Below are 57,393 nucleotides of genomic sequence, written 5' to 3'. Positions count from 1 at the left end.
GTCGGAAGAACCGCAGGGTTCGGAGCCAGCGGCTCGTTCGGAGCCAGCTCGGCGGATGTGACTCTCCTGGTCGGAAGCTGCGCGGTGTTCGGAGCCTGCGCCTCGTTCGGAGCCTGCTCGGCGGATGCGACTCGCCTGGTCGGAAGCTCCGCACGGTTCGGAGCCAGCGGCTCGGCCGAAGCGCGCCCTGCGGTTGAGACCTGCCTGGTCGGAAGCTGCGCGGTGTTCGGAGCCTGCGCCTCGGCCGAAGCCTGCCCAGCGGATGTGACTCGCCTGGTCGGAAGTTGCCCAGCGTTCGACACCTGCTCAGCCGCAGGCCGAGCCGGAGTGTGATCGGCAGTCCGAACCGAAGCATCGGTCGGTATCACCGGAACAGGACTGCCCGCCGGCACGCCGGTCGGCGCAGTGGCCGGTGGCTCGCCTGAAGCGGCCGACGCGGGGACCCGAGTGGGGAGAGCGGGCAGATCTGCCGCCGAGACGCGGGGTTCGTGTCCGTCCACCGAAACCTCGTCCACCGTACTGGCATTCGGTGCAGTCCAAAGGTCGGAGAATTCGCGACGGCCACTGCCGGGAACCTGGGCGTCGGCACCGGAAAGTCCGTCAGACGCGGCACGAACCTGTTGTTCGACGGGACCGCGGGTACCGGTACCTGCGCCCGCTGTCGCACCGGTCGCATTCGGAGCGAACCCATGCCCGGGGGCCATACTGGTATGTCCGCCCGCCGTCGCGTCGTTCGGGCTCTCGGCGGAATTCTCGGCACCGCGAACAGGTCCCGTCCATGCCGCACCGAAATCGGACGTGGCGAACCCCTGAGCGGGAACAGCGCTGGTGGGTTCGGCCTGCGGCCCACTGATCCGACTCGTGGCGGGACCCGGGCCACCGGCACTGGCGGCAGCGGCGGATCCGGTGGCAGTACCGGTCTGATCGGCGAAAGGACCCGAATCGCCGGAATACCCGGTGCCGCGTTCGGTCGAGGCCACATCGCCCGGAACCGGCGCGGGAAGAGGTGCACCTGGACGCGCGCCGGTGGGTCCGGCCGGTGTCGTATCGCCGTGATCTGCGGCTGGAATCCGCCTACCTGGCAGCGTGCCGGTAGGACCAGCCGTTGCATCGGCTCGGTCCGCAGCGGACAACGGCGGCGCGGACGGATTCTGGACGGCCGGAGGCACAAAGCCCGACGGAGCCGGTCGGGAGCCGGTCGACGTGGCGGGCCGCCCCGAATCCGGCCCCACGGCCCGCAATGCGGCCGACAGCAACGGATCCGCCAGCATCGCCGCCGAGATCGCGGGCGTCGGCGGCATGGTGACCGGCGCGAACGGCGTATGGGGAACAGCCTCCTGGATCGCGGCGTCTTCGGTCCACAGCGAGGGTGGCGCGAAGGGCGCGAGATCCGGGGCGGGCGCCGTGGCCAGTTCCACGACGAGCTCGTTGAAATCCGGTGTGCCGGGCCCGGTACTGCACCACAGCGTGGACGTGCTGCCCGGCAGCAGATCGATGACCATGCCGTAGTTGCCGGTCCAGGACTGCTGCGCCTGCGACCCCGCCACCCACACCGGGGTGAGCGTGAACAGCGCTTCCGGGGCGTCCGCGGTGACGACGATGTCCACTCCGTCGGCGAGCGCGTCGTACCAGATGTCGACGCCCTGCAGCGATTTCCCGTTCAAGTGGACGTACCCGCCCTGCACGGTCAACCCGAGGCCCAGACCGGTGACTTCGGCGGGCGCCATCACCGACAGCGCGTGCAACCGCACCGTGGTCGTGCCGAGCGACAGTGCTTCGGCGTACATCGGGTAGACGGCGGCGCCGCACCAGTCGATCGGATCGGCGCTGGTGTACCGCTGGGCGAGGGGGACAGGGTCGCCAGGGCGTTGCGCGCCGGGATCATTCATCGGTGCAGCCCACCCTTTCCGCGGTTCGACCCCTCGCGGCGTCTGGCGCTGGCCGCGGTTGCGCGCTACACCGTACTCGCGTCTACGAGATAGCGCGACCCTTTCGGCGCAACACCCCGGCGAACCCGCCGACCAGCGCCCGGCCCCCGGATCCGGGTGGTCGGCAACGGGATTCGCCGGGGTGTGGCCGAGCTCACCCGCGGCCCGCGATCAGACGGCGACCGCCTCGCCGATCTCCTCCTCGACGGCGGCGGCCGCGACCGGCTTCGGCTGATTACGTGCCTCGTATCGCCCCGCCACGACGACGAGCAGCACACCCACCGCCAGCCAGCCGAGCAGCCCGAGCAACCGCGTCCCGAACCCGGCCGCGGACTCGAAGTACAGCAGCGACCGCAGCCCTTCGACGAAGTCGGCGCCGTTCCAGAACGCGTGCAGCGCACCGAAGAACCCGTTCTGCAACTGCGGCCCGTACACCCCGCCCGAGGTGGTGAAGTTCAGCATCACGAACAATGTGATCAGCGCCAGCGTCGTCCACCGCTTCAGGAACGTGTGCAGCCCGATGCCGATCAGGATGATGCCCGCGCTGTAGAGCCAGGCGATCCCGAACACCGCCGCGTAGTCGTGGTCGATCACGCCGAACGCCGGCCCCGCCACCAGCACTCCGATCAGGCTGACCACCAACGCCGTCACCATCCCGACCGCGGCCCGCACGCGCATCCGCAGCATGGCCCCGGCCGCACCGATCACCGCGACACTGCCGTACGCCCCCACGCTCAGCGCCACCAACAGGAAGAACAGTCCCTGCCCGGTCGGATCACCGTCGGCCTTGGCCGTGATGTCGGTGACCACCAGCGGCACGCCCTGATGATCCGACACCTGCCGGAACGCCACCTCCGCGGCCATCGCGCTGGTGTCGGAGCCCGCCGTGGCGACCAAGAGCTCGGGGTGCTGCGTGTCGGGTACGTACGCCCCGATCAGTTCACGCTCGTTCAGCGCGTCGATCGCCGCCGCGCGGTCCGGCACGGTGACGATGTCGACCTTGCTGCCCGCCTTGTCCTTCATCGTCTGCGCCAGCACCATCGCCTGCGGTGAATCTCCGACCACCGCGAGTTCGAGATGGTTCGGCGTCGGCTGATGGAACGCGCCGAGATAGGCGAAGGCCATGCCGAGGCACATCAGCAGCGGGGTGAGCAGATGTCCGGCGACATGCCGGAGCTGGGAGGTGGTCATCGACACGGTGCTCCAAACGGTTGGTAAATACAACTATTATGGTTGTAGCATACAACCATGAACCCGTCCGCGCCAAGAGCGACCGCCATCGACACCATCCAGCGCGAGCTCACCGCCTTCGCCCGCCGCGCCCGGGGCCGCGCCGCCGAGCTGCACCCCGAACTCAGCCTCGTCGCGTACAGCATCCTCGACCTGGTCCAGGAGCGGGACGGCTGTCAGGCGACCGACCTGGCCGAACAGTTCCTGCTCGACAAGTCGACTGTGAGCAGGCAGGTCGGCGCGCTCGAGCGGCTCGGCTACCTCACCCGCGAGGTCGACCCCGCCAATCGCCGCAACCACATCTTGCGCGCCACGGACGCGGGCAAAGCGGTCGCGCGCGAGGCCGAACGCCGCCGCCGAGAGGCCTTCACCGACCGTTTCGCCGACTGGACCGACGCCGACGTCGCCGCCATGGCCTCCTACCTCGTCCGCTACAACCACGGCGGCTGACCTGCCGGATCGGGCATCCGGCTGGCTATTGCGCGCGTCACCACGGCCGACGGGCGATGGCGCGGCCGGGCGGGGGAGTCGGTATAGTCGCCGCGGATGAGTAGTGACACCACCCACCCTGCGCAGCAGCGATCCCCACGCCCGATCAATCGAGCATGGTGGCTGGTGCCGGTGTTGCTCACCGTCGTGTCGATCGTGTGCGTGCGGACGCCACTGTGGCCGTTCGAACCCTATTCCGGCGGATTCATCGACCTGCAGGTCTACCGCCTCGGCATCGAGGCCATGCGCGACGGCGCCGACATGTACGGCCAACTCCCCAAGACCTCCGCGGGGATCGGCCTGCCGTTCATCTACCCGCCCTTCGCCGCCATCGCCCTGGCGCCCTTCGCGCTGCTGCCCTGGGGCGCCGCGAAGATCCTCTATGTCGTGGTCTCGGTCGCGGCCCTGGCGTGGACCCTGTTCCTGGTCGCCCGCCGCTACCACCCGAACAGCCGCCACGCCGCACTCCTGGTGACCGCGTGCGCCCTGCCCGCCGCGATGCTGCTGGAACCGGTGCGTTCGACCATCGACTTCGGCCAGGTCAACCTGCTGCTGATGGTGCTCGTCGCCACCGACTGCCTGCTCCCCAAGACCCGCTACCCGCGCGGCATGCTCATCGGCTTGGCCGCCGCCATCAAACTGACCCCCGCCGCCTTCGTCCTGTTCTTCCTCGTCCGCAAGGACTACAAGGCCGCCGCCACCGCCGCGGCCACCGGCGCGATCGCCACCGTCGTGTCCTTCGCGCTGCTGCCGGGCGAGTCCACCCGCTACTGGTTCGGCGGCCTCGGCAACGTCTCGGGCCTGAGCGGCTCGGCGTTCCACACCAACCAGTCCATCCAGGCCGTCCTGGCCCGCCTGCACGTCACCGGCCTCCCGTTCGACGCCCTGTGGCTGTTCTTCGGCGCCCTCCTGCTGGCCCTGGTCGTGGCCGCCATGCGCAAGGCCGCCGACGCCCCCGCGATCGCCCTGTCCCTCAACGCCGTCTTCACCCTGCTGCTGTCCCCGATCTCCTGGTCGCACCACTGGATCTGGATCGCCCCCGCCCTCCTGGCCATCGTCTGCCAGGCCCGCACCCTGCCCGCCCGCAGTGCCGCCGGCTGGTACGCGACCGCCCTCGGCGTCGCCGCCGTCTTCGTCATCGCGCCCCACAGCTTCCTGCCCGACGGCGAACACCGCGAGACCTCCTGGACCTGGTGGCAACACGTGGTCGGCGACACCTACGTCTGGCTCGCCGTGGCCCTGGTCGTCCTGTTTCTCGTCACCGGCCGCAAGCCCACCGCACAACCCCCGGTCGACACCCCGCCGGTCGCGGAACCGGCCCGAGCCGTCTGACCCTTCGGGCGGCCGCCCTGCGCGGCCGTGTTTCTACTCGGCCGAGGCGGCGAACCTGCGGCTACCTCTGACCGCGCCGTCACGTCAGGACACTTGATATCGACCGGGGCACCCGCCGGCCTCGTTCGAGGCCATCGGTATATGAGCCGCGCGCCTCACGAACGTAAAGCAGTGAGGGGCAGCCCTAGCCGGTCCCCAGCACCGCCAAATCCTCCGAGCATTACCCGGGTGCCCCGTGCCTATTCGGCGCACTCGATCACCCACAGCCACGCCCAAAACGCCGCCGACTCATCTCCGCGACCTCCAACGGCCACGCAGCCCGCCAGCCGTGCCACCGAGGGGGCACACAGCGGCCTCTGTATCTTCCGCTGTGCCGACGCCGGCGATAGGACAGCGGCCACCGCCAGCTTGCCTCGAGCTCGCCTAGAGAAACGAAAAACGGGTGGTCCCGCCGAAGCGGTACCACCCGTGTGGGTACTATCTGTGTCCGGAGGGGGACTTGAACCCCCACGCCCTAATACGGGCACTAGCACCTCAAGCTAGCGCGTCTGCCATTCCGCCACCCGGACTTGCTGGTGTGCCAAAAGATTATCCGACGTGGTGTCGGAATCCAAATCGCCTAGTTGACCTGGTGTTTTGTCGGAGTTGACGATGATCGTCGGAGCGGTCTCCGGCGATGCCGCCGAGTGCTTCCATCGGCTCGGCGAAGGCTCCAGGGGCGAAGCGTGTTTATCGGCCTACGTAGGCAGACAAACACGCGACGGTTGCGCCGGGCTCGGCTCGATCCTGGTCTAGCTGGCATCTCTGGCGCCGGTGTCGACGGCTTCGCGGCAGCGGTCGAGCTCTCGGTGGACGGCGCTGGTGAGCTGTTGGCGGACTCTCCAGCTCGGCTGACCGGTCCACCTGTACTGCTTCGCGCGCTGTGAGTGTGCCTGAGATGCGGTCGGATGTAGATTGCCGCATGCGGCATGCGGCATGCGGGGGTCGATGGGTATGTCTTCGCGGAGATGGACCGGCGGTCTGCCAGAATATGCTCGGTTCCAACGACTTTCGCTGTATCGGTATGACATCGAGTTCGGATCCACAGTGTGTGAGGCAGACCCGGCCGAGAGATGTCTCAGGCGCCAGGGCGGAGGATACGAGGGTGGTCGCGAGGCAGATAGCGGTCTGCGGACCGCGCGATTGCAGAGACATCGACGCCGAGCGAGCCGAGGAAGTCGGTCGGCTCCTCGCGGAGGCGGGTGTCACCGTCGTGTGCGGTGGTGGCCGCGGCGTGATGGCGGCGGTGGCTCGCGGAGCCTCTGCCGCAGGTGGTCTCGTGGTCGGGATCCGGCCGGACACCGACCGCGACGCGATATGCGATGGACTTTCGGTGGTGATCTGGACGGGGATGGGCGAGGCAAGGAATTCGATCATCGTCGAGTCGGTCGACGGCGTCATCGTCATCGGGGGCTCGCCGGGGACGCTGTCCGAGCTCGCCCTCGCGAATCGGCGCGGTGGAATTCCGGTCGTCCAGCTGGGCGGCTGGGAAGTCTTCCGAGACGGCGAGCCCGTCGACCTCGGCGCAGTCGCCGCCACGCCGACCGAAGCCGTTGCCCTCGCGCTGGGAAGAGGCGTCGACGCAATGGAATAGTGGCCCAGGGCCGAATTGCCCCAGCACATTGGGTTTTGACGAAACTGCGCAGGGCGCCGGAGGATGACAGCGCACCATGCAGTCGAGTGCTCTCGTCGTACTGGCCCGTCGGTCGACCTCGTCCGCCACCTGGATGCTGCGTGACTGTGCGCTGATCCGGAGAGCGCCCCGGACCCTGGCTCTGCTCGCAGACGAGACTGCTCGCCCGCCTCGGGTTACACGAGCGCGGGCCCCGCGCTTGACGATGCCGCAACCGCACCGCCGTCGACGCCGGAGAACGACGCGGGATCCCGTCGCAGTCGAGGCCGGCACGACCACGGCCGTGCGTTCGCAAGGAGCTGTCGCTTTGCGGCTACTTCGCCCAAACCTGGAATGCTCTGGTGGATCGTCTTCGCTACTTCGTAGGCGCTGACAGGACTGATCTCTGATCGGCGACGTCATGTCGCGTTCTCGTGACCGTGCGCCGGCTGAGTGCCCAGGTGAGTAGTGCGCAGAGCGAGAAGCCGGCGCCCAGAACGGCAGATCCCGTCCACCCTGTAGCGGAGTACACCGCGGTGGTGGTGGTCGCGCCGAGGGCGGAGCCGAGCGAGTAGAAGATCATGTAGCCGCCGATGGCGCTGCTGGTCCGGTCCGAGTAGGCGTCGGTGAGAAGACTCTGGTTGCTGACGTGGGTGGCCTGGACTGCGAAGTCCAGGACGACGACACCGACGATCACCAGCCAGAGTGACCAGCTCGCCTGCCCGGATGCGATCCAGGACAGTGTCAGCAATGCGAGTGCGCCACCGGTCACCGCGTCGGCTCTGCCTGCGTCCGCCCATCGACCTGCCCGTGCTGCCCCGAGTGCACCAGTGAGCCCGGCGATTCCGAACATGCCGATCTGGGTCGTGCTCAGCTGCCACGGTTCGGCCGCGAGCGGTAGGGCGAGTCCGCTCCAGAGCGTGCCGAACGAAGCGAAGAGGAAGAACGCGACCAGGCCCCGCGAGATGAACAGCGGCTCGCGACAGAGCTGCCCGAGCGACTTCATCACGTCGCCGTAGGTCCGGCGATTCGACCGGTGGTCTGCCGGCAGCAGCTTCAGGACGACGAGCGCGAGCATGACGAGCAGCAGCGTGAGCGTGGTGTAGACGCTGCGCCATCCCCACAGTCCGGCGAGGATGCCGGCCAGGACGCGAGCCCCCAGGATTCCGATGATGACGCCGGAGGTGACGATTCCGAGCGTGCGGCCCCGCTCCGCCGGCGCCGACAGGTCGGCGGCGAACGCGACGGTGGTCTGCACGACGACGGCGAACAGGCCGGTCACCGCAAGGCCGGTGAGCAGTATCCACGGACCAGGGGCGAGGGCCGCCACCAGCATGCCGACGGCGGCGAGGAGGAGCTGGCCGCCGATGAGCGTGCGCCGGTCCAGCATGTCTCCCAGGGGGACGAGGACAGCCAGGCCGGCCAGGTAGCCGAGCTGTCCCGCAGCGACGATCCAGCCCAGGTCGGACTCGGGCACTCCCAGGTCTCGCCCCATCTGCGCGAGCACGGGCTGGGCAACGTACATCGTCGCGACGGCGACCGCGCAGACCATCGCGAGCAGCGTCCTTCGGCCATGCGAGGGTCCCACACCTTCTCCAATCAGTAGCAATTTGCAACTGATTGGAGTATGGCAGAATGGTTTCAATCCGCAACTTATCGGGAGCCGTGATGAAACCAGCCGTGCGTTCCGGCGACGTGACATGGACCGACCCCGCATGTCCAGTGGCGCGCGCACTCGACCTGGTCGGAGACCGGTGGAGCCTGCTGATCATTCGCGACGCGATGGACGGTGCGCGGTCTTTCACCGACTTCCAGCATCGCACCGGGGTCGCGCGCAACATCCTCACCGACCGGCTTCGCCGCCTCGTCGATCACGGCATCCTCGGGCGAGAGACGGCGATATCCGGACGCCGGCAGATCTACGTACTCACCGAAGCGGGCAGAGACCTTTTCACGGTCATCGTGGCCATGCGTCAGTGGGGCGAACGGAACACCTTCGCCGACGGCGAAGCGCACTCTGCACTGGTAGACCGGAACGGCCACTCGCTGGCCCAGCTGCGCCCGACCAACCTTCACGGTGACCGCGTCGATGTCAACTCGACAACGGTCCGACGGAACACCTGATCGGCCTCCCAGGGCGACCGCGTTGTTCCCATTCGCCTTCCGCGGGTGCGGGCAAACGATCCGAGGTCATACCGTGTACCGAGGGCTACAGCCCGGGAGGTCAGCGTGTTTCGGCGCCGAGATGGTGAGCGCGTTCGGCTCGGACGAAAGCCCGGGCGGTGTAGGCGGCGAACAATCGCCACTGCGAGGCGTGAGCGACGGGCAGACCGGTCAGAGCCGAGATCCGACGCATCCGATAGTCGATGGTGTTGGGATGAACGCACAGCCGCCTAGCACTGCGTTTGCGATCGAAGCTCTGGCGGATCATCGCCGCCAGGGTGCGGATCAGCTCGGGATGCTCCTCGAGAGGTTCCAGCAGCGAGACCAACTGATCACGTCCGGGCCCGGGGCGGGTGAGCTGATACTCCAGAGCCAGCTCACCCAAGACGTAGAGCCGGGGCTCCTTGCGGAGGCGGATCGCGAGGTCGAGAAGTTCGTGGGCCGTGCCGGCGGCCTCGGCGATGGAGTCCGTCGCGGATTCGACGGCGACAGTTGTGGTCTCCTGCCGCACCGCGGCTGACAGCAGCCTGGGCAGCTCATAGATTCGGCGAGCCAAGACAGACGAGCCGGGAATCAGGATGGTGCCGTAGCTCGGACCAAGTAGCGCCGGCACCGGAAACCCGCATTCGGCGTCCAGACATCGGCGAATGGCGTTCAACTGAGCCTCGGGGATTGCCGCGGATTGTCAGCATCAGATCTCCAGTTGAGGGCCACGTCCGGTCCCGGGCTCCGGTGCGGGACCGGACGTGTTGTCATCGGATCGAGGTCATCGCTTGGCGGCAGCGTCGGCGATGGCGCGGAAAGCGTGGATGGCTTCGCCCATGGTGGCCTCGGAGTTGAGGTCTTCGCTGTTCTTGACGATCACGATGCCGTCCCTGGGCGAGACGTAGATGAACTGGCCGAGGATGCCGATCGCGGAGTAGTCGCCGCGGTCGCCGTCGCCCAGCCACCACTGGTAGCCGTAGCCATAGTTGTTCTCCGAGCTTTCGGGCTTGTCGGGGCGCAGGCTGCCCGGCTGCAGGTGCGGTGCAGAGGCATGGGTGGAGTCCTTGACCCACTGCGCGGGCACGACCTGCTTGCCGCCGGCTTGGCCGTCACGTAGATACAGCAGGCCGAACCGGGCGAAGTCGCGGACCGTCGCGTGGTAGCAGCAGTAGCCGATGGTGCTGCCTGTGTAGTCCTTGCCGATCAGTGCCGAGGTCTCCATACCGGACGGCTTCCAGATGCGGTCCTCGACATAGTCCGAGAGCGACTTGCCGGTCGCCTTCGACACGACCCAGCCCAGGACGAAAGTGTCCATGGAGTCGTAGTTGAACTTCGTTCCCGCGGGCCGCTCGCGCTTGATCTCCTTGGCCTGGTCGATCAGCGAAGTGCCGGCGACCATGCGGATCGTGGTGGCGGTCGAGCCCTTGGTGGGGTTGGTGTAGTCGGTTTCGTCGTAGGCGGTGCCTGACGACATCTGCAAGACGTTGCGGATGCTCACCCCGTTGTAGCCACTTTTCGTCAGCTCCGGGACGTACTTGGTGACCGGGTCGTCGATCGAGGCGATCCGCCCCTCCGACACCGCGACTCCCAGCGCGGCAGAGGTGATCGACTTTCCGACCGACCACGAGTTGAAGCGGCTGGTTGCCGAATAGCCGCCGAAGTAGCGCTCGTCGAGGATCTGGTTGCCCTTCATGACCAGGAATCCCCTGGTCGACGACCGCTCCAGGTAGTCGGCGACGGTATGGGTCTTGCCCTGGTAGACGTAGGTGGCATCGAGCGCTTTGAGACCCTGCGCCGTCAGCGGCTCCGGTCGGTTGGAGGCACCCGCGGTGTCGGTGAAGTAGAAGGGCACGTGCGGCAACAGGGGCAACGGCAACGCGCCCTCGGCCTGTGCGGGAGCCGCCCACGGCGCCGACAACACCGCCGCCGCCGAGATCGCGACGACCAGACTTCGCTTGAACATGTGTTCTCCGTTCCTGTGAGGTGGCCAGAATGCAACCATTTGTCACCATTGGTGTCAACAGTGGTGATTAAATGGCGGGTATGCTGACGCGATGCCGACCAGCCCTGCCGCCCCGATCCGGAAACGCGCCCCACGCGGCGGTCTCACCCCGGATCGGATCATCGAGGTGGCGATGGGAATCATCGAGGCCGACGGGTCCGATGCCCTCACGTTTCGGCGGCTCGGCACAGAACTCGGCGTCGACCACACCGCGGTCTTGCGGCACTTCCGCGGCAAGGACGATCTGATGCTGGCCTTGGCGGATCGGCTGATGACCGAAGCGCTCGCCGGAGTCGAAGTGAGCGAGGACTGGCGAGCCACGCTCAAAGGCCTGGCACAGCGTGTGAGGCTCGCCTGCCACGCGCATCCGCAGGTCGCGGTAGTTGTTTCCGGTCGCACCACCCGCCGGGCATCAGAATTCGAGGGCGCCGAGATCGTCCTCGGCGCCCTGCGGCAAGCGGGCCTGCAAGGCCGCGAAGCCGCATCGTGCTACCGGGCGCTGGTCGAAATCGCGCTGGCCTACGCCTCCATGGAAGCCACGCTGATGGCCTTACCCGCAGAAGCCATGGCCGGGGACCGCGACGCCTGGAGCCGCGAATATCTCGCCCTGCCCCCGGCCCAGTACCCCAACATCGCCGCGGTCGCGCCGTACCTGTCCGAGGTGGACGAGGAAGACCAGTTCGATATCGCGCTCGACTTGTTCATGGACGCCATCGAGGTGCGAGCCAATCGCGAGTGAAAGCCTCAGGCGTGGTCGACCTTGTCGCGGAACGACTGACGGTGCTCTCGGCACGACCGAAGGAAACGCGTGGTCGCAGTAGTGGACCCACATCTGCTCGACGGCCATCGGATCCGACAGATCGTCATCGAGGCCGATACGGGCGTAGGTGCGTCCATTCCAGCTGCCGAGCGAAGTTTCGGTGAGCATCGGCATACGTATACGCGTGCCTGTTGGACCGGTTTCCGCAGTATCTCGCCTCGCATCGGCCCGTCCTGCCGCAACGGTGTCGATATCGGCGCAATTTTCGAGTAGTCCACCACTCGGGACGATTTTGCCTGGTAATGGAATCGTCGATGCTGATCCGAGGACGAGAGGTCGATCATGGCTATCCGCTATACGGTTGCTGCACGTGACACCCTGTCGGCGCTGGCCGGGCGCTTCTACGGCGACTCGTCGCTGTATCCGGTGATCGCCGTCGCGAACCGGATCGCCGACCCGAACGTGATCAGGGTCGGTCAGGTGCTCGTCATTCCCGGGCTCACCGCCACCCACACAGTGGTCGCCGGTGACACACTGTCCGGTCTGGCCGAGCGGTTCTACGGCGACCGCGCGCGGTTTCCGCTGATCGCGGCCGCCAACAAGCTCGCGGACCCGAACACGATCACCGTCGGGCAGACCCTGATCATTCCCGACCTGACCCTCACCAAGCACAGGTTGTTCTGCGTGCCCGGCACGTGGGAAGCCGTCGCCGCCGCCAACGCCAACCCGGGCGGAATCAGCCCGTCGGACCCCATCGGCATGCTGACCGGCATCACCAACGCCCTCGACCCGCAATGGTTCGACATCGAATACGTGAACTATCCCGCCAGTTTCGGACCCGTCCCCGGCGGCGGCGACGCCCTGCTCGACGCACTGGGCCGACCGTCCTACCGCGCCTCCCGCGACATGGGTATCGCCGAACTGACCAGATTGATCAACGCGCACGAGGGGACGTTCGGCCTGCTCGGCTACAGCCAGGGCGGGGCGGTCGTGTCTCTGGTCGGTCGCGAGATCGTGTCCGGTTCGCTGCAGAGCCGCCGCGGCGACTGCCGCTGGGTACACGCTCTCGCCTCACCGCACCGCGGGCTGGGTCGCACCTTCCATCTCGGCAATTCCCTTGCTTTCCAGGGCATCTCGGGTGACAACATCACCGAGACCCATCCCATCGACTGGTTCGACTACTGCCTGCCCGGCGACATCTACGGCAACGCCGACATCGCGGGCACCTATTTGAAACAGGCCTACGACATCGCCACCGAATTCACTCTCACCGACCCGGTCGCCATGATCATCGGGATCGCCGAACACCTTGTCGACTGGGCGAACTCGGGAATTCTGGGACCGGTCGATCCCGCCCGCCTGTTCGCCACCGCGGTGGCCCTGACCAACTTCCTGCGCGACTTCCCCCACGACAAATACGGAATCTGGGACATCATTCCCGCCCGCACTGCGCTGGCCCACTCGGCCGCTCACCTCAACTACTGGGGACCACGCATCCCACCGGCCTGACGGCCCACGGCTGCCGGCAGTGACTGGCTCGAAGGTGGTGTCTGATGGCTGCGCCCGTGCCTACAGTGGGCCGTCGCGCCACCAGCGGTCGAAGATGTCCTGGCCCGAGGTGCCGCCGGTGACGGTGAGTACGCAGGTGGTCCGCGGCCCGTCGGCGAAGGTGAGCTGCAGCTCGCCGGCGGGCCGGTCCACGTCGGTGGTGTCGCTCCAGCGGACGTGGCCGCGGCCGCTCGGGCGCTGCCAGTCCTCGTCACCGATCACCGTCGCGCGCGGGGACGGCTTGAACTCCGGCGCGGGTTCGTCGGTGCCGCACTGCAGGATCAGGCGCGACACCGGGTCGCGGTTGCCGTTGCAGGCGAGCGTGTGCGTCGAATAGCGGGTTTCGCGCGCGTCGATGGTGCGCTGGTTCTCGTCGACGGGCGAGCACAGGATGCCCTGAAAGCCACTGTCCACCTGTGTTTTCGGCAGCAAGCCAGGGAACGCGTCGATCACCCACTGGTGCGCTGCCCAGGAATTCGGATCGAGCGCCACCGCCGAGGAAGTCGGTCCGGACGCGCCCGACGTGGACGAGTCACGGTTCAGCACGACGACACCCGCTACCGCGAGCACGGCCACCGCGGCCACGGCGCCCAGCGCGACGACGAGCCCACGGCGGGGGGCCCTGCGGCCGACCGGCACCGACTCCGCTTCGAGTCCCAAGGCCCTGGCCGTCGCACTCGCGAGCTCATGGCAGCTCGCGTAGCGCCGCTGCGGATCCTTGGCCATCGCGCGGGCGATCACCTCGTCGATCGCACGCGGCAGGTCCGCGACGGCGCTCGGGCGCGGGGGAGGTTCGGTCAGATGGGCGGTGATCACGGCGTCGACGCTCGCCCGCGGGAACGGCTTCGCGCCGGTCAACAGCTCGTACAGGGTGCAACCGAGGGCATAGACGTCGGCGCGCGGATCGACCACGGCTCCGCTCAGCTGCTCCGGCGCCGCGTAGGCGACCGTCGCCAGGATCGTCCCCGCCTGGGTCAGCGTCGTGCCCGCGACGGCCTTGGCGATGCCGAAGTCGGTGACGGCGACCCGATCCGGTTGTCCCGGAATCACTTCGACGAGGATGTTGGCCGGTTTGACATCGCGGTGCAGCATCCCGGCCCGATGCGCGTGATCGAGCCCGCGCGCGACACCGGTGATCAGATGCGCGACACGGGACGGGGGCAGCGCATCAGCGCGCAGGAGGGCGGCCGCGTCGGGGCCGTCGATGAACCGCATGGCGATCCACAGCTGACCGTGCTCGATGCCCCGGTCGTAGACGCCGATGATGTTGGGATGGTCGAGCTGGGCGGCGAGTTCGGCCTCGCGGACGAAGCGCGCACGGAACTCGGGGTCGGCGCCGAACTCGCCCGCGAGCACCTTGAGCGCGTCGCGGCGTGGCAGCCGGGGATGCGCGGCCACGTAGACCGTGCCCATGCCGCCGCTACCGAGCACCCGCTCGATCCGATAGCCCGCGAAAACGGTGCCCGGCGGCAGGATTCGCCTATTCACTGCGCACCAGCAACGCGTACTGCGCGGCCGCACGCTGCTGTGCGTTCGCCGGACTCCAGCCGGTGAGCGCGGCGGTGTACCTGCCGTGGAGCACGTGACAAGCAGCCTGGTGGGGCGACGCGGGGGCCGAGCGGACCTTCGTGCAATACGCATCCGGGACCCCTGCCGGGCTCTCGGCGAGCTCGGTGGGCTGTACCGCCTGCCGCTCCGCGTCGAACACCTTCCGCGCGCTGACCGCGTCCGGGAACCGCTCGAGCACATCGAAGTCGTTCATCGCGACGATCTCGATCGGGTCCTTGAAGCCGTAGTGTTTCATCAGCCGGGTCGCCCGTGGCCCGAGGACCACACCGTAGACGGACAGCGCTGCCGACCAGCCCGCATTGGTATCGACATCCGAGGCGACGACGGTCGGATAGGTCCATCGCCCCGGACCGAAGGGCAGCAGCCGTGCCTGCATGCCGTCCCGGTCCAGCGGCAGAGTGTCGAAATCCGCCGGTGGGGTCGCGCGGAAATCGCCGAGCCGGGGGATCTGCGCGTCGAACACCTTGCGCACCAAGCCCGTCAGCACCTGTTGATCGGGGCTGGTGTGCGCGGCCAGCACGCTGATGACGAACGAGCCGTGGGCAAAGGTGGCCGCCATGGTCGGCACGTTCGGACGCCAGTGCGCGAACGCGCCCGGGTACCCCTCGACGCGCACGTCGACGTTGTCCGGGCTGATCGCGGCATCGGTGGCGTTCATCTGCCTGGCGGCCAGCCGGGCGGACATGTCATCGGGGAAACGCAGCAGCAGCACCGTCAGCAAGCGCGAGGCGCCGACCTCCGGCCGTTTGCCGTACAGGTTGACATCGCTGCCGCTGACCGCGAATCCGGCCAGCATGCTGTGCGATTCGAGCGCCTCACGGACGCGCTCGGCGAGGATGCCCGCCGCGGTCAACGGCGTCGGCAGCGGCGCGGTCCGCTCCTGGACGCCGTAGGTCAGGGCGGGATCGACCTCGACGGGGTCGATCATGACTTCGCCCATGCGCACCGACTCGAGCACACGGCCGTACTTGTCGTTGCTCGCCGTCGGCGCCGCCATCGGGTCGCTGCCGTGCGACCCGACGTCCAGGGTGGCCAGGTCGACCTGCTGCGGCGCAGGTTCGCCCTGGCGCACACATCCGCTGAGCACCGTCAGCGCCGCGGCAACGGCGAGTACGGTCCGAAATCGCTGCGACACCATCGTCCTATCTCTGCCCCAGTGGCGCGTCCGGCCACCAGCGTTCCCACAACGCCGAGCCCGACTCTCCACCGGAGACCCGCAGGCGGCAGAAGTTCCGGTCGGGACCGTCGAAGATCGCGTCGAGACGGCCCATCGGGAAGCCGTCGGTGGTCGTGATGGTTCCCCAGCGCACCTTGCCCGTGTCCGCGCCGCGGGCCCACCGCTGCTCGCCCTCGATGACGATGTCGGCGGTGTAACCGGCGATCTCGGTGCGGTCGGTCCGGCACATCACCGTCACCAGCTCGGCGGGGTCGCGATCGCCGAGGCAGGACACTCCGCTGATCGCGGCCTGCTGGTCGATGGGCAGCAGGTTGCCGTCGCCGTCGGCGTGAACGCAGTCGTGCATGTCCTGGTAGCCGACGGCCGCGGGCGCGACGGGCAGCAGGCGCGGAAGCGCCTGGGCCGCCATGGCCGCCGCACCCCACGCCCCGGCGTTCGTGGCGACGCCGGTCGGCTCGGCGACCGTGACAGCGGGGTCGTCGCCGTCGGAGCCCACGGCCAGCGAAACAACCACCGCCACAGCGATTGTCGTCACGATCGCCGCGGCGGCGAACCACCAGGGCCGCCGCGGCGGCCGCGCGACGGGTGCGCACGCGGCGCGTGCCGCCGCGGCCAGCGCGCCGCAGCTCTGATAGCGCTGCGCCGGGTCCTTGGCCAGTGCCGTGGCGATCACCGCGTCCAACGCGGCCGGTACCCGGCTGTTCGCGGACGAGGGGCGCGGTGGCGGCTCGGACAGGTGCGCGTACATCACCGCCGCCGGACTGCTGCGGGGAAAGGGCACCTCCCCGGTGAGCAGCTGGTACAGCGTGCACCCCAGCGAGTACACATCGGCCCGGTGATCGACGGGGTCGCCGCTGATCAGTTCGGGTGCGGCATAGGCCAGGGTCGCGGTGAAACCCGCGTCCTCGGACAGTGTTCCGTCGCCGTCGGCCGACCGCGCGATCCCGAAGTCGGTGACCAGCACCCGATCCGGCGCGCCCGGTTCGGTGGTGAGCAGCAGGTTCGCCGGCTTGACGTCACGATGGTGCAGGCCGACCCGGTGGATCTCGTCGAGGCCGTCGGCGGCGTCGGCCAGAATCCGCAGCGCGCGCTCGACCGGGAGGGCGCCCTCGCGCCGGATCAGCTCCGCCACGTCGCCGCCGTCGACGAACTGCATGGCGATCCACAGCTGATCCTCGTGTTCGCCGCGGTCACGCACCGCGACCACATTCGGATGCTGCAGCCGCACCGCGACTTCGGCCTCGCGCAGGAACCTCGCGCGGAACTCGGCGTCGCCCGCGTGCCGCTCGGACAGGATCTTCACCGCGTCGTTGCGGGGCAGCCGGGGATGACGGGCCAGGAAGACCTCACCCATTCCCCCCGCGCCGAGCCGCCGCTCGATGCGGTAGCCGGCGAATTCCGTGTCGTCCGAAACCGTCACCGGCGCCGCCCTCCTGTTGCCACGTGATCAGAACGGCGCATTCGGCCACCACCGGTCGTAGAGGTCCTGGCCGGTCTTGCCGCCACTCACGACGACCATGCAGAAGTTGCGGGTCGGTTCGTCGAAGGAGAGCCCGATCGTGCCGATATCGCCGCTGGAGAGCGCCAAGGTCGACCAGGTGATCCGGCCGCGCCCGGACGCCCGATTCCAGGTGTGGTCACCGAGGAGCACGACCCCCGGTTCGTCCACCAGACTGTAGGGGCTCCGGTTCGTCGAACATTCCACGTAGACATCGCGAACGGGATTCTCATCGCCCGTGCATGTGATGCGGGCGATGGGATCGGGCAGCACGTCGAGATCGGCCTGCTGGGTGATGCCGTCCGCGCCCCGGGCGATGGCGGCGCAGCGGATGCCCTGATGCCCGGTTCGCGTGGGCGTGGCGGGCAGCAGCTGGGGCAGCGCGTCGACGATGAAGGAGTAGCGGCCCCAGGTCACTCCGGCCGCTGTGGTCGGCGCGGCGGGGCTCGCCGCCTGCTCGCCGCGGTCGCGGGTGAGCACCACCGCGACGGTCGTCGCCGCCACGAAGGCGACGACCGCAGCCGCGGCGGCGGCGTATCGCAGCCATCGATGTGCCTGTCGCGGAGTCTGATTCACCACTGTGGGAGCCGGCGGGGGCGCGACGGTGACATCCACGGGCGGCGGCATCGGCGGTGGGGACGCCACGACGGTCTGCTCCACCGCGACGCCGAAAGCCGCTGCCGCGGCCGCGGCGAGGGCACCGCAGGAGGAATAGCGCTCCTCCGGATTCTTCGCCATGGCGCGCGCCAGGACCGCATCGATCGGGGGCGGCAGGTCCGGTCGGCTCGCGGTGGCGCGCGGTGGTGGCGCCATCAGGTGCGCCTGCATCACCGCGACCACCGAATCCCGGGGGAACGGCTTCGCACCGGTGAGCAATTCGAACAGAGTGCAGCCGAGGGCGTACACGTCGGCGCGGTGATCGACGCGTTGCTCGGTCAGCAGTTCCGGCGCGGCGTAGGCCAGGGTCGCCACGACCGTCCCGACGGCGGTCAACGCGGTGCCGTCACCGGCCGCCCTGGCGATGCCGAAATCGGCCACGAGCACCCGCTCGGGCGCGTCGTCGGCGGGTTCGAGCAGGATGTTGGCGGGTTTCACGTCGCGGTGCAGCAGGCCGTTGCGGTGCGCCTCGTCCAGCCCACGGGCGGTCTCGGTGACGATGTGCACGGCGCGCGCCGGCGGCAGCGCCGACTCGCGCCGCAGCAACGCGGCCACATCGGTACCGTCGACGAATTCCATGGCGATCCACAGCTGACCGTCCTCGACGCCACGGTCGTACACCGACACGACGTTCGGATGGTCCAGCCGCGCGCTCAGTTCGGCCTCGCGCAGGAAGCGCGCGTGGAATTCCGCACCGGCACCGGCATTCTCGGGCAGCACCTTGAGCGCGTCGCGGCGGGGCAGCCGTGGATGCGTGGCCACGTACACCGTGCCCATACCGCCGGCACCGAGCACGCGCTCGATCCGGTATCCGGCGAAAAGCGCTCCTGGGGAAAGTGTTCCGGACATCGGCGCTACTCGCTGTTCACCAGCAGCGCGTATTGCGCCGCCGCTCGATGGTGCACGTCCTGGTAGTCGCGACTGAAGACCACCGCGACATAGCGGCCGTGCCGGAGGCGGCAGCTGAACCGGGTCATCGGCGCACCGCCCTCCCTCTCCGCGCAGTTGATGTCGACCATGCCCGCCGGCGGCGGCACCGAGGACCTCGGATCGTCCTGCTGCAGGCCCGAGAAGAAGGTGGTCGCGGTCGCCGTGTCGGCGAAGCGCAGCAACCGATCGAACCGGTTGAGGCCGGTCAATTCGGGGACCTCGGGGGCGGGGCTGGCGAAGTGGCCCGCGCGCGGACCGAGAATGATGCCGTGCGGCTGCACCAAACCGTCCCAACCCGCGGTTTCCGCGAATTCGGACGTGATGACCACCGGATACGGCCAGCGCCCCGGCGCCTCCGGCACCATGCGGCCCAGCATGCCGTCGCGGTCCAGCGGCAGGTCGGCGAAAGCCGCCGGCGGGGTGAGCGTGACATCGCGCAGCAAGGGCTGCTGCTCGAGGAAGACCCTGCCCGCCAGTGTCGTCAGAACGCCGAGGTCCGGTGTGGTGTGCCCGGCGAGCACGGTGACGACGAAGGAGTCGACGGCCATCGTCGCCGCCAGCGTCGGCACCGACGGACGCCAGTGCGCCCGCGCCGCCGGGTGGTCCGGAATCGTGACCGCGACATTGTCGGGGCTCATCGCCGCGTCGGCGGAGTCGATCTCGGTCGCCGCCTGGCGCGCGGTCGCCGCGTCGGGGAAACGCAGCAGGGTGATCTGCACGATCCGGCCACTGCCGATCGCGAACTGGCGCGTATCGCTGGCGCCCACGGTGAATCCGGCGAGCATGCCGTGTCGTTCCAGCACCTCACGAACCGGATCCGCCAGCAGCGCTGCCGCTTTGGCGGGAGTCGGCAGCGGGTCCGAGCCCGATCGCGTGCGCGGGACGTGCAGCGCGGGATCGACCCGAGCGGGATTCGCGACGAGTTCGCCGAGCCGCACCGACTCGATCACCCGGCCGTAGTGCTCGCTGCCGCGGGTGGGCGCGGCGAGCGGATACCGGCTGTACGGGCCCACATCGAGGCTCGCGGGGTCGGGTACCGGCCTCGGATCGCCGGTCACCGCGCAGCCGGTGAGGGCCGCGAGGGTCAGGCCGAGGGCGAAAGACATGCGTGCGAGTCTCACAGCGGTGCCTCCGGCCACCAGGCGGCGCGCAGTTCGGTGCCGTCGCGTGCGCCGGTGACGACGAGGTAGCAGAAACTGCGGTCGGGATCGTCGAAATACACGCGAAGGTAGCCGGTCAGCTGTGGCGCCTTCACCCGGTCGAGATAGGTTCCCCAGTGCAGATTCCCGTGGCTCGACGATCTCGTCCACTGTTCGCTGCCCTCGGCGCGATCGTAGGTGGGCGGTGGCGCGATCGGCGTACGGTCGGCGTTGCAGACCACGTCGATCGTCTTGGCCGGCTCGCTGTTGCCGAAACACAGGATTCGGCCGATCGGTACGTAGACGTCGATGGGAACGTTCTTCAGCCGGTCGTCGGTCGGGTGGCACCCCCACATCTCCTGATATCCCGCCCCGAACTGCCAAGCGGGCAGGAGCTCCGGAAAGGCCTGCACCACATACGTGTACGCACCCCACGACACCGCGTCCACGCCGGTCTGCGGACCGAGCGGGATCGCGGCGGGCGAGTGCTCGGTCCCGGTGCGGCTCAGTCCGAGGATCGCCGCCGTGGCCGCGAGCAGGACGACAGCGGCCGCGGCGCCGAACGCCAGCCGCCTGCGCCGGACCGGCGGGCGGGTGACGGCAGTGAGCCGGACCGTGCCCTGCGCCGCGGCATGTACCGCTGCGGCGAGCGCACCGCAGGACTGGTAGCGCTCGTCGGGGTTCTTGGCCAGCGCAGTCGCGATCACCGTGTCGAAACCCGGTGGCAGCGAGGCCTTGTGCAGCGCGGGTGGCGGCTCGTGCAGGTGGGCGTACATCACCGCGGCGGGGTTGTCGCGGGGGAACGGCACCGACCCGGTGAGGAGTTCGTAGAGCACGCAGCCCAGCGCGTAGACGTCGGCCCGGCGATCCACCGCTCCGCCGTTGATCTGTTCGGGGGCGGCATAGGCGAGGGTGGCGCTGATCCCGGGGCCGGTCGACGCGGTGGGCGCGTCGGCAGGTCTGGCGATGCCGAAATCGGTGACCAGGATGCGGTCGAGCCTGCCGTCCTGTTCGGCGACAAGGATGTTCGCCGGTTTCACGTCCCGGTGCAGCACGCCCTTGCGGTGCAGGGTGTCGAGGCCCTTGGCCGCCTCGGTGATGATCCGGACGGTCCGGTCCAGCGGCAGCGCGGCCGGACCGCGCCGGATCAGCTGCGCGAGATCGACACCGTCGACGTACTGCATCGCGATCCACAGGCGGCCGTCATGCTGACCGCGATCGCGCACCGCGACCAGATTCGGGTGGTTGAGCCGGGCCGCGATCGTGGCCTCGCGCAGGAATCGTTCTCGGAACGCCGGGTCGGCGGTGAGCCCGTCGGACAGTATCTTGAGCGCGTCCTTGCGGGGGAGCCGTGGATGCTGGGCCAGGTAGACCGTGCCCATCCCGCCCATGCCGAGGCGTCGCTCGAGGCGATACCCGGCAAAATTCATGCCTTCAGAAACGCTCAACTGTCTTGCTTCCCGAACCCCATCAGCGCCGGGACCCTTCCGGCGCGTGCCGGCCGCTGGGCGCGATCGCGCAGGGGCGCAACCGAAGCCGGAGACCCGGCCGACGGCCCGACTATAACCGACCGGCGGTTATGCCAGGTGCCAACCGCACCAGCCCCGCCAGGCCGAAGCCGACCACATCGCTGCTCAGGGCGTCGCCGAGCGGCACGCGTCGCAGACTCACCGGGCCGGAGGATCGCGCTTCAGCCAGCGCAGGTACCAGTCGGCGAAGCCGACGGCGAAGGGAGTGACGCCGGCGTCGCTGCACCGCCCGTCCTCCCAGAGGGTGCCGCGTTGGGGCCCGGTGAGGACCAGTCGGACCATGTATCCGCAGCCCTGGTGGGACATGTTCAGGGAACCACGAATGTGGGCTCGATCGAAGTACTCCTCTTCGGCTTCGGGAGTACCGTCGCTGCGCTCATTCCAGGATTGTGTGTGCGGAAACGCCTCGGCGAGAAACCCGGGCATCAGATCCTCCCGGCGATCGTCGTCGAGGTCGGGACGATCGAGCCGGAAGATGCCGTAGCACGGGCCCGCACCTCCGTCCCCGACTTCCAGGATGAAGGACCGGTAGTCCTCCGGCAGCGTCACACCATGCCGGGTCTCGAACGCCGTGACCTCGGATTGGGCGATTGGCTGATTCAGCCGGTATCGGTGGGATGCGGAACCGAACCGAGTGAACCCGGAATCCGCACGTGCGAGGAAGGCGAGTCGTTCGAGGATCTCCGCTCGATCCCACATCCCGATCCCACCTCCGCCGATCCGATATCCCCCGATGCCACTGATCGTGGACACGTCGAGTCTACGACGCGGGACGTCCGGGTCACGGCCGGGCGATAACGAATGACCATGGAGAGACCGCCGTTTCGCGAATACGTCGCAGCACTCCCGTGCCGCGTATATTGCAGCCGGTGCACGCGTCCGACGAGCGAGAACCCGGGATCGCGCGGTGGTCTGGCACCGGACGCCTTCGTCCCGGTGTGCTCGAGATCGAGGGCCCGCTGGGCAGTCTGCCGCGACATTCTCACCACTCCGTGCAGGTGGCCATCGCCCACCAGGGGACGTTCGTCATCGAGGATCTCCAGGGCCGTCAGCTTCGGACCAACGCGGCGATCGTTCCCGCCGATCAGCCGCACGCGTTCAGCGCCGCCGGAGCCTGGGGCGTCGTGGCGCACGTCGAGCCAGAATCCTCCCTGGGTGCCGAGCTGACCTCGCTGGTGGACGATCCATCCCACGTTCGCGCCTGGCAGCGCGCGGGACAGGCCCTGACACAGGGTCACCGCGCGTACGCGGAAGGGCGCCCGCGCCCTCCCGAAAGCACCGCGCACTCACTTCATCCGGGAGTCGCCGCCGCGCGCACCCACCTTCAGGCCGCGCTGGACTCACGACCCGTCCGGCTTAGCGACCTCGCCGCGACCGTTCACCTGTCGGAGAGCCGGCTGTCCCATCTGTTCGCCCAGGATCTCGGCATCACCTTCCGGGCTTACGTCCGATGGCTCCGGCTGCTCCGGGCCACCGCGGCGGTCGCGCAGGGGCGGACGCTCACCGAGGCGGCGCACCTGGCCGGGTTCACCGACAGCTCCCATCTCACGCGGACGTGTCGCCGAACCTTCGGTGCCCCACCCACCGCGTTCAGCACCATCCGCTGGGAGATCCAGCCGATCTAGCAGGTTGGTCCAAGCCCGGAGGCAGGAGAAGCGGACAAGCTCGAGCAGACCGGAAAGGAACTGCTCGTGACCAATTCACCCATCTCCCACTCCTTCACACCGGAGGGCGGCGGGCCCCGACTCAGCTCGTTGCGTTGGGCCCCGAGCGGGCCTCCACGGGCCAGTGTCGTCATCATGCATGGTCTCGGCGAGCACGCCGGCCGCTACGAGGACACCGCTGGGCTGTTCACTGCGGCCGGCTACTCCGTACTCGCCATGGACTACGAAGGATTCGGGCGATCCGAAGGACGCCGCGGCGATGTCCGATACCAGTCGACAGCAAGGGCTGTGGACCATCTCATCGCGCACGAGCGCGAGCGAACAGGTGGCGCACCGGTAGTGCTGTACGGCCACAGCCTGGGCGGGCTCTACGCGTTCCTCTACGCGGTGGACCGGCCTGGAACGGATGTGGCCGCGGTGGTGGTGACCGGGCCGGCGTTCGATTCGGAGCTGCGGAACCAGCGGCTCAAGCTGGCCGTCGTCAGGACGATCGGCCGCACGTTCGCCACGCTGGCCTTGCCGAACGGGCTGCGGTTCGAGCGTGTGAATCGCGATCCCGCCGTGATCGCCGCGCGGCGCGCCGATCCGCTGGTCCACGGGCGAGCGACCGCGCGCTTCGCGATCGATGTCCTGGCACAGATGGATCGGGTGGCATCGGCTGCCACCCGAGTCACCGTACCGCTGCTCGTGGTGCACGGAGACGCCGATCTGATCAATCCGGTCGCCGCCAGCCGCCAGGTGGTCGACCTCGTGCCGGCGGCGACTCTGCGGATCTGTCCCGGCACCTACCACGGGTTGGAGGAGGAACCCGAGGGCCCGGACATCCTGGCCGACGTCATCGCCTGGATCGACCGGACGCTGCGCGGCGAGAAGTCCGACGAGACCTAGCCGCTCGGTTCACGCTTGCTGCTGTGCCCGAACGGTTGCAGGGTTCGGGGTGGTCGCCGGAAGCGCGATGCGAGGCCAGGTCCAGGCGTACCGCAGGATGAGCACGAGCAGGATGACTTCCAAGACGACGCCGAGGCCGTAGAAGAGCAGCCAGGACTCACCCGTCGCGTTGAATGCCGTGACGGGGAGATACAGCGAAGCCACGACGAGGTTCGCGATGCGGCTCACCGCGGCGGGCAGCGTCGTCGAGAGCACGATCATGAAGATCGGGACAGCCATGAGAGTCAGTGCCGTGGTCGAAAAGGTCTGGGAGAGATCGAATTCGAAGACCTTGCCGTCGAGGATCTCCTGGATCACGCCGGGCGTGTAGAAGTTGAGAATGTCCACGTAGGCGTACAGGAACATGAAGCTGGTCCATGCCGCGGCGAGCTTGGCTCGCACCGGCATCGGCTGGTCTTGCAGGGCGGTGGTGGGGTGACGTGTACTCATCTTGGGCTCCCGTTGTGGGCCGGATCGGTAGGTCCACGATCGCCGAGCCCGGCGGCGGGCACACCGGCCCGGAGGTCGGACTTCGCCCGGCCGAAGGCACGAATTCGCTCTCGTACTTTCGGCGGGTACGCCGAGGCGCACCGATCCCTATGCTGAAACCCGTGGTCACAGTCCGACGCCCCCTCTGGGACGAGCCGCGGCCCGCTGACGCCCCACCGATCGGTCGTCTCGACTGGCTGCTGGTGGGCGTGTTCGCGGCCGCCGCCTCCGTCGAGAGCATCGTGCGGCCGGGCTTGGCTTGGCGTCCACTGGTGGCGGTGCTCGCACTGGCGCTGATCCCGGCCTTGCTGTGGCGGCGAAGCCGACCCCTGACGGCCGTCCTGGTCGGGTGGGGAGTCGCCGGGCTGCTCTCGGTCCTGCAGCTGGCCACGCATGCCGGGGACCTCGGCCTCTACTCCTCGATGGCCGTCCTGATCCTGCTCTACTCGCTGGCGCGGTGGGGCTCGGGACGGGAAATCGTCGTGGGGATAGCGTTCGTGACAGCCGTCGTCGCGCTGGGGATGTACGCCTCCTCCGCGGGCTGGGCCGACGTCTTCGGTGGCAGCGTCCTCTTGCTGTTGGTCGTCGCTCTGGCGGCGGTGTTTCGCTATCGCGCGGACCTCTGGCATCGCCAACAGCGCGAGATCCGCAATCAGGAGCGGGTGGCGCTGGCGCGCGAGCTGCACGACACCGTGGCCCACCACGTCTCGGCCATCGCGGTGCAGGCGCAGGCCGGTCGCGTGGTCGCCGCCGGCCAGCCGGAGAAGGCCGCCGAGATCCTGGCCGCCATAGAGTCCGAAGCGTCACGAACATTGGCGGAGATGAGATCGATGGTGCGGGTGCTGCGTGAGGACGAAGCGGCCGCCTACGCGCCGCAGCCGGGTGTCGCGGACCTGCCCACCCTGGCGCGCGCCGACGCGACGCTCACCGTCGAGGTCTCCCTGGACGGCTCGTCGACCCGGCTGCCACGGCCGGTGGACGCCGCGCTCTACCGGCTCGCGCAGGAATCGCTGACCAACGCCGTACGGCACGCCCGCAGCGCGACCCGCGTCGGGATCGCCGTGCGCCGCGAGGGCGACACGGTGCGACTGCGGGTCAACGACGATGGCACGACCGAGCCGGGGCGAGTCCCGGAGCCCGGATTCGGCCTGCTGGGCATGGCCGAACGCGCCCAGCTCCTCGGCGGATCGCTGTCCGCGGGGCCCGGGCCCGAAGGCGGTTGGGTGGTCGAGGCCGTGCTGCCCGTGGCGGAGTCGGCATGAGCATCCGCGTGGTCGTGGCCGACGACCAGGACTTGGTCCGGGCGGGGCTGGTGCTGATCCTCGGCGCGCAGCCCGACCTCGAGGTCGTGGGGGAGGCGGCAGACGGGCTCGCCGCGCTCGATCTGGCGACCAGGCTGCGCCCCGATGTCCTCCTGGTCGACATCCGCATGCCCGGCCTCGACGGCATCGAGGTGACGCGACGCCTGGCCGGAAGCGGCGTCACGCGCCCGCTGGCGGTCATCGTGATCACCACCTTCGACCTCGACGAATACGTCCTCGGCGCCCTCCGTGCCGGCGCGCGCGGGTTCCTGCTCAAAGACGCGGGGCCGGAGCTCCTCGTCCAAGCCATCCACGCAGCCGCGGACGGGGACGCGCTGATCGCGCCCAACGTCACCCGCCGACTGCTGGCGACCTTCGCCGACCAGGCGCCGGTGGTGCCGGTCCAGCCCGTCGACCCGCTCACCGAGCGCGAGGAGGAGGTGCTCGCGCTGGTGGCCCGCGGCCGGACCAACGCCGAGATCGCCACCGAACTCTTCGTCGGACTGAGCACGGTCAAGTCCCACGTCGCCTCGCTGATGGGCAAGCTCGGCGCCCGCAACCGCGTCGAGATCGCGATGTGGGCGTATGACACCAGACGCGTGAGAGCCGATTAGCGAGTACCGACCGCGGTAGGGGGTCTTTTCAGGGTGAATTTCCGGGTCTTTCCAGGATCCGGAGACCGGAAACAGATTGCTACGGTCCGTGCATGAACCGAGATTCCTGGTCTGCGACGACGAATTCTGTTCTGCGTCGCCGGATTTCGACTGCTGAAAGATCGAGTGTCACCGACGTCGCGTGGTTCTTCGCAATCGCCATCGGGCTGTGCTACGCACTGTCCGTGCCGATGGTCTTTCGGCTCGTTTCCACGGATTTCGACAACCTGATCGTTCCGATTCTTCAACTGACCCCGCTGCTCGCAGCGACCATCATGTGGCTGGCCCGACGACCCGGAACGTTCCGGGAGACCTTCGCCACCGGGTGGCAGGGCACACCCACCTGGGCAGGCATCGGCATCGGCCTCATCACCGTGATCGCCGCCATCCAGACCGCCGTCGCACTGGCATTCGGAATCTGGCCGCTCAACCCCCTGGACGAGATCTTGGTGGCGACGGTCTGGATCATTCCGGTGTTCCTCATGCAGTCGCTCTTCGCCATCGGCGAGGAGTTCGGCTGGCGCGGCTGGCTGGCCACCCGTGCCGCGTCCTGGGGATTCTGGCCGCTGGCCTTCGTCAGCGGTGCGGTCTGGATCGTCTGGCACCTGCCGGTGCTCGCCGTCATCGGCGATCGCCCAGCGTGGGACATCGTCATCTATTTCGCGGGCATGCTGCCGTGGGCGCCACTGTTGCTGGCACTGCGCTGGCGGTCGGGGAGTGTCTGGCCGGCGGTCATGACGCACGGCGCTATCAACAGTGTCCGGGTGTACCTCCTGCAATCGGTGCCCGACGCGACAGATCATCTGCTCATCGAAGTGATCGGCTGGATGCTGACTCTCGCGGCCACATTGTGGTTGATGCGCACGAACCCGGTGCCGGTTGTCCAGGGCGCCACCGAAGCTCGTGCCCTTCCACACCTCGGCGTCGACGACGATCCGGCGTCCCGACGGCGCTGACCAAGTTCGCAGCATGAGTGCCGTTCTCCCGTTGCTGGTGAGGCGAACCACCATCGCTTGCCGCTCGATAGCCGGCGTGCCATGGTGGAGGTGAGCCCGGGGATCGGGCTTCCGGACGAGGGGTGCCGTACCCGGAGTGCGACAAGACGGCCCGAGGAGGGCTGCGATGTCGTGGATTCTGCTTGTCGTGTCCGGTTTCCTGGAAGCCGTGTGGGCGACCGCACTGGGCAAATCCGAAGGTTTCACCCGGCTCGTGCCGTCGGTACTGTTCTTCGCCGCTCTGCTGGCGAGCATGGCCGGATTGGCGATCGCGATGCGCGAACTACCCGTGGGCACCGCGTACGCGGTCTGGGTGGGTATCGGCGCGGTTCTCACGGTCGCCTACGCCATGGCCACCGGAGAAGAGCCGGTCACGATCTTCAAACTCGTATTCCTGACCATGATCGTGACCGGCGTCGTCGGACTCAAACTCGCCCACTGAAATTCGATCGCCGATTCGTCGCCCTGACGCACTGGGAACCGAAATCCCGGTGGGGCCGGGGGACCATCCTTCCAGCCATCCGCGGCCGATTGCTCGGATCGGCCGAAACTCGATCGTCGGCGAACGGTCGTCCGGCGCTCAGAGCCAGATCGGATCGCCGAATACCGCGCCGGAGTCGTCGGCCTTCGTGGATTCGAAGATGACGTAGGTGTACTGCCGGATATTCACTGGTCCGACGCACGAATTGACCGTGAGATGAAAGTCCCGGACTCCCAGGCTTATCGTATCTCCGGGAACCATCTTCTTTTCGGCTATCGGAACGTCGACGATTTCACCAGGACCGAGTTCCACGGTCGCGACCGGGCCGACGTTGAGGTCGTCGACAGCATTGTCGGAATTCGAGTCGACGTAGACGTCGGGTTCGACGCCGACTGTTCCCGAGCTCAGGTTCACCGCGCATCCCACGTGGTACCCGACCATGATCTTTCCGCCGTCGCCGCCGTCGAGCCGACCGTAGGAGACGCTGCTGACCAGCGCCTCCCGGCTCGTCGCCAGCATGTTCAACGGCGCAATCCGATTGATCACCTCGTTGCGATTTCCGACGGTGAAGGTGACGCCGTTGGGCGACACATACGACGCTTCGTGGGGTGCCATGACGACCATGTCGGCATGTGCTGGGGAGGCGAAAATCGGCATGACAGAAACTCCGAGTGCGGCAGCGACAGTCGTGAGAATTCTGAAGGGCATTTCCACAGGGTAGACATCGAATTCTCGACCGTCCGGGAGAAACGCGGTGGCCGAGTCTCCTCCTCTGCCGACCTTCGCCGCCGCGCTGTCGACCGAGCGGGCGACCGCTAGCTGGTCGGTGGCGTCAGCACGCCGTCGATCAGGTAGACGGTCGCGTTCGCGGTGTCGACCCCGCCACAGATCACGCCGGCCTTGTCGACGGTCAGCTGATCGCCCGATTCCGTCACTGTGACCTGCGATCCCTGGACGGTCGTGTGCGTGCCGACGACGGCGTCGGGTGCCAGCCGTCCCGGGACGACGTGATAGGTGAGAATGCTGGTCAGCAGGGCCGAATCCGTTTTCAGCGTTTCCAGTGTGGCGGGATCGAGTGCGGCGAATGCGTCGTCGACCGGCGCGAACACGGTGAATTCGCCGCCGTTGAGCGTGTCGACGAGGTTGACCTGCGGATTGAGCTGGCCGGACACCGCCGCGGTGAGGGTGGTCAGTAGTGGGTTGTTCGCGGCGGCGGTGGCCACCGGTTCCTGCGCCATCGCGTCGATGGAGCCGGGTCCGCTCGGAACCTGCGCGGCGTAATCTGCGCAGCCGGCGCCGACCAGCCCGGTCATGGCGCCCTCGTCGCGCGCCTGCATCGTGGTGGTGGCGGTTGTCGTCATCGTGGACGCATCGGTGCCGCCCGAGTCGTCGGAGTCGGCGCAGGCCGACCCGGCGATCGTCATCGCCGCAAATACCGCGACCAGGGCTCCGGAGTGCTTTCGAATCATCATGTCGTGCCTTCCTGTCGGGGGCGTAGCCCCTGTCGGCCGACGGCGCATGATCTGGTGTTGCGGGAATGCTGTCGGAGCCGTGGCTCCGCACTGCGTCGTTGGCCGTGCCATTGTTTGTCCTACTGCATCGATTCTGCATCATTTCACGTGTAGTGTGAAGCCTCAGAGGGATCTCGTAGACGAGATATTTCAACGGCCGACGGCGCTGCGGGCGGTGGAACGGCCATGACCATGAGTGGAAGCGAGGAGATCATCATGATTCGGTTGACTGCTGGACGCGCCTTCGGGCTTCTCGTGAGTGTGGGGACGGCGACCCTGGGTGTTATGGCCGCCGGACCGGCGGCCCATGCCGCGCCGGCCGCATCGTGCCCGGCGCCGGGCGTCTCGTCGGTGCAGGCCGGTGCGGGTGATGCGTCGTGTTCGGCGACAAGTGCCGAGGGTGCTGCGGCGGCCGCGTACGGACTCGGCGGCGTCGCCTCCGCCGCGGCGGAGCCGACGAGCTTGTCCCTCGCCATCGCGCAGAACGGCGGTACGGCGACGTCGAGTTCGACATTCCTGTCGGGCCCGGCCGCCGTCGCGGTGGGGCCGGGCGCGCAGGTGACAACGATCGGGGTGCGTCCCGGGCTGTCCATCGGGATCGCCGGACCCGGCGCGCAGGTCACGGTGACCGGCGTGACCACCCCCACCTGTACCGGCGGACCCGCGTTCGCCGGTGACTTCCAAACCCTGCAGGGCTGCTTGTCGCTGCGCTGAGGTCCGCCGACCGGCCTGCGCCGATCGCGGCCGCCGGCATGCCGGACGACGAATGTTCGGCGCCTTGTTCGGTCCAGCGCGTCGGGATCGCCGCAGTTCGGTGGTGCGGAACGTACGCGATTCGTCGAAAGTAGGTGACCTTGAGCGAAAGTGGCGCAGGCGGAGGTCCGGCGCCCGGCTACACCGTCGGAGCCGTGGCGGCCATGCTGGGCATCCCCGTCGCGACGCTGCGCAGCTGGAACCAGCGATACGGCCTCGGCCCCGCGCGTCATCGCCCGGGCACGCACCGCCACTATGCTGTCGGTGACGTGGCGATCCTGAGCCGGATGGCCGATCTGGTCCGCGCCGGCGCGAGCCCGGCCGTCGCGGCCCAGACCGCTCGCGTCGAAGCGGAATCTGTGCCGACCCTGGGTGACGTGGGCCCGGTATCGGCTGCCGCCGAACAGCTTCGGGTCGCCGAACTCTCGACCGCGATCACCGCCCACCTGACGCATTTCGGCGTGGCGACCACGTGGCGCCTGCTGTGCCGGCCTGTCTTCGCCGATATCGTCAGCCGTCAGGATCGCGGTTTCGGCCTGATCGATGTGGAGCACGTCCTGTCGTCGGCGATCATCGCCGGGCTGCATCGCGTCGTGCCGCCGATGCGCAGCGTGGCGGGACTCGCTCCGGTGCTCCTCGCGTGCGCGCCGGGCGAGGAGCACGTGCTTCCGCTGGAGGTGCTGCGCGCGGCGCTGGCGGAGGTCGGTGTACCGGCGGTGCTGCTCGGCGCCTCTGTCCCGGGCGGCGCGCTGGCCGACGCCGTGGCGAAAGCGCGCGATCCCATCGTGGTGTTGTGGTCGCAAACGGCTCGCACCGCGGTCGACGAGCCGATTCCCGCCGGGCTTCCTGAGCCGGCCCGGCTCCTCTTGGCCGGACCCGGATGGCCGGCGGCGGTCGGCGCGCCGTGGCTCGGCTCGCTGGAAGAAGCCGTCACCGAGATCAGCAGGCTGGCCCGCATTCGTTGAGCCACCCGCCGAGGAAACGTGGCGTAAACGATGCATGCGATCGCCTGGGTGACCGGGATGCTCCAGCATGCCGCCACCGGTCGTCGTCATCGCACAGGGGCCGACCCGGTCATCGGATGCCGATCGCCCATTCCAAGCCTGGCGGCATCGTCGTATTCGGGGGCACCCGCGCAGATTCTCAACGGGACAGCGCCGTTGCTGCTCAGCGGGAACTATTTCGTGAGGCCGAGCAGCGCTGCGGTGAGCCCGTAGTCGGGGCCGAAGTCCTGCATGTTCCCGGTACGGCAGCCATCCGCGCGCATCTGGATCCGCTCACAGAACACGCTCACGATCTCGCCCGACAGGGCTGGGCCGATCAGTGCGTGGGTGCGGAAATAGCGTCCGTCCTTGTCCATCGTTCCGTCGATGTTCTGCATCAGCAGCGGCACGATGTCGACGATCTCGATCATGGCGCCGGAGTTGGCGCGCAGCTGGTTGGTGACGTTGGTCAGACCGGTCAGCGAGGTCGACAGTTCGTCGGTGTGCGCGCCGAAGGTGGTCGAGGTGTTGGTCAGGAATGTGTCGAGCTGGTCGAGGGTGGCTTGCAGGCCGGGTGCTTGCTCGGCCAGCAGGGTGGTCATCTGGGTCATCCGGTTGCTGAAGTCGCGCACCGACTGGTCGTTGTCGGCCAGCATCGTCGTCAGCTCGTTGAGCTTGATGATGATGGTGGAGATCGCGTCCTTGTTGTCGATGCCGACCTTCAAGGCGCTCGAGAGGGCGTCGAGGGTTTCGCGGATCTTCTGGCCGTTGCCGTTGAGGACGGGGTAGAGCACCCGGCCCGAGAGGGGGCCGAGGCCTTCGGAGCCGTCTTCGGGCTCGAGTGAGGCGGAGAACTGGTCGATGGTCTTGATCATCGTGTCCAGCTCGACGGGGGTGCGGGTACGTGCTTTGGGGAGGTGTTCACCGGTTTTGAGCGATTCGCCGCCGGTGTAGGGCGGGGTGATCTCGATGTGGCGGTCGGTCACGATCGAGGGCGAGATGATCGCGGCGATGGCTTCTTTGGGGATCTTGACCCCGCCGTCGATGCTCATGTGGACCTCGACGTAGGTGCCCTTGGGCACGATCTTGTCGACCTTGCCGACGGCCAGGCCCAGGACCATGACGTCGTTGCCCTCGTACATACCCGCGATGTTCTCGAAATCCGCGGTGATCTTGGTGTCCGGAGTCGGCACAGGCGAACAGCCGCTGAGCGCGACTGCGGTCAGTCCGACCGCTACGCACAGCCATCGGAACCTGTTTCTGGCCACCATGAGCGGGTCCCCTTCGAACACGATAAGTGATGAGATGATCACAGATGATAGGTGCCCGACCGACACGTAGTGATGACTTCATCAAATTTGATTCAAGACTCGCGCAGTCGAGCGTCGTGGGGATGATTCGCGTCACTCGCGCCCGCCGCGCTGTTGCGTCCACTGAATGGGTGCGTCAGTATTGATGAAATGGTCACATCGGTTCCGATGGTCCGAGCTCCGTGGATCGGTGACCGGACAGCCTGTTCAGTGAACCGCTTTCCGGAGACGGCCATGCGTCCTGCTTCGAGGTTGTCACCCCTGTCAGGAGGAGAGATGGAATACGAACCAGCCGCGTCGCCGCCCACGTCGGGGTCCGGCACCGCGGTTGCCGGGCGCGCGGGCACAGCGGGCGTCCTCGTCGCGATGTGCACCTGCCTGGTGCTGGTCGTCGCCTCGGTGTCGGCGCTCAACCTGGCGATGCCGGACCTGGCCGTCGACCTGTCGGCGTCCACGACGTCGTTGACCTGGATCGCGGATGCCTACACTGTTGCTCTGGCCGCACTGGTCCTGCCGATCGGTGCGCTCGGCGACCGATTCGGCCGGCGGAACATCCTGATCGGGGGCACGATCGTCTTCGCGATCGGGTCCCTGGCCGCCGCCTCGGTCGACACGACCGAACTGCTCATCAGCTGGCGCGCGGTGATGGGCGTCGGCGCCGCCATGATCATGCCAGGAACGCTGTCGACCATCACGGCGGCCTTTCCCGCCGACCACCGGGAGCGTGGTGTCGCGGTCTGGTCCGGATTCGCGGCAGCGGGCGCGATCATCGGTCTGCTCGGCGCGGGACTCCTGCTCGAGCAGTGGAGTTGGCGCTCGATCTTCGTCGCCGGTGCCGTGGTCGCCGTGCTCGGTGGGCTGCTGGCACTGATCCTGGCCCCCGACACCAAAGACGCCGAACGGCATTCACTCGACCATCCGGGGGCATGGACCAGCGCGGTGGCGATCGGCGCCCTCGTCTACGGAATCATCGAGGGCAGCGAAGCCGGCTGGACCAGCTGGCGCGTCCTGGCGAGCCTCGCGGTGTCCGTGGTCGCATTGGCGTTGTACGCGCTTCTCGGGCTCCGCAACAATCACCCCTTGCTCGATCCCCGGCTGTTCGGCATCCCGGGATTCCGGGCCGGCGCGATCACGATCCTGGTCCAGTTCATGGCCGTTTTCGGGTTCTTCTTCGTCGGACTGCAGTACCTGCAGCTGATTCTGGGCTACAGCCCGCTGAAGAGTGCCCTGGCGCTGGTGCCGATCGCGGTGGTGGTCCTGCCGACCAGCGTTCTCACTCCGCGGTTGATGCGCATGGCCGGGATCAAGGCGGTCATGGGTGTCGGGCTGTTGCTGCTGGCCGCGGGGATGCTCGCGTTGGCGTTCCTGGAGGTCGACTCCGGCTACCTCCCGTTCTTCGGCGGCCTGATCGTGTCCGGACTCGGCGTCGGCCTCACCAGTACCGTCGGCACCGCGGTCATTGTCGGATCATTGCGAACCGAGCAGCAGGGTGTCGCCTCGGCGATGAACGACGCGACTCGCGAAGTCGGCTCCGCGGTCGGCATCGCGCTGATGGGCTCGGTCTTCGCCAGTCACTACAAGGCGGGATTGCCGTCGATCGACGAGTTGCCGCCGGAAGCCGCGCACGCGGTGGAGTCGTCGCCGGCCGCCGGTATCCATGTTGCGGGTCTGATCGGTCCGCAGGGCCCGGCACTGGCCGACGCGGTGCGGTCGGCCTTCATCGACGGGCTCACGGCGTCGTTGATCGCGGTGGGCGTCATCGTCGCCGTCGCGGGAACCGGCGCGCTGCTGTTCGCGCCGCACCAGCAACCCATTCCGGAATAGATGCGGCGAACGTCTGTGTACGCGCCGGATCGAGGGAATCGAATCAGAAAGGAGCGGTTGGGGATGTCGAATCTGCGCCGCCTCGTCACCGTGCCCGCGATCGGGGTCGTGCTCTCCGCCGCGCTGCTGGCCGCCGGGTGCGCCGTCCCCGGCGGGACGCATCAGGGCGACGGAAGTTCAACGGCCGGAACGCCGCACGACACGACGAGTGCCGTTCCGGTGGAGGCGGTCGCACCCGGCGACGCCGGACATCGATGGGCGGCTGCCGGCTCCGCCGTCTTGACGCCCGGCATCCAGTCGAATACGCAGGGAGCTGGGCAGTGCACGACGAACTATGTCTTCGTCGACGACGCCGGTGGGGTCTATCTCGGGCAGGCCGCGCATTGCGCCTCCCTGGGCGAGTCCACCGAAACCGACGGATGTCAGGCCACGAGTCAGCCGCTCGACACCGCGGTGCAGTTCACTCGCCACGGCTCACCCCGCGGCGCCGGCACCGCCATCGGGACCGGCCGGCTGGCCTACAGCAGCTGGCTGACCATGCAGCAACTCGGTGAGGCGGATCGAAACGTGTGCGCGTACAACGACTTCGCGCTGATCGCGATCGACCCCGCACACGTCGATCAGGTCAACCCGAGCCTGCCCTACTGGGGTGGCCCCACCGGGCTCAACACCACCGGGACGCCCGCAGGGGACCGTGTCTACAGCTATGGGAACTCGAGCTTGCGCGCCGGACTCGCGGCTCTGTCGCCCCAGCGAGGCGAGAGCTTCGCCGATGACAGCTCTCTTGGCGGTTGGTCCCACGCGCTGAAATCGCCGACCCCCGGCATCCCCGGCGACAGCGGCGCCGCCTTCCTCGACAGCGAAGGACGGGCCGTCGGCACGCTCTCCACACTGGGGATCGGGCTCCCCATCGTCAACAACATCGGCGACATCAGTCGTGAACTCGCCTACGCGCGAGCGCATTCCGGAATCTCCGGACTGCGCCTCGTGCTCGGAACCGAAGCATTCGACCCCAACCGGTGACAAGGAGTGGACAACGTGATGGCACGACGACGAACTGAGCGGTGGTGGGCCGGCCTGGTGGTCTGCGCCGCGTTGCTGGCCGGGGGCTGCGCCGCCGGCACCGCCGGGCTGCCCTCGGGCACGCAAGCGAGCTCGGACGAAGGGCGGGATCAGCTGCTGCTGACGTCGAGTGAACTGCCCGCTGGATCTTCCCCGGTCGAAGTATCGGAGGACCGGATCGCCGACGGATTCGCCACCGCGGCGGGGATCGCCGACTGGAGCACCACCGCCGGACCGTTGACCGTCACGCCGGCAGAATGCGGCTCGGCGCAGAAGGACCTCGCGAATCAGCTGCAGCAGCTCACCGGCAATGCGTCGTTCGCGGGCGCGCAGACCGTCGATGGCATCGTGTTCACGGAAGTCATCTCCGGCAGTGCCCTAGACCTGGCCTCGATCTCGGACATCCTGGCCCGATGTGGACAGATGACAGTGTCCGCATCGGTATTGGGCAAACAAGTGAGCAGCACGAGCGTGGATATCTCGACCCTGTCCACGCCTGGTGATCTGAATATGCTGGGTGCCATCGCATTCCACACCGTGGTCCGTTCCGATGTGGTCGGGCAGCAGGCCATGGCCACGAGCTCCTACACCGGGTGCGCGGTCATCGGCGGCATGACCATCGTCGTGCGCGCCGAGAATCTGGCCGGGGGCGGCGAGGGCGCGTTCGAGGACGTCTTCAACTCGGCCGTGGAGAAGGTGCGGGCTGCCACGCAGTAGCTCCTGTAGTGGCTGTGCCATCGACGGGCGTTGCCGGTCCGGCTGCAGGAATCCGCAACAGGAGGGTGCGTATGACCAATCACTCATATATGATGAAGCTATCAACACCTCCGGGGCCTGCGTCACGTGACGTACGCCTCGGCGACGAGAGAAAGCTGCTGTTCATGGATCGGATCGACGTACACCAGCACCTGATACCGCCTGTGTATCGGGAGGTGCTGGTCGGTCAAGGGATCAGCGCCGCGGGTGGACGCGAGGTACCGGCCTGGTCGGTGGACTCCGCCCGGGAGATGATGAACGAATCCGGGATCGGTGCGGCGGTGCTGTCGGTGTCGACGCCGGGAACCAGCTTTCTGGCCGATCCGGGCGAGGCCGCGACCCTCGCCCGGGCCGTGAACGACTTCTCCGCGGCCGTCGCCGCCCAGGAGCCCGACCGCTTCGGCTTCTTCGCGACGGTGCCGTGGCCGGATGTGGATGCGGCGGCCGCGGAGGCGACGCGGGCACTGGACACCCTCGACGCCGATGGTGTGGTGCTGCTGAGCAACGCGCGCGGCGTGTACGTCGGGCAGCCGGACCAGGACGCGCTGTTCCGGGTGCTCGACGAGCGCTCGGCCGTGGTGTTCGTGCATCCGGCGGATGTGCCGGGACCGACCGTCGACGGAGTCCCGCCCTTTGCCACCGACTTCCTGCTCGACACGAGTCGCGCCGCGTACCTGCTCGTCCGCAACGATATTCGCCGACGCTATCCCAATATCCGGTTCATCCTCAGTCACGGCGGCGGGTTCGTGCCATACGCCGCGCACCGGATGGCGCTGGCGATCTTCAGCGAGACCGGGCGCAGTCCCATCGAGGTGCTCGAGGAGTTCGCGAGCTTCTACTTCGACACCGCGCTGTCCTCGAGCGCGGCGGCGCTGCCGAGCTTGCTGGCCTTCGCCGATCCCGGTCACGTGCTCTACGGCAGTGACTGGCCTTTCGCGCCACAGGCAGCAGTAGCCTGGTTCGATGCCGGACTGGGGGAGTTCGACGGCGTCGACCGAGAGGCTCGAGACGCGATCCGTCACGGCAACGCGGCCGCGTTGCTTCCCCGCTTCGGCGGAGCGCCGGCCGCCGTGCCGACGGCTCCGCTGCTGACACGGACGCGCCGTGAGCTGCGCAGGCGCGCCTTCGGCGCAATCGCGCGGGCGGCCTCTCGACGGGCCTGATCCCAGCGGCCTATGTCCCGGTCTGCAGGGGCAGGTCGGGGTTGGTGGGCAGCTCGGGCAGCGGGGCGGAGCTGAGGCGTTCCGCGGACCGCTTGTTCATGCCGAACATGCGCAGGGCTCGATAGGTCATCTCGTCGGCGAGTGCGGCCGCGTCCGCGTCGGGTTTGGCGTCGAGCAGCTGGAGCAGACCGAGCAGTGCCCCGCCCGCCGCCATGATGGCGAGGTCGGGATCCATCGGTTCGAAGCGCCCGGCCTCCTGAGCGGCGATGATGTCCTGGCGCGCGCTGGGCGCGAGTCCCTGATCGCGCAGCATCACTCCCATACCGGAGTGCAGGACGACACGCACCATTTCCGGGAGCTGGCGTTGCAGCCGACCGGTCAGCCGGAAGCTGACAGCGAAGATCTCCGCGGGGTCGTCGTAGCGGGCCACGATGTGATCGCGCATCTCGTTGTAGACCTTCAGCGCGGACTGGACGGCCTCGTCGAAGAGCTGTTCCTTGGAATCGAAATGGTTGTAGAAGGAGCCGAAACCGACGTCGGCGGCATCGGTGATCTCCTTGATGCTCACCGCCGACTGGCCTTCGGACAGGAACTTTCGTGCGGCGCCGAGCAAGGCATTGCGCGTGCGTTCCCTGCGGCGATCGGTACGCGTGGGTGCGGTCTGTTCGGCTGTCATCTGCCCTCCACCTCGAGTTGCCGCAAGAATCATAACTGATCGTAGATTCAGTACCGATTCGTACGCAGATTTGTGATGATGGCGGCTAGGGCCGGATCTGTCACCGAGGCGCGTATTTCGGCCCGAACGTGCTGGTTCGGGTGACTATCGCGCGTATCGCACAGTGGTGCGTTGCGTGCCGAGGTCGATGGTTCCGTCGTCGGTGCCGATCGTCGCTTCGATGACGTCACCGTCCTGGAGATACCTCGGATTCTTGGCTTGGCGGTCGAAGAACAGTTTCCATTTGAGCTTGGGTGGGAGCATCGCGCCGAGGATCTCCACCGGCTTGGCAGGCGCGCTGATCGCGGTCCCCACGGGCGTGCCGGTGAGCAGCAGGTCGCCGGGGTCCATGCGCTGGAACCGGGACAGCGCCCGCACCGTCTCGAGCGGCCGGTAGATCATGTCGGCCACGGTCATGTCCTGGCGCTTGTCGCCGTTGACCCACAGTCGCAGCCGCAGGTCGGTGAATCGATCGAGCTCGCCGTCTTCCAGGAGAACCAGCGCGGGTCCCGTCGGGGTGAAGGTCGGATACGACTTGCCCTCGTAGTACTGGGTTTGCGGCAATTGCACGTCGCGCGCGGAGATGTCGTTGGTGACGACGAGCCCGGCGATGTAGTCGGCGAGATTGCCGGCGTCGACCTCGGTGCCGACGGGCAATTCTCTGCCGAACACCAGCCCGATTTCGACCTCGTAGTCCAGCAGCCGCACATGGCTCGGACGAAGGACATCGTCGTAGGGCCCGCTGATCGATCCCGATGCCTTCCGGAAGAAGGTGAGTGGCACCGAATCGGGATCGCCGCCGGAATCCCGTACGTGGGAAGCGAAGTTCGTCATCTGGGCGACCACGCGGCACGGGGCCGTCACCGGCGACAGCGGTACGAGTTCGTCGACCGGAACCAGGGCGGCGCTGTCGGCGGCATCAACGATCGCGGCCCGGTCGGCGAGCAGTTCCGCGGTGGTGGTGGCGCCGGTCTCGATGCGGGCCGCGCCCGCGTCGGTGCGCAGCCACCAGCCGTCGATCGTCCGGAGGACGGTGTGGGTCATGAGCGAGCTACTTTCATCAGGCCGGCGAGGCGGCCGAGGTCGAATTCGTTGTTCTCGTCGCGGAGTGCGCCGAATATCGCGCCGAGTTCTGCCGCGGCGTGCCGGCCGGGTGCGACGCCGAGGAAGTCGGCGGTGGCCGGTGGTCCCCACTGCGCGAGACCCGAGGCGGTCATCGGTGCCCAGCCGGGTGCTTCGGTGTTGTCGAACAGGTCGCCGTCGCTGAAATGCTCCACCAGGAACCCGTCCGGATCGCGCCAGTAGTCGAAGATCTGACTGCCCTGGACGTGCCGGCCGATGCCCCAGGAATGGCGATAGCCATGGTCGTGCAAATAGGCGCCGCCCGCCGCGAGGGTGTCCAGGTCGGGGACCTGAAAGGCCGAATGCACGTACCTGTTGCTCGGTCCGAGGGTCAGGGCGAGGGTGTGGTGATCGGTCGGGACCGGCCCGCGGTCGCAGCGGATGAAGCTCATGACCGGGCCTCGGTGGCGTTGCCCGGCGTAGTAGAGGAAATCGCTGACGATGAGGCCCAGGTATCGGAGGTACCAGTCGAGGGTCTGCCGGAATCGCGTGGTCTGCACGACGACGTGCCCGAGTCGCTGGATCGGCGACGGCTCGCGTGGCGGCCGTTGTGGCCGGTTGATTCGTGTCGCCTCGTCTCCTCGGTTCCAGTCCAGTGGGGCAGGGGTCGGCAGGGGATCGAGCGGATGCGTCTCGGCGACCACGCGCACCCGGAGTCCGCTGGGGTCCGTCGTAACGACCGCCCGGCCACCGAGTGATTCGGAGAGCGGGAACGGTCTGGTGTCGAGGGCTGTTGCCAGGCGCTCGAGATCGGCGGGATCGGCTGCGTGAAAGGCGAGGCCGGTGAACCGTGAGGTGCCGCCGCGGCGGATCCGGACACACGGAGCCCCGGTGTGGGCGCCACGGAGTTGCAGTTCGTGCTGGTCCCGATGCGCGGTGCGGAAGCCGAACGCGTGGGCGAAGGTCTCGGCGCGTTCCAGATCGGGCTTCTCGAATTCCAGCCAGGCGAGGTCGAGGACCTTGATGACGGGATTCTGATGTCTGCCGGGGTGTTCGCCGGGTAATGCGCCGAGTTCGCTGTGGACTCCCGCGTGTGCGTCGCGACGGCCGTGCATCCGTGACTCCTTACGCTCAACTGACGATATCATCATTCAAGACGTAGTGATCAGTCAAGGCTGGTTGGATGATAGCGTCAAGTATGAGATAGCCATCATTGATGCGAGGTCTGCGTCGACGGATCGGATGTGGAGGGCGCGATGGAAGACACTGCGGGTACCAATCGTCTGGAGCGGCGAAAAGCGCGAACCCGCGCCGCGCTCGTAGCGGCTGCACAGGTCTTCATCGCCCAGGGTCGGCTCAATGCCCCGATCTTGGAGATCACTCAGGCGGCCGACGTCGGCATGGGATCGTTCTACAACCACTTCTCCAGCCGGGAGGAGCTGCTGCAGGTGGCGGTGGGCGAGGTTCTCGACCGGCTCGGGGGAACGCTGGACGAGCTGACGGCCGGGATCGATGATCCAGCGCATGTCTTCGCGCAGAGCTTCCGCCTGGCGGGTCGGTTCCATCGGCGTGAACCCACCGCGAGCAAGGTTCTGCTCGCGGAGGGGCTCGTCTACGCGGGGTCGGACAAGGGCGTGGCCGCGCGAGCACGCCGCGACATCGAATCAGGTGTGCGCGCGGGACGTTTCGTAGTCCGCGATGCGGAACTCGCGCTGGTGATCGTGTCGGGCGCCGCGTTGTGCCTCGGGCAGTTGCTGCACGAACAGCCGGCTCGCGACGACGCGGCGGCCGTCGATCAGGTGGCCGAAGACCTGCTGCGGATGCTCGGGTTGAGCACGGACGAGGCGCGTGACATCAGCCGGCGCGCCCTGCCCGAGATCTGAATCGGACATGAATGATTCAGCCGATGGCGCTGGACAGGGTCGGGAGCATCTTGCCCACCTGGGCTTCCCAGTACGGCCAGGCGTGGACACCGGCGGGCGGGAAGTCGTAGGTCACGGTGGACGCTCCCAGCGTCGTCATTCGCGCCTGGAAGGACCGCGAGTTGCTCAGGGAGAGGGTCTCTAGCGCGGATCCTTCCGCGGCCGCCTTGCTCGGTTCGCCCGCCTCGGTCGGCACTCCGGTGGCGGCCGACACCCAGACCCTGGTCCCGTTCTTGATCAAGTCCGGCGCGAGGAACATGGGATCCATCCGTTCCCATTTGTCCGAGGTCGGCGAACTGATCATGCAGGCGATGTTGTATCCGCCGGCCTTGGCCATCGCGGCGGCGATGGCGCCGCGCATGCCGGGTGCCGACGGGGTGAGATAGCCGGACAACGATGCGGCGTAGCTGAACTGGTTGGGGTGATGGGCCGCGAGCGCGAGCGCGGCGCTGCCGCCCATCGAGAGGCCCACCACGCCGTTGTGGACCGGGGACAGGCCGAGGCGTTCGTCGAGCGCGGCCGGCAGCACCCGGGTCAGCAGCGTCTCCCAGGTGTAGGTGTACGACTTGCCTGGGCCGGTCTCCGGGAAGGCCGCGGACTTGTCCGCGATGTCGGACGGCGAGGTTGCCGGAAGATCCGACGGGCGGTCCCAGTCCATGTAGAAGCTGGACTGCCCGCCGATCGGCAGCACCACGTTGATATTGTGCGCGGTCAATGTGCGAGCGATATCCGTTTCGATTTCCCACCCGTTGAGGTCTTCGCGCGCCCACATACCGTCGAGGGCGTAGACCACGCGCTGCGTATTTCCGTCCGCGGCGCGAAATACCCGGCTCTTGACGGGGCCCATGTCGGAATCGACCCAGAAGTCGACGCCGGCCGGATCGAAGGCGGCGTTCGCCCGCGGCACCGTCGTATAGACGAGAAGCACTGCGAGCGAGGAGAACAGGGACAGCCGCAATGTCATTCGGGCGAGCGCGATCAACGCTTTGTCTCTTTCCATGAGGAGTGATCGGATACGGTCGCAGGACCGATCGGCCGGGCGACGCCCGGCTCGAATCGGATCCTACGGCGCAGATATGAAGATTCTTCTCGCCGGATTCTGAGGAGAATTTAATCCAGGTCGTTTCTCAGGACGTATCCGGCGCCGTGGACGGTGTGGATCAGCCGACCGTGGTCGCCGAATTCCAATTTCCGCCGGAGGTGGGAGATGAAAACCTCGACCACGTTGCTCTGGGTGGGAAAATTGTATCCCCACACCAGTTCGAGGAGCTGTTCCCGGCTCAAGATCCGACCGTGGTGCCGCGCGAGAATATGGAGCAGGTCGTACTCACGCCGGGTCAGGGTGACTTCCCTGCCCGCGATCGTGACGCGTCGAGCCGAGTCGCTGATCCGCAGCGGGCCGATCTCGACAGCGAGCGTGTCGACGGCGTGTGGACCGCGGGTACGTCGCAGTACCGCGCGCAGGCGAGCGGTGAGTTCCTCGAGGATGAACGGTTTCACGAGGTAGTCGTCCGCGCCGGCCTCGAGGCCCGCCACCCGCTCGGTGAGGCTGGTTCGCACGCTGAGAATACAGATGGGCACGTCACTGCCGAGCGCACGCAGCGCGCGGATCACCCCCAGGCCGTCGAGTTTCGGCATCTGCAGGTCGAGGACGATCGCCGCGGGCCGGTGGATTCTGCATGCGTGCATCGCCTCGACCCCGTCGGCTGCTGTCTGCACCTCGAAGCCGAGAAGCGTCAGCCCGCGTTCGAGCGACTCGCGTATGTTCTCGTCGTCATCGACCACGAGAATCGGTTTCGAAGCTGTCACCGCCGTGCGGGACTCCGTCACGAGGGCAGGCCGACCAGCCGGTCACCGGCCGCGCGCAGACGTTGCCCCAGAGCAGGCTCCTGCGCCGCCGCCGAGGGCAGACGCAGCTCGCCGTCCTCGAAATAGCCTCCCGTCACGCCGGCGAAAGCGGGATCCGTGGCCAGTTCGGTGAGCCGGCGGGCCCCGTCGGCGGCGGGGATCATGTGGACGCGCTTGACCACTGCCACGATCGGTCTGGCGAACCAGGGCGCCTTGTTCCATATGCCGGTGGCCACCATTCCCGGGTGCACCGCGTTGACGGTCACTTCGGAATCCTCGAGTTCCGCGGCAAGGCTGCGGGCGTAGATGACGTTGGCGAGCTTGGATCGCGCGTACGCCGACATGATCGAGTATCCGTGCCGGTGCGGGAGATCGTCGAAGTCGACCTCGCCGCGGTAGTGCGCGGTAGAGGCCGTGATGACGATCCGAGCCGATCCCGCGGACAGCAGCAGAGGTTTCACCGACTCCGTGAAGAGATAGGGGGCGAGGTGATTGACGGCGAGGGTCGCTTCGTGGCCGTCCTCGGTCAGGGTACGCGCGGCGAAGACCGCGCCCGCGTTGTTGATCAGGACATCGAGGGTGTCATAACGGCTACGGACGGTCGTCGCGAGCGATCGTACCGACGCCAGCGACGAGAAATCGGCTTGGAGCACATCTGTCCGGGCAGCGCCCGCCGCGCGGACTCGCGCTGACGCGGCGTCCAGCCGGGCCTGGTCGCGGCCGACCAATACCAGATGCGCGCCGGGGGCGAGTTGGGTGGCGCACTCCAGGCCGATACCTGACGTTGCGCCGGTGATGAGAATTGTCGGCACGACCCCTCCGCGATCGAATCGATGGTGATGGAGTTTTCCTCGACTTCGGCTCGGATACCGCCGGGCGCGCTGAATCGCGTGCGCCCGGCGGGCCGCCGAGTCAGCCCCCGTTGATCGCCGCGGCCAGCCTGGGAAGCTGTCGCAGCGGGGCGTGATGCTCGACCTCCATGCGCTGCTCGGCGTCGAAGATCTCGCTGAGTCCGGGAGCGGGGTCGTGGGTGCCGGACTGCGGCAGGGTGGTCGCGCTGAAGGGCCAGTCGGAGCCGAAGACGATGTGATCGCGGCTCGTCACGGCCGACACCGCCGACATCGCGGCGCTGGATCCGCTCAGCGCGGTGTCGTAGAAGAAGCGCGAGATCTGCGCCTTCGCGTCGAGCAGGGACGGCTTGTCCAGACCCTGGGGCCAGTTCTCGCCGACCGTGGTTTCGGAGGCGACGCCGACGCGCCAGGACAGGAACGGCAGCGTGCCGCCCGCGTGGGAGAGCTGGAACCGGATGTTGGGGTAGCGCTTGGTGACACCGGTCAGCATCATCATCGTCGCGGCCCGGGTCGTGTCGAAGGTGTACTCGATGAGGAAGTCGGGCAGGGGCAGGCTGGGCTTGGCGTCGTCCGCGATCGCGGCGGGGTGCACGAACACGTAGGCGTTGCGCTGGTTGAGCGCCATCATCAAGGGCTCGTAGCGCGGGTCGCCCAGGTAGACGCCCTGGTAGGCGGACAGCAGCACGATGCCGTCGGCGTGCAGGACATCGAGGGCGTAGATCGCCTCGGCGACCGAGGCGGCGATGTCGGGCATGGGCAGCACCGCGAACGAGCCGAAGCGCGTGGGGTACTGCCGGGTGAGTCCGGCGACGTACTCGTTGCAATAGCGAGCCATGTCGTTGGCTTCCTTGCCCGGCGCCAGGAACCCGACGCCGGGGTCGGAGACCGACAGGGCCTGGGCCTGGATGCCGTAGTAGTCCATGAACTGCATCGCGGACTCGGGCGACCACTCGGGTGTGGGGTAGCCGCCGACGGTGAAGTGCCCGTGCGACAGCAGCGCCGCGCGGTAATCCGGCGGCAGCACGTGCGTATGCAGGTCGATGCGGTACGTGCCGGTGGGCGCGGCGTACTGGGCGCGGGCCGTTCCCGCCGCGCCGAACTGTGTCGACGAGCCGAGGGGCAGGGCTGTCGCCGCGGCTACGCCGAGGGTGCCTGCGACGGCGCCACCGAGCATGCGGCGGCGGCTCACGCCGGCGCGCGACGGGGTGTCGGATTCCTTCACGAGTACGTTCTTCCTTTCGGTCGGTTCGGTCGCATCGCGGATCCACACCCGGCCGGGTCGGCACGAACGGAATCCGCGGCGGACGGCGCCACGTGGTGGGGAGGGCTCGATCGAGCTGATCGAGCGAAGCGATGCGCCAATCGCTGATGAAAGTATCAGATGCGATCCATCTCTTCATCGAACCGGTGATCATGGGTCTGGACGGGCGTGCCGGGCCGATGATGTGGTCGGCCCGGCACACCGGGCTTCGGGTCGCTACTTCGCTTGCTGCTCGCTCTTCTGCTGCTGTCCGCTCTGGACGGACGGCTGGTTGATCGTGGTGAAGTACTGAGCCGCTGCGAAAATCGCCACCGGTGCTGCGATCAAGAGCTGGCCTGCCAGCACGCCGAGGAAGCCGCCTGCAGCGACGCCCGCGATGCAGCCCTGAACGTCGGCGGGCAGTCCGCTGAACATGGTGGCGAGGGCGCCGGTCAGGGAAGCGCCGGTGACGCCGCCGATGACGCAGCCGACGGCCGCGCCGCCGATGCCGCCGGCGATCGCCCCAATCGAGGCACCGAGTCCGATGGTGCTGGTCATGCGGCTCCAGGCGTCCTTCTCGCGGTCGTAGTCGTTCTTCCAAGTGGCCTGATCCTCGTACGGAAGCGCGACCGGCTGATACTGGGCCTTGTCGAGGGTGAACTGCGGTGTCAGGGTCGCGGTCCGCTCCTTGATCTCGGCTTCGATGGGGAAGACGAATTCATCGACGCGGAAACGCAGTTCGGTGCCGGCGAGGACCTTGCCGTCGGGCGCCTTGACCTTCAGGGCACCGTCCTCGACGACCAGGGAGCCCGCGTCGATCTGGATGAGGGTGTTCGTGTCGGTGGTGGTCGTCGTGTAGTGCACGACGCCGAGGTCTTCGGGCGGCGCGGCATGGGCGGTGCCGATGCCGACGGCGAGCGCGCCGATCAGGGCCGCGGAGACGGCTGTGAGGCGTGTGATGCGCATTGGTGTTCTTTCTGGTGGTGGTGGAGATTCCCGGGGCGGGACTGGGTGGTGGCTCAGCCGAGAGCGGCGAGCCAGTGGTGGAGCCACGACACGGCGGTCTGACCGCCGCCTACCGGATAGCTCCCGTAGGACATGTGCGTTCCGGATCCGTAGAAGTGCGCGAGCTGACGGGCCCGCTCGTTCCGGGTCTGTTCGCTGAGCTCGCCCTGCTCGTCGGCGGATCGCAGGGCGGCCAGCATGTCGGCCGCTCTGGTTCGGTAGAGGGGGAGGTCGTCGGGGTGATCGTCGGAGACGGCGGCCAAGCCGGCGGCGACGGCGACGATGAAGTCCTCGTCGTCGGTGGAGCAGTAGAGGTCGCCGACCGCGCAGATCGTGCGGACCCGGGACGTGATCGACCCGAACCCGCCCGGTCGGGCCCCGCGCACGCCGACGCCGACGGCGAGCGGGCCTACCTGGGCATCGGCCTGAGACCGCTGTGGATCGGAGAGCAAGCCGACCGCTGACAGCCGATCCGGGGGCACCACGCCCTGACCCCGCCCGATTTCCGCGGCCAGGTCACCGGCGGCGTCGGCGCCCTGGCTGTATCCGACCAAGGCGAAGGTCGTGTTCGCGCAGCGCTCCGCGGTGGTGCGCACCATCTCCCGTGCGGTGTCGACGGCGGTCTTCTGCGATGCGCCGTACACCTTGCCCTCCCAGGGGAAGGCGGTCGCGGGGTAGTCGACGTAAGCGACCTGTTCGCTCGCGGGCAGGCCGTCGGTGACACCGGCGAGCATGCCGGGACCGCTGGTGTGCCGTGTCGGTCCGGTTTCCCACGTGCCCGGTATCGCGACAACGTAGACGGCGGGGCAGCCGGGGTCGGCTCCGGCCCTGCTCGCGGTCGTGCCGGGGAGGGCGGTGCCGGTGGCGAGCGCGATGACTGTACCGGCGGTCACCGCGACGGCCGCGGCGTGCACGTTGATCCGCACGTGTCTGCTCCTTTCGTCGATCTGCGTCGGTGGATGGACTCGGCAGGAGCGTGACCGGCGTCATCGGCGATGACACTCACTGCTGGTATAAACCGTCACGCATGATGATCTGATCAGTCAATCGTCGTCAGAGAACTCTCAAGCAATCGGTAGACCTCCGACAGGAAACCTGTCCGACCAGCAGAGGAAGGGGCTTCGGATGAACGTGGCGACCACGACGCGCGCGACGCCGACGCGCGAGGCGAACGCCGACGAGGTCAGCGCTGAGGCTGGTGCGTGCGGGACGGTGCTGATCGTCGACGACGACGTCGATGTGCGGGAATCGCTGGCACGCGGCCTGCGACTCCACGGATTCGGGGTGCGCGTCGCGGCCGAGGGCGCGGCGGCGTTGTCGGCCACCCGCACGTACCTGCCCGACGTCGTGGTACTCGACATCGAGATGCCGGGCCTGGATGGCCTGTCCTTCATCACGGCGCTGCGGGCATTGGGCAGCGATATCCCCATCTGTGTGCTGAGCGGCCGCACCCGGGTGACCGATCGAGTCGAGGGTCTGGAGCTCGGCGCCGACGACTACCTGACCAAGCCGTTCGACTTCGCCGAACTGACCGCGCGGTTGCATGCCCTGCTCCGCCGCCGCGGCAGCGGGTGGAGTGCCGCGCAGGAATCGGTCACCGTGGGTGCGCTGCGCATCGACTTCCCGGCACGGCTGGTATCGGCGCACGGCCGGGAGGTCCCGCTGACCCGCCGGGAATTCGACGTGATCAGCATGCTGGCCGTCCATCGCGGCTCGGTCGTCACGCGCGACCGGCTGCTGGAGACGGTGTGGGGCTACGACTTTCGGCCGCAGACGAATGTCGTGGACGTCGTCGTCGGCCATCTTCGCCGCAAGCTCGAGGCCGACGGCGCGCCTCGCCTCCTGCACACGGTGCGTGCGGTCGGGTTCGTCCTCCGAGAGGAGGGGGCGTGAACGCGATGCTCTCGCTGCGAACGCGAGTGGCGGTGGCCGCCGCGACGGGGACCACCCTGGTCGTCGGAGTGCTGGCGGTCTTCCTGTTCGTCGCCATCGAGCGGAACAACATCCGGCATGTCGATGAACAGCTGGACCTCATGACCGGGTTGGTCGAAGCCAATGTCGGTACAGCCCAGCTGTTCATCGGCCGGTTGAGTGACGGTGGCGTCGCCGCGATCACCCTCCGTCACGACGGCACCGTGCTGGCGAGCACGTCCACCGAGCTTCCGCGCCTCCCCGCGGGGCACCAGACAGTGGTCATGGCCGATGCCGGCTACCGCGTCAAGACGATGGAGGTGGAACGGTCGGCCATCGGCCCGCACTCGGTGTCGGTCGCCGCGCCGTTGTCCGCGGCGGAGTCGGTGACCCGTGAGCAGCGTCGGCATGTGCTCCTCGCCGGCGCGGCGGCGATCGCCGTGGCATCGGGATTGGGCTGGATACTCGGTGGCCGGGCGATCCGGCCGCTGGTCGAGCTGACCCGCCGGATCGATGCGGGTGCACGGCTCCCCGAGATGGGTGGGTGGTTCCGGATCCGGGAAGCCGAACAACTCACCACCGCTGTCCGGTCGATGCTCGCGCGCATCGATTCCTCGCAACAGCGGACGATGTCGGCGCTCGAGACTGCCAGGACCTTCGCGAACTCGGCCGCCCATGAGCTGCGAACCCCGCTCACCGCGATCCGCACCGATATCGAGATCGCGCGCGGTGTCGAGATGGGACCCGAAGCGCGCGCGGAGATCCTCGGCGACGCGCTGCGAAAGCACCGCCGGGTGGAATCGACCTTGGTGGCATTGGAACTGCTGGCCGCCGGTGAGCTCACCTCCGAGCACGCGAACGAACCGGCCGACCTCGTCGAGCTCGCCTACCTGGCGGTCGCGGACGCGGAACGTCTGCATCCGGAGATCCAGCTGGTCGTCACCGGTGACGACCGAGTGGACTGCCGCTGCTCGCCGGCCGGGGTCCGGCTGATCCTCGACAACGCGATCACCAATGCGGTCCGCCACGGTCGAGCCACCCGGATCGAGATCTCGGTGCGACGGGCCGGGCGGCGGGTGGTGCTGGCGGTCGACGACAACGGTTCCGGTCTGCCCGAGGACGAGCTGGCAGCGGTGTTCGCCCGGTTCCGGCGTGGCACCGGCGCCGCGCGGGAAGGGTCGGGCCTGGGGCTCTCGCTGGTCGCGCAACAGGCCGAACTGCACGGCGGCCGGGCGCAGCTGATGCCCGGCGGACTCGGTGGCCTGCGGCTCGCGGTCGAGATGGCCTGCCCGGATTCCGGTAGGTAGGTGGGCGACATCACCCAAAGAGACATAGTCGGTCAGCTATGATGATTTCGTCAATAACGTTCGGGAGGGCATGTCGTTCCCCGGGATTCGCCAGGGGAGTCTGGAGAAGGATGTATGAAGCTGCGAGAGCTGGATCCCGTCGATCGTGATCACGCCCCGGTCCGGAGTGCGCGCCGACGAGTCGCGCGAGGTGCCGCGATCGGACTCGTCGTCGCGCTCGTGCTGGCGACGATCGGGATCGCGTCCGCCGAGCTGTATCTGCGAAACCGCATCGAGAGCTGCCTGACTACCGGTCTGCGCGACGACCTCGGCTCCTCGGTGGAGGTGGACCTCGGTCTGCGACCTGTCGTGCTGAGCCTGATCGACCGGCGGATCCCGGAGCTGACGGTCGACAGCGGCGACGCGCAGTTCGGTCCCGCTGTCGATATGGCGGTCCACGCCACGCTGCATGACGTCTCGATGGCGGAGGGGGACGACTCGGCCACTGTGAGCGGCTCCGAGGCGCGGGTGGACTGGAGCACCGGCGCGATCGAGCGAACGCTGCACGGCCTGGCCGGCGACGTCAGGACATCGGCCGCCGACGGCACGGTCGATGTCACGGGGGTTGTCGGCGTGGTGTCGGTGCGGCTGCGTCCCTATGTCGACAACGGTGTGATCCGCGTCGAGATCGTCTCCTCCCGTGGTGTCCCGCCGCAGCTCGCGGCGGAAATCGCCGACCTGTTGGCGGAGAGTCTTCGCGACTATCCGCTGGGGTTGCGGCCGCAGTCGGTGACCGTGACCGACTCGGGAATCCGGGTCGAACTCCGCGGTGGCGGTGCGGCTCTACCGGCGTCCGGCGACACATGCTGATCTTTTCATCAGGATTGCTTGACCTGCGATCAGGCAGTGGCCGATGATCAGGCGGGTGGGTAGCGACGAAGTTGCCGAACTGTCAGCAAAGGAGCGGTTGCATGGCGATCACCGGTAACAACCTGGCGAGGTGTCTGCGCCCCAGCGCGGTGCTCGCGGTGCTCGCGGCGTTGCTGGCCACCATGTATCTGGGATACATCGTCGACCCGGAGAAGAACCTGCACGATTTCCCGGTCGGGCTGGTCAACCTCGACGTCGGCGACGTGGTGGGAGGTCAGCAGGTCAACGTGGGTGACCAGATCGCGGCCTCGATGGCACAGCAGATTCCCGCCGACAAGGTCGACCTACGGCAGATGGGCCTGCCGGAGCTGCATCGGGAGATGCTGAACGGCACCATCTACGGCGCCGTCGTCATCCCGAGCGACTTCACCAAGCGTCTGTCGATCCTGGGCACGGCCAGCGTCGTGCCCGGTGATGTCGAGCGGCCCGTCATCACCGTCGAAACGAACCCGGCCGCCGGAGCCTACGCGACGCAGATTCTGCTGCGCATCACCACCCAGGCGACCGACGCGGCCAATCGGGAGGTGGGCGCCCAGCTGCTCGATCAGGTCCAGGGTGAGCTCCAGTCGGCCTCGGACGCGCCCGCTACCCAGCTCTCCGGCGTGAGCCGCCTCGGTCTGGCCGAACCCATCTCGGTCGTGGTCGTGCCGTTCCGCACCCTGCCCGACGGCGCCGGTGGGGGATTGTCGGCGTTCTTCTACACGCTGCTGCTACTTCTCGCGGGATTCACCGGCGCAATGATCATCCACTCGATGGTGGACTCGTCACTGGGATTCGCGCCGACCGAATACGGGCCCTGGTATGTCCACTACCCGCCGACGCCGATCTCGCGCGTGCGAACGCTGCTGCTCAAATGGGGCATCCTGGTGGCCGTCGCGCCGGTGGTGTCCGGCATATACCTGGCCGTCGCGACCCTGCTCGGGATGTCGATCCAGCGTGCGCCGATGCTGTTCCTCTACGGGATCCTCGCGATGGTGGCGGTCGGCGTGACCGCGCTGTCTGTCCTGGCGATCTTCGGCGCGGCCGGCCTGCTCATCAATCTCATCGTGTTCATCGTCCTGGGTCTGCCGTCCGCGGGCGGCACCGTGCCGATCGAGGCGACACCGCGGCCGTTGGAGTGGCTGTCGACCTTCGAGCCGATGCATCAGATCTTCATCGCGGTCCGGGCGATCCTCTACTACGACGCGCGAGCGAGTTCGGGTCTGGCGCAGGGGGTGTGGATGGCGCTGCTCGGTTTGCTGATCGGGCTGGTCATCGGCCTCGCCGCGACCAGCTTCTACGACCGGAAGGGACTGGAACGACGATCCGTCTCGACGGCCGGAAAGTAGGGAACCCGGTGCTGCCGACCGGCGTCGACCATGTCACGGTCGACGCCGGTCAGGCGTCAGAAGGCGGCTACGTCGAGATCCATGATGGCGGCATCGATGTCGGAGATCACCGCACGGTCGGTGCTGAGCCTCGGCAGGACGGTTCTGGCGAAGTAGGACGCGACTGCGATCTTGCCCTGGTAGAGGTCGCGGTCCTTGGTGGCGGAGGGTAGGGCCGCCGCGGCGACCTCCGCGGCCGCCAGCAGTCGCCATCCGATCAGCAGATCGCCGACCGCGAGCAGGAAGCGCACGGACTCGAGCCCCACCTTGTACAGCTCGCGGCCGTTGTCGGCGGCCGCGAGCAGGTGCTGGGTCAGCGTGGCGGTCATCGCCTGCACGTCCTCGAGCGCTGTGAGCAACAGTGCGCGTTCGACCTTGAACTCCGGCGTCCCGGCTTCGGGCTGCGCGGATACCCGGACCTGTTCGGCGACGTGGGCCAGGGCCACACCGCGGTCGCGGGCGATCTTGCGGAAGAAGAAGTCCTGCGCCTGGATGGCGGTGGTGCCCTCGTACAGCGAGTCGATCTTGGCGTCGCGGATGTACTGCTCGATCGGGTAGTCCTGCAGGAAGCCGGAGCCACCGAAGGTCTGCAGCGAGTCGGTCAGGTACTGGTAGGCGCGCTCGGAGCCGACACCCTTGACGATCGGGAGCAGCAGATCGTTCACCCGCGCGGCGAGCTCGGCATCGGCGCCCGACACGTGCAGCGCGGTGGCCGGGTCCTGGTGGGCGGCGGTGTAAAGGTAGATCGCGCGTAGGCCTTCGGCGTAGGCCTTCTGCATCATCAGCGAGCGGCGGACATCCGGGTGGTGGCTGATGGTCACCTTCGGGGCGGTCTTGTCGGCGATCTGGGTCAGGTCGGAACCCTGGACGCGGGTCTTGGCGTATTCCAGGGCGTTGAGGTAACCGGTCGACAGGGTCGCGATGGCCTTGGTGCCGACCATCATGCGCGCTTCCTCGATGACCTCGAACATCTGCGCGATGCCGTTGTGCACCTCGCCGACCAGCCAGCCCTTGGCGGGCACACCGTGGCCGCCGAAGGTGAGTTCACACGTGGCCGAGGCCTTCAGTCCCATCTTGTGCTCGACATTGGTGACGAACACGCCGTTGCGATCACCGAGTTCTCCTGTCTCGGAGTCGAAATGGAACTTCGGCACCAGGAACAGGCTCAAACCCTTGGTCCCCGGGCCCGCGCCCTCGGGGCGGGCCAGGACCTGGTGGATGATGTTGTCGGACAAATCGTCGGCATCTGCCGAGGTGATGAACCGCTTGACGCCCTCGATGTGCCAGGAGCCGTCCTCCTGCGCGACGGCCTTGGTGCGGCCTGCGCCGACATCGGAACCGGCGTCCGGCTCCGTCAGCACCATCGTCGCGCCCCACTTCTTCTCGACCGCGAGCCTGCCCCAGCGCCGTTGTTCGTCGGTACCGATGCGCTCGACGATATCGGCCATGCCGGGCCCGGTCAGGTACATGTACGCCGCGGGCTGGGCGCCCAGAAGCAGTTCGTTGATCGCCCACGCCAGCATGCGCGGCGCCGCGATGCCGCCGATGGCCTCGGACTTCGCGACACGCCACCATTCGGCGTCCTGCCACGCCCGAACCGAGTGCTTGAACCCCTCCGGTAGTCGCACGGTGTGGGTCGATGGATCGAATTCCGGTGGATTGCGGTCGGTTTCGGCGAACGAGGCCGCCACCGGCCCCTCGGCGATCCGGGCCGCCTCGGCGAGCATCGTGCGCACGGTGTCGTCGTCGAGGTCGCCGAACGCGCCGGAACGCAATACGTCGGCCAGGCCGAAGACCTCCAGCAGGTTGAACTCGAGGTCTCGGACGTTGCTCTTGTAATGGCCCACGGGCCCAGTCCCTTCGATGGTCCGGTCTCGAGACGACCGGAAGGTGAGGTGGAGAGGGCGCAGATCAGATACGCGCCGTGGGCCATTGTGATGGCGCGCCGAGGCGCTACGCAACCGTAAGTTACTGGCCGCTAAGGCGATAGATCCGAGCGGTGTCTCGCAGTCCATGTCAGGATCTGGTACTGCCGAGCTAAGTTGATCACAGCTAAATTCGATGTTGAGAGTGCGTCGTCGTCAGTCGTGCAGTGCGATGCGGTCGCCGATCGCTGTCAGCGCACCCGCGAGGTTCTGGCGGCCGAGGGCGCGGGGATTGCGCACCGCGTCGATCACGACCGTGCTGATCGCCTGGATGAGGATCCGGGCCTCCGGCGGTGTCAATTCGGCACGGGCGCTCTGCAGCAGCCGGGCCCAGCTCAAGACGCCGTCGCGATGGACCCGGCGGTAGCGCGTGGCCTGCGGGTCCGGCAGGTGCCCGACCTCGCTGACGGTGGTACCGAGCAAGTCCGGTTGTTCGAGCGCGAATCCGACGAACGATTCCATCAGCAGGTGTACCGATTCCCGGGCGTCACGGCCCTCGGCCAATGCGCGGGCGGTGTACAGGCCGATCCATTGCTCGTTGCGCACGATGATCTCGTTCAGCAGGTCGGCCTTGCTCGAGAAGTGGTGATAGAGCGCGGGACCGCGCACGCCGACAGCGGCCCCGATGTCCTCGATGCCCACCGCGGCATAGCCGCGGGAGTTGAACAGCCGTGCCGCGGCGCCGATGAGGCGTTCGGGCCGGACGGCACGCTCGAACTCCGCGGCCTGGGACGGCGCCGTCTGCGGCCGGGGTGCCCGGAGCGCGGCTCCGCCCGGGGGCAGGTCGGTGGTGAGAAGCCGCAGGATCGCGGCATCGAGCACGGAGGTGAACGTGGATATCGGCAACCGCTGGCGGTGATACGACGGGCTGACCGCGACCGAGAGGATGCACCAGCTGAGCAGCTCGACATCCCTACCGGGTAGCTGCGGGCGCCGCGCACGCACCGCCCGGCGCAGGTAGCCGGTCAATCGAACCGCGCGGACCAGCACCGAATAGCGGTGCGCGGGGGTGAGGTTGCGGAACTCGAGCTGCCACAGCCGGGGTAGCCCGCGCAGTTCCAGAGCGATCGCGACGAGTTCCTCGAATACCCGATGTCCGCTCGCGTCCTCGGCCGCTGCGGCGTCCAGCCGGGCGACCGTCGCGTCCAGTCCCGACATCAGGCAGTAGCCCAGCAGTTCCTGTTTGTTGCGGAAGTGGCGATACAGCGCCGTCGACGAAATCCCGACGGCGGCGGCGATATCGGTCATGGACGTGCCGTGGTAGCCCGCTCGGGAGAAGGCGTCGGCGGCCGCGGTGAGGATGGTGGCGCGGCGGTCGCGGGGGCGTCGGCGGATCGGCGGGCCGGCCGGGGTGCTGGTGCTCATCGCCTCCCAGTGTGGCCTACCGGCGCCCTGCCTCCAGGCCCGGCGTCGCCGCGTCTACCTCGCCCGTTCGGGTGTGCCTTTCGGCCGGCCAGGTGGATCAGCTCACATTTGGGTGAGTTGTGAATCAAGAGTGATCACATCATCAATATAGTGGTGTTCGTAAGAAAGAGGGGGATGGGGTGGTTCGGCAGCGGCGCCGGATCCGAGATCTCGTCATTCGTCGAAATGTGTGGATTGCCCGGGCGGCGACACAATGCAAGGGAAGCGAGAAACAGTGCCTGACAGTGGTGTTCAGCCGCTCCACGATGGGCCGTGCGACGAATCGCCGCAGGGCGGCGGGCAGGTGAGATCCGAGCCGGTCATCGTGCGAGTCCTGCTCCGGGTGTTCCGGTGGTACCACCGCCACGAGGTCGGCGGCGTGCTGGAGCCGCCCCCGGGGCCGGTGCTGTACGTGGCCAACCACGGCTTCGGTGGTGCCTTCGACCTCAATGTGCTGGCTGCGCGCTCGGCCTACGCCCATATCGGAGATCCGCGGGGCGTGATCACGCTGACGCATCACCTGGCCTGGGTGATCGGGCTCGGCCCGATTCTGGCCAGGATGGGTGCCGAGCCCGCGACCGGGGAGAACGCGTGCCGGGCGCTCGGGCGTGGTGAGCATGTTCTCGTCTTCCCGGGTGGCGATGTCGATGCCTTCAAGTCGTGGGGTGAACGCGACCGGATCATCTTCGACGGCCGGACCGGTTTCGCCCGGCTGGCGATCGAGGCGGCCGTGCCGATTGTTCCGGTGGTCACGTCGGGGGGAGGCGAATCGCTGATCTGCCTGTCCGACGGGCGCGGGCTCGCACGCCGGCTCCGCCTCGACAAGGCGCTGCGGCTCAAGCGCCTGCCGGTGACGCTGTCGCTGCCCTGGGGCCTGACTGTCGGGATCGCGGGGTTGCTGCCCTACATCCCGCTGCCGACCAAGATTCGGACCGCGGTGCTCCCCGCGATGCGGCCGAGGCCGGGGGAGTCGGCCGCCGAGTTCGCCGAGCGGGTCCGCCACGCGATGCAGGTCGAGCTCGATCGCCAGACCGTGCGCCGGATACCGCTGCTCGGGTAGTGCCGGCCGCCGTCCAGTTCTGAGTTTTTCATCAGAATGGCTTGACGAGGGATCAATCGAATGTGATGATATTATCAACTTCACTGGGAGGTACATCGTGACAAGCATCGACAAGGGAGTCGACACCGGCCGGACGGTGCAGGTCGGCGACCGCGAGATCTATTTCACCGAGTTCGGATCAGGACCTGCGGTCGTGCTGCTGCACGGCGGCGGCCCCGGCGCGACCGGGCTGTCGAACTACTCGCGCAACATCGAGGCGCTGGCGGAGCACTTCCGGGTGCTCGTGCTGGACATGCCGGGCTACGGCCGGTCGTCGAAATACCTCGACCAGTCCGATCCCTTCGGTTACCTGGCGCGCGTGCTCGGCGAGTTCCTCGACGTCCTGAAGATCGACTCGGCGCACCTGATCGGCAACTCCTACGGCGGTGCCGCGGCGCTGCGGCTGGCGATGGACCGGCCGGGCAAGGTCGGTCGCCTGGTCCTGATGGGCCCCGGCGGCGTCGGTTCGACCCGCGCCCTGCCCACCCAGGGCCTGCAGGAACTTCTCAACTACTACCGGGGTGATGGTCCCAGCCGCGAGAAGATCATCCGGTTCATCCGTGAGTACCTGGTGTACGACGGTGCGACAGTGCCGGACGAACTGATCGAGGAGCGCTACCGGGCCAGCATCGAACCCGAGGTCGTCGCGCACCCACCGTTGCGCCGGCCTTCCGGCTTGTTCGCCCTGCGCACGCTCTTCCGGATGGACCTCACCCGGGATTCGCGCCTGAGCAAGGTGCCGCACCCCACGCTGGTGGTGTGGGGCGAGGACGACAAGGTCAACCGGCCGTCCGGGGGCAAGATGCTCGCCGAGACCATGCCCGACTGCGATCTGTACCTGCTGGCGCGGACCGGTCACTGGGCGCAGTGGGAACGAGCCGAGCTGTTCAACACCCTCGCGATCGCCTACCTGAAGGCCGAGCGATGACCGGCGCAGACGTCTTCGGTGACGGGTCGGTCTTCGGGGCCGTCCACCTGGGGTACGTCGTGGTGGAGTCCGCACGGCTGGCCGACTGGCGGCGTTTCGGCGTCGACGCGATCGGCATGCACGCCGACCAGGTCGACCACGGCACCCTGCGCTTCCGCCTCGACGATCACGCGTGCCGGTTCCTGGTGGAGCACGGCCCGCAGGAGGACGTGACCGCGATCGGCTGGCAGGTCGACGATCACCAGTCCTTCGACCGCATCCTCGCGCGCGTGTCGGATCGCGGTGTGCCGATCACCGAGGGCAGCGCCGAGGACGCGGCTCGCCGCGGCGTCGAGCGCCTGTGGCGGTTCCCCGGTCCCAAGGGGATCGCGCAGGAGATCTTCACCGTCCCCGTCACGACCCCCGAGCCGCTGCGCATGCTCAGCTCCGGGTGGGTGACCG

53 protein-coding genes, 1 tRNA gene and 1 riboswitch (2 of these 55 running past the window's edge) are annotated in these 57,393 nt (G+C 68.0%); of the genes, 26 read left to right on the top strand and 28 right to left on the bottom strand.

Annotated elements, in window-relative coordinates:
* Both EL493_RS21310 and EL493_RS21305 read right to left on the bottom strand, forming a co-directional pair.
* A protein-coding gene (locus EL493_RS21310) for a hypothetical protein (RefSeq protein WP_022566808.1) crosses the window boundary here: on the bottom strand, positions 1-1,889 show its 5' portion. The gene continues 1,087 nt to the left of window position 1, outside the view; only the first 1,889 of its 2,976 coding nucleotides appear in the window; it begins with the start codon at positions 1,887-1,889; its stop codon lies beyond the left edge, outside the window.
* A 210-nt stretch (positions 1,890-2,099) separates the two neighbouring features.
* Positions 2,100-3,119, bottom strand: a complete 1,020-nt coding sequence (locus EL493_RS21305; protein ID WP_019047355.1) for an ABC-2 transporter permease — start codon at positions 3,117-3,119, stop codon at positions 2,100-2,102.
* A 57-nt stretch (positions 3,120-3,176) separates the two neighbouring features.
* Between EL493_RS21305 and EL493_RS21300 the strand changes: the two genes are divergently transcribed.
* The gene (locus EL493_RS21300; protein ID WP_019047354.1) at positions 3,177-3,608 is read left to right on the top strand and encodes a MarR family winged helix-turn-helix transcriptional regulator; all 432 of its coding nucleotides are present in this window, start codon (positions 3,177-3,179) and stop codon (positions 3,606-3,608) included.
* A gap of 96 nt (positions 3,609-3,704) precedes the next feature.
* A complete protein-coding gene (locus EL493_RS21295) occupies positions 3,705-4,979 on the top strand; it encodes a glycosyltransferase 87 family protein (protein ID WP_051719485.1) in 1,275 nt (424 codons plus the stop codon).
* 484 nt (positions 4,980-5,463) lie between these two features.
* On the opposite strand, the gene EL493_RS21290 is transcribed toward EL493_RS21295, so the two are convergent.
* Positions 5,464-5,548, bottom strand: a tRNA-Leu gene (locus tag EL493_RS21290).
* Positions 5,549-6,123: 575 nt separating this feature from the next.
* Here EL493_RS21290 and EL493_RS21285 point away from each other — a divergent pair.
* The gene (locus EL493_RS21285) at positions 6,124-6,612 is read left to right on the top strand and encodes an SLOG cluster 4 domain-containing protein (protein WP_022566809.1); all 489 of its coding nucleotides are present in this window, start codon (positions 6,124-6,126) and stop codon (positions 6,610-6,612) included.
* 394 nt (positions 6,613-7,006) lie between these two features.
* On the opposite strand, the gene EL493_RS21280 is transcribed toward EL493_RS21285, so the two are convergent.
* Positions 7,007-8,182, bottom strand: coding sequence for an MFS transporter (locus tag EL493_RS21280; RefSeq protein WP_019047351.1), 1,176 nt, complete (start codon positions 8,180-8,182; stop codon positions 7,007-7,009).
* Between the two features lie 116 nt (positions 8,183-8,298).
* On the opposite strand from EL493_RS21280, the gene EL493_RS21275 reads away from it, so the two are divergent.
* On the top strand, positions 8,299-8,754 hold the full coding sequence (locus tag EL493_RS21275; protein ID WP_030202336.1) for a winged helix-turn-helix transcriptional regulator: 456 nt from the start codon (positions 8,299-8,301) through the stop codon (positions 8,752-8,754).
* A gap of 100 nt (positions 8,755-8,854) precedes the next feature.
* Here the strand turns inward: EL493_RS21275 and EL493_RS21270 are convergent, their stop codons facing one another.
* Together EL493_RS21270 and EL493_RS21265 are read right to left on the bottom strand one after the other, a co-directional pair.
* Positions 8,855-9,451, bottom strand: a complete 597-nt coding sequence (locus EL493_RS21270) for a PucR family transcriptional regulator (protein WP_126405829.1) — start codon at positions 9,449-9,451, stop codon at positions 8,855-8,857.
* Between the two features lie 108 nt (positions 9,452-9,559).
* The gene (locus EL493_RS21265) at positions 9,560-10,741 is read right to left on the bottom strand and encodes a serine hydrolase domain-containing protein (protein ID WP_019047348.1); all 1,182 of its coding nucleotides are present in this window, start codon (positions 10,739-10,741) and stop codon (positions 9,560-9,562) included.
* A gap of 172 nt (positions 10,742-10,913) precedes the next feature.
* Between EL493_RS21265 and EL493_RS21260 the strand changes: the two genes are divergently transcribed.
* The gene (locus EL493_RS21260) at positions 10,914-11,519 is read left to right on the top strand and encodes a TetR/AcrR family transcriptional regulator C-terminal domain-containing protein (protein ID WP_198040975.1); all 606 of its coding nucleotides are present in this window, start codon (positions 10,914-10,916) and stop codon (positions 11,517-11,519) included.
* A 363-nt stretch (positions 11,520-11,882) separates the two neighbouring features.
* Positions 11,883-13,049 carry a LysM peptidoglycan-binding domain-containing protein gene (locus EL493_RS32765; protein WP_022566812.1) on the top strand — a complete coding sequence of 389 codons (1,167 nt, stop codon included), beginning with the start codon at positions 11,883-11,885 and terminating at the stop codon, positions 13,047-13,049.
* Positions 13,050-13,109: 60 nt separating this feature from the next.
* On the opposite strand, the gene EL493_RS21250 is transcribed toward EL493_RS32765, so the two are convergent.
* From EL493_RS21250 to EL493_RS21225, 7 genes are all read right to left on the bottom strand, one after another.
* Entirely contained in the window at positions 13,110-14,576 is a 1,467-nt protein-coding gene (locus EL493_RS21250; RefSeq protein WP_162178126.1) for a serine/threonine-protein kinase, read from the bottom strand.
* Complete coding sequence (locus EL493_RS32450; protein ID WP_019047346.1) at positions 14,569-15,795, bottom strand: DUF7373 family lipoprotein; 1,227 nt, start codon at positions 15,793-15,795, stop codon at positions 14,569-14,571. Before EL493_RS32450 ends, EL493_RS21250 begins: the two co-directional genes overlap by 8 nt.
* 4 nt (positions 15,796-15,799) lie before the next feature.
* The gene (locus EL493_RS21245; RefSeq protein WP_019047345.1) at positions 15,800-17,254 is read right to left on the bottom strand and encodes a serine/threonine-protein kinase; all 1,455 of its coding nucleotides are present in this window, start codon (positions 17,252-17,254) and stop codon (positions 15,800-15,802) included.
* A 27-nt stretch (positions 17,255-17,281) separates the two neighbouring features.
* Positions 17,282-18,838, bottom strand: a complete 1,557-nt coding sequence (locus tag EL493_RS21240; protein ID WP_022566814.1) for a serine/threonine-protein kinase — start codon at positions 18,836-18,838, stop codon at positions 17,282-17,284.
* A gap of 5 nt (positions 18,839-18,843) precedes the next feature.
* Complete coding sequence (locus tag EL493_RS21235; protein WP_022566815.1) at positions 18,844-20,025, bottom strand: DUF7373 family lipoprotein; 1,182 nt, start codon at positions 20,023-20,025, stop codon at positions 18,844-18,846.
* Positions 20,026-20,036: 11 nt separating this feature from the next.
* On the bottom strand, positions 20,037-21,506 hold the full coding sequence (locus EL493_RS21230) for a serine/threonine-protein kinase (RefSeq protein WP_198040974.1): 1,470 nt from the start codon (positions 21,504-21,506) through the stop codon (positions 20,037-20,039).
* A 219-nt stretch (positions 21,507-21,725) separates the two neighbouring features.
* Positions 21,726-22,136, bottom strand: coding sequence for a hypothetical protein (locus EL493_RS21225; protein ID WP_197724353.1), 411 nt, complete (start codon positions 22,134-22,136; stop codon positions 21,726-21,728).
* Positions 22,137-22,525: 389 nt separating this feature from the next.
* Between EL493_RS21225 and EL493_RS21220 the strand changes: the two genes are divergently transcribed.
* Both EL493_RS21220 and EL493_RS21215 read left to right on the top strand, forming a co-directional pair.
* Complete coding sequence (locus tag EL493_RS21220) at positions 22,526-23,212, top strand: helix-turn-helix transcriptional regulator (protein WP_019047341.1); 687 nt, start codon at positions 22,526-22,528, stop codon at positions 23,210-23,212.
* Positions 23,213-23,386: 174 nt separating this feature from the next.
* The gene (locus EL493_RS21215) at positions 23,387-24,139 is read left to right on the top strand and encodes an alpha/beta hydrolase (protein ID WP_081723190.1); all 753 of its coding nucleotides are present in this window, start codon (positions 23,387-23,389) and stop codon (positions 24,137-24,139) included.
* Positions 24,140-24,148: 9 nt separating this feature from the next.
* Here the strand turns inward: EL493_RS21215 and EL493_RS21210 are convergent, their stop codons facing one another.
* Positions 24,149-24,628, bottom strand: a complete 480-nt coding sequence (locus EL493_RS21210) for a DUF6326 family protein (protein ID WP_019047339.1) — start codon at positions 24,626-24,628, stop codon at positions 24,149-24,151.
* Positions 24,629-24,789: 161 nt separating this feature from the next.
* On the opposite strand from EL493_RS21210, the gene EL493_RS21205 reads away from it, so the two are divergent.
* From EL493_RS21205 to EL493_RS21190, 4 genes are all read left to right on the top strand, one after another.
* Entirely contained in the window at positions 24,790-25,929 is a 1,140-nt protein-coding gene (locus tag EL493_RS21205) for a sensor histidine kinase (RefSeq protein ID WP_174436002.1), read from the top strand.
* A complete protein-coding gene (locus EL493_RS21200) occupies positions 25,926-26,582 on the top strand; it encodes a response regulator (RefSeq protein ID WP_019047337.1) in 657 nt (218 codons plus the stop codon). The genes EL493_RS21205 and EL493_RS21200 overlap by 4 nt, the downstream gene beginning before the upstream one ends.
* A gap of 92 nt (positions 26,583-26,674) precedes the next feature.
* The gene (locus EL493_RS21195; protein WP_081723191.1) at positions 26,675-27,577 is read left to right on the top strand and encodes a CPBP family intramembrane glutamic endopeptidase; all 903 of its coding nucleotides are present in this window, start codon (positions 26,675-26,677) and stop codon (positions 27,575-27,577) included.
* 89 nt (positions 27,578-27,666) lie between these two features.
* Positions 27,667-27,733, top strand: a riboswitch (guanidine-III (ykkC-III) riboswitch).
* Positions 27,734-27,743: 10 nt separating this feature from the next.
* Positions 27,744-28,058 carry a DMT family transporter gene (locus EL493_RS21190; RefSeq protein WP_019047335.1) on the top strand — a complete coding sequence of 105 codons (315 nt, stop codon included), beginning with the start codon at positions 27,744-27,746 and terminating at the stop codon, positions 28,056-28,058.
* 138 nt (positions 28,059-28,196) lie between these two features.
* Here EL493_RS21190 and EL493_RS21185 read toward each other — a convergent pair whose 3' ends face one another.
* On the bottom strand, positions 28,197-28,805 hold the full coding sequence (locus EL493_RS21185; RefSeq protein WP_198040973.1) for an MspA family porin: 609 nt from the start codon (positions 28,803-28,805) through the stop codon (positions 28,197-28,199).
* A 107-nt stretch (positions 28,806-28,912) separates the two neighbouring features.
* The gene (locus EL493_RS21180; protein ID WP_022566821.1) at positions 28,913-29,569 is read right to left on the bottom strand and encodes a fasciclin domain-containing protein; all 657 of its coding nucleotides are present in this window, start codon (positions 29,567-29,569) and stop codon (positions 28,913-28,915) included.
* 258 nt (positions 29,570-29,827) lie between these two features.
* On the opposite strand from EL493_RS21180, the gene EL493_RS21175 reads away from it, so the two are divergent.
* Positions 29,828-30,322: a DUF6764 family protein gene (locus EL493_RS21175; protein WP_030202314.1), complete on the top strand. Its 495-nt coding sequence runs from the start codon at positions 29,828-29,830 to the stop codon at positions 30,320-30,322.
* A 203-nt stretch (positions 30,323-30,525) separates the two neighbouring features.
* Positions 30,526-31,326: a MerR family transcriptional regulator gene (locus EL493_RS21170; RefSeq protein WP_081723215.1), complete on the top strand. Its 801-nt coding sequence runs from the start codon at positions 30,526-30,528 to the stop codon at positions 31,324-31,326.
* 212 nt (positions 31,327-31,538) lie between these two features.
* Here EL493_RS21170 and EL493_RS21165 read toward each other — a convergent pair whose 3' ends face one another.
* Positions 31,539-32,537: an MlaD family protein gene (locus tag EL493_RS21165; RefSeq protein WP_019047330.1), complete on the bottom strand. Its 999-nt coding sequence runs from the start codon at positions 32,535-32,537 to the stop codon at positions 31,539-31,541.
* Positions 32,538-32,930: 393 nt separating this feature from the next.
* Here EL493_RS21165 and EL493_RS21160 point away from each other — a divergent pair, with 393 nt between their 5' ends.
* The 4 genes from EL493_RS21160 to EL493_RS21145 all read left to right on the top strand — a co-directional run bounded on the left by EL493_RS21160 (position 32,931) and on the right by EL493_RS21145 (position 37,459).
* Positions 32,931-34,478 carry an MFS transporter gene (locus tag EL493_RS21160; protein ID WP_019047329.1) on the top strand — a complete coding sequence of 516 codons (1,548 nt, stop codon included), beginning with the start codon at positions 32,931-32,933 and terminating at the stop codon, positions 34,476-34,478.
* A 63-nt stretch (positions 34,479-34,541) separates the two neighbouring features.
* On the top strand, positions 34,542-35,501 hold the full coding sequence (locus tag EL493_RS21155) for a hypothetical protein (protein ID WP_019047328.1): 960 nt from the start codon (positions 34,542-34,544) through the stop codon (positions 35,499-35,501).
* 6 nt (positions 35,502-35,507) lie between these two features.
* Positions 35,508-36,257 (top strand): hypothetical protein, encoded by a 750-nt coding sequence (locus EL493_RS21150; RefSeq protein WP_019047327.1) that lies wholly within the window; start codon positions 35,508-35,510, stop codon positions 36,255-36,257.
* 164 nt (positions 36,258-36,421) lie between these two features.
* A complete protein-coding gene (locus tag EL493_RS21145; RefSeq protein WP_036835748.1) occupies positions 36,422-37,459 on the top strand; it encodes an amidohydrolase family protein in 1,038 nt (345 codons plus the stop codon).
* Between the two features lie 10 nt (positions 37,460-37,469).
* Here EL493_RS21145 and EL493_RS21140 read toward each other — a convergent pair whose 3' ends face one another.
* From EL493_RS21140 to EL493_RS21130, 3 genes are all read right to left on the bottom strand, one after another.
* Positions 37,470-38,135, bottom strand: coding sequence for a TetR/AcrR family transcriptional regulator (locus EL493_RS21140; RefSeq protein ID WP_022566826.1), 666 nt, complete (start codon positions 38,133-38,135; stop codon positions 37,470-37,472).
* A 144-nt stretch (positions 38,136-38,279) separates the two neighbouring features.
* Entirely contained in the window at positions 38,280-39,218 is a 939-nt protein-coding gene (locus tag EL493_RS21135) for a fumarylacetoacetate hydrolase family protein (RefSeq protein ID WP_019047324.1), read from the bottom strand.
* Complete coding sequence (locus EL493_RS21130) at positions 39,215-40,351, bottom strand: VOC family protein (protein ID WP_019047323.1); 1,137 nt, start codon at positions 40,349-40,351, stop codon at positions 39,215-39,217. The genes EL493_RS21135 and EL493_RS21130 overlap by 4 nt, the downstream gene beginning before the upstream one ends.
* A gap of 141 nt (positions 40,352-40,492) precedes the next feature.
* Here EL493_RS21130 and EL493_RS21125 point away from each other — a divergent pair, with 141 nt between their 5' ends.
* Positions 40,493-41,119, top strand: coding sequence for a TetR/AcrR family transcriptional regulator (locus EL493_RS21125; RefSeq protein ID WP_030202307.1), 627 nt, complete (start codon positions 40,493-40,495; stop codon positions 41,117-41,119).
* A gap of 16 nt (positions 41,120-41,135) precedes the next feature.
* On the opposite strand, the gene EL493_RS21120 is transcribed toward EL493_RS21125, so the two are convergent.
* The 6 genes from EL493_RS21120 to EL493_RS21095 form a co-directional block, all read right to left on the bottom strand.
* Positions 41,136-42,158, bottom strand: coding sequence for an alpha/beta hydrolase (locus tag EL493_RS21120; protein ID WP_022566828.1), 1,023 nt, complete (start codon positions 42,156-42,158; stop codon positions 41,136-41,138).
* A 110-nt stretch (positions 42,159-42,268) separates the two neighbouring features.
* The gene (locus EL493_RS21115) at positions 42,269-42,967 is read right to left on the bottom strand and encodes a response regulator transcription factor (protein WP_022566829.1); all 699 of its coding nucleotides are present in this window, start codon (positions 42,965-42,967) and stop codon (positions 42,269-42,271) included.
* Positions 42,968-42,984: 17 nt separating this feature from the next.
* Positions 42,985-43,818, bottom strand: a complete 834-nt coding sequence (locus EL493_RS21110; RefSeq protein ID WP_019047319.1) for an SDR family NAD(P)-dependent oxidoreductase — start codon at positions 43,816-43,818, stop codon at positions 42,985-42,987.
* Between the two features lie 100 nt (positions 43,819-43,918).
* Positions 43,919-45,079, bottom strand: a complete 1,161-nt coding sequence (locus EL493_RS21105; RefSeq protein ID WP_022566830.1) for an amidohydrolase family protein — start codon at positions 45,077-45,079, stop codon at positions 43,919-43,921.
* A gap of 255 nt (positions 45,080-45,334) precedes the next feature.
* Positions 45,335-46,063: a hypothetical protein gene (locus tag EL493_RS21100; RefSeq protein ID WP_019047317.1), complete on the bottom strand. Its 729-nt coding sequence runs from the start codon at positions 46,061-46,063 to the stop codon at positions 45,335-45,337.
* A gap of 53 nt (positions 46,064-46,116) precedes the next feature.
* Positions 46,117-47,028, bottom strand: coding sequence for a cutinase family protein (locus tag EL493_RS21095; RefSeq protein WP_019047316.1), 912 nt, complete (start codon positions 47,026-47,028; stop codon positions 46,117-46,119).
* A 199-nt stretch (positions 47,029-47,227) separates the two neighbouring features.
* Here EL493_RS21095 and EL493_RS21090 point away from each other — a divergent pair, with 199 nt between their 5' ends.
* From EL493_RS21090 to EL493_RS21075, 4 genes are all read left to right on the top strand, one after another.
* The gene (locus EL493_RS21090; protein ID WP_019047315.1) at positions 47,228-47,995 is read left to right on the top strand and encodes a response regulator transcription factor; all 768 of its coding nucleotides are present in this window, start codon (positions 47,228-47,230) and stop codon (positions 47,993-47,995) included.
* A gap of 5 nt (positions 47,996-48,000) precedes the next feature.
* A complete protein-coding gene (locus EL493_RS21085) occupies positions 48,001-49,320 on the top strand; it encodes a sensor histidine kinase (protein WP_030202304.1) in 1,320 nt (439 codons plus the stop codon).
* A gap of 114 nt (positions 49,321-49,434) precedes the next feature.
* Complete coding sequence (locus tag EL493_RS21080) at positions 49,435-50,169, top strand: LmeA family phospholipid-binding protein (protein WP_019047313.1); 735 nt, start codon at positions 49,435-49,437, stop codon at positions 50,167-50,169.
* A 101-nt stretch (positions 50,170-50,270) separates the two neighbouring features.
* Complete coding sequence (locus tag EL493_RS21075) at positions 50,271-51,557, top strand: YhgE/Pip domain-containing protein (protein WP_019047312.1); 1,287 nt, start codon at positions 50,271-50,273, stop codon at positions 51,555-51,557.
* Positions 51,558-51,613: 56 nt separating this feature from the next.
* Here EL493_RS21075 and EL493_RS21070 read toward each other — a convergent pair whose 3' ends face one another.
* Positions 51,614-53,443 (bottom strand): acyl-CoA dehydrogenase, encoded by a 1,830-nt coding sequence (locus EL493_RS21070; protein ID WP_019047311.1) that lies wholly within the window; start codon positions 53,441-53,443, stop codon positions 51,614-51,616.
* 234 nt (positions 53,444-53,677) lie between these two features.
* Positions 53,678-54,886, bottom strand: coding sequence for a TetR/AcrR family transcriptional regulator (locus tag EL493_RS21065; protein ID WP_019047310.1), 1,209 nt, complete (start codon positions 54,884-54,886; stop codon positions 53,678-53,680).
* Positions 54,887-55,229: 343 nt separating this feature from the next.
* Between EL493_RS21065 and EL493_RS21060 the strand changes: the two genes are divergently transcribed.
* The 3 genes from EL493_RS21060 to EL493_RS21050 form a co-directional block, all read left to right on the top strand.
* Positions 55,230-55,985, top strand: a complete 756-nt coding sequence (locus EL493_RS21060; protein ID WP_019047309.1) for a lysophospholipid acyltransferase family protein — start codon at positions 55,230-55,232, stop codon at positions 55,983-55,985.
* Positions 55,986-56,091: 106 nt separating this feature from the next.
* Positions 56,092-56,952: an alpha/beta fold hydrolase gene (locus EL493_RS21055; protein ID WP_030202297.1), complete on the top strand. Its 861-nt coding sequence runs from the start codon at positions 56,092-56,094 to the stop codon at positions 56,950-56,952.
* Positions 56,949-57,393: the 5' end (the start) of a VOC family protein gene (locus tag EL493_RS21050; protein ID WP_019047307.1), read on the top strand. The gene runs 581 nt beyond the window's last position; 445 of the gene's 1,026 nt are visible here — the first part of the coding sequence; the start codon lies at positions 56,949-56,951; its stop codon lies off the right edge, out of view. The genes EL493_RS21055 and EL493_RS21050 overlap by 4 nt, the downstream gene beginning before the upstream one ends.

The organism is Nocardia asteroides, from assembly GCF_900637185.1.
GTDB classification, from domain to species: Bacteria; Actinomycetota; Actinomycetes; order Mycobacteriales; family Mycobacteriaceae; genus Nocardia; species Nocardia asteroides.
Note: the sequence above shows the minus strand (reverse complement) of the source record. Positions and strands in the feature narration are given on the sequence as shown.

Coding starts and splice junctions, on each gene's coding strand:
- EL493_RS32765 (WP_022566812.1), top strand. CDS start 11,883: ATGGCTATCCGCTATACGGTTGCTGCACGTGACACCCTGTCGGCGCTG.
- EL493_RS21125 (WP_030202307.1), top strand. CDS start 40,493: ATGGAAGACACTGCGGGTACCAATCGTCTGGAGCGGCGAAAAGCGCGA.
- EL493_RS21075 (WP_019047312.1), top strand. CDS start 50,271: ATGGCGATCACCGGTAACAACCTGGCGAGGTGTCTGCGCCCCAGCGCG.
- EL493_RS21130 (WP_019047323.1), bottom strand. CDS start 40,351: ATGCACGGCCGTCGCGACGCACACGCGGGAGTCCACAGCGAACTCGGC.
- EL493_RS21190 (WP_019047335.1), top strand. CDS start 27,744: ATGTCGTGGATTCTGCTTGTCGTGTCCGGTTTCCTGGAAGCCGTGTGG.
- EL493_RS21210 (WP_019047339.1), bottom strand. CDS start 24,628: ATGAGTACACGTCACCCCACCACCGCCCTGCAAGACCAGCCGATGCCG.
- EL493_RS21065 (WP_019047310.1), bottom strand. CDS start 54,886: ATGAGCACCAGCACCCCGGCCGGCCCGCCGATCCGCCGACGCCCCCGC.
- EL493_RS21140 (WP_022566826.1), bottom strand. CDS start 38,135: ATGACAGCCGAACAGACCGCACCCACGCGTACCGATCGCCGCAGGGAA.
- EL493_RS21090 (WP_019047315.1), top strand. CDS start 47,228: ATGAACGTGGCGACCACGACGCGCGCGACGCCGACGCGCGAGGCGAAC.
- EL493_RS21300 (WP_019047354.1), top strand. CDS start 3,177: ATGAACCCGTCCGCGCCAAGAGCGACCGCCATCGACACCATCCAGCGC.
- EL493_RS21265 (WP_019047348.1), bottom strand. CDS start 10,741: ATGTTCAAGCGAAGTCTGGTCGTCGCGATCTCGGCGGCGGCGGTGTTG.
- EL493_RS21305 (WP_019047355.1), bottom strand. CDS start 3,119: ATGACCACCTCCCAGCTCCGGCATGTCGCCGGACATCTGCTCACCCCG.
- EL493_RS21235 (WP_022566815.1), bottom strand. CDS start 20,025: ATGTCTTTCGCCCTCGGCCTGACCCTCGCGGCCCTCACCGGCTGCGCG.
- EL493_RS21200 (WP_019047337.1), top strand. CDS start 25,926: ATGAGCATCCGCGTGGTCGTGGCCGACGACCAGGACTTGGTCCGGGCG.
- EL493_RS21170 (WP_081723215.1), top strand. CDS start 30,526: ATGCTGGGCATCCCCGTCGCGACGCTGCGCAGCTGGAACCAGCGATAC.
- EL493_RS21145 (WP_036835748.1), top strand. CDS start 36,422: ATGGATCGGATCGACGTACACCAGCACCTGATACCGCCTGTGTATCGG.
- EL493_RS21135 (WP_019047324.1), bottom strand. CDS start 39,218: ATGACCCACACCGTCCTCCGGACGATCGACGGCTGGTGGCTGCGCACC.
- EL493_RS21195 (WP_081723191.1), top strand. CDS start 26,675: ATGAACCGAGATTCCTGGTCTGCGACGACGAATTCTGTTCTGCGTCGC.
- EL493_RS21085 (WP_030202304.1), top strand. CDS start 48,001: ATGCTCTCGCTGCGAACGCGAGTGGCGGTGGCCGCCGCGACGGGGACC.
- EL493_RS21120 (WP_022566828.1), bottom strand. CDS start 42,158: ATGGAAAGAGACAAAGCGTTGATCGCGCTCGCCCGAATGACATTGCGG.
- EL493_RS21100 (WP_019047317.1), bottom strand. CDS start 46,063: ATGCGCATCACACGCCTCACAGCCGTCTCCGCGGCCCTGATCGGCGCG.
- EL493_RS21160 (WP_019047329.1), top strand. CDS start 32,931: ATGGAATACGAACCAGCCGCGTCGCCGCCCACGTCGGGGTCCGGCACC.
- EL493_RS21185 (WP_198040973.1), bottom strand. CDS start 28,805: ATGCCCTTCAGAATTCTCACGACTGTCGCTGCCGCACTCGGAGTTTCT.
- EL493_RS21180 (WP_022566821.1), bottom strand. CDS start 29,569: ATGATGATTCGAAAGCACTCCGGAGCCCTGGTCGCGGTATTTGCGGCG.
- EL493_RS21155 (WP_019047328.1), top strand. CDS start 34,542: ATGTCGAATCTGCGCCGCCTCGTCACCGTGCCCGCGATCGGGGTCGTG.
- EL493_RS21240 (WP_022566814.1), bottom strand. CDS start 18,838: ATGTCCGGAACACTTTCCCCAGGAGCGCTTTTCGCCGGATACCGGATC.
- EL493_RS21280 (WP_019047351.1), bottom strand. CDS start 8,182: ATGGTCTGCGCGGTCGCCGTCGCGACGATGTACGTTGCCCAGCCCGTG.
- EL493_RS32450 (WP_019047346.1), bottom strand. CDS start 15,795: ATGGTGTCGCAGCGATTTCGGACCGTACTCGCCGTTGCCGCGGCGCTG.
- EL493_RS21260 (WP_198040975.1), top strand. CDS start 10,914: ATGGGAATCATCGAGGCCGACGGGTCCGATGCCCTCACGTTTCGGCGG.
- EL493_RS21295 (WP_051719485.1), top strand. CDS start 3,705: ATGAGTAGTGACACCACCCACCCTGCGCAGCAGCGATCCCCACGCCCG.
- EL493_RS21080 (WP_019047313.1), top strand. CDS start 49,435: ATGAAGCTGCGAGAGCTGGATCCCGTCGATCGTGATCACGCCCCGGTC.
- EL493_RS21275 (WP_030202336.1), top strand. CDS start 8,299: ATGAAACCAGCCGTGCGTTCCGGCGACGTGACATGGACCGACCCCGCA.
- EL493_RS21215 (WP_081723190.1), top strand. CDS start 23,387: ATGCATGGTCTCGGCGAGCACGCCGGCCGCTACGAGGACACCGCTGGG.